Origin of the sequence: Stenotrophomonas sp. PS02300 (genome assembly GCF_029959395.1) — a bacterium.
Taxonomy (GTDB): domain Bacteria; phylum Pseudomonadota; class Gammaproteobacteria; order Xanthomonadales; family Xanthomonadaceae; genus Stenotrophomonas; species Stenotrophomonas maltophilia_AD.
Window position 1 is genome coordinate 1 of the sequence record NZ_JASCOP010000013.1, and the last position, 53,602, is coordinate 53,602.

At 63.5% G+C, this 53,602-nt stretch carries 63 protein-coding genes and 1 tRNA gene (1 of these 64 cut by a window edge); 17 read left to right on the forward strand and 47 right to left on the reverse strand.

Annotated elements, in window-relative coordinates; all coding sequences use genetic code 11:
• Nucleotides 1-363 precede the first annotated feature (363 nt).
• Together QMX79_RS04400 and QMX79_RS04405 are read right to left on the reverse strand one after the other, a co-directional pair.
• Nucleotides 364-1,176 (reverse strand): hypothetical protein, encoded by an 813-nt coding sequence (locus QMX79_RS04400; RefSeq protein ID WP_282244778.1) that lies wholly within the window; start codon nt 1,174-1,176, stop codon nt 364-366.
• Nucleotides 1,177-1,254: 78 nt separating this feature from the next.
• Nucleotides 1,255-2,556, reverse strand: a complete 1,302-nt coding sequence (locus QMX79_RS04405) for an RES domain-containing protein (protein ID WP_282244780.1) — start codon at nt 2,554-2,556, stop codon at nt 1,255-1,257.
• A 1,254-nt stretch (nt 2,557-3,810) separates the two neighbouring features.
• On the opposite strand from QMX79_RS04405, the gene QMX79_RS04410 reads away from it, so the two are divergent.
• From QMX79_RS04410 to QMX79_RS04420, 3 genes are all read left to right on the forward strand, one after another.
• Nucleotides 3,811-4,851, forward strand: a complete 1,041-nt coding sequence (locus tag QMX79_RS04410) for a nucleoid-associated protein (protein WP_282244782.1) — start codon at nt 3,811-3,813, stop codon at nt 4,849-4,851.
• Nucleotides 4,852-4,879: 28 nt separating this feature from the next.
• Nucleotides 4,880-6,025 (forward strand): hypothetical protein, encoded by a 1,146-nt coding sequence (locus QMX79_RS04415; RefSeq protein ID WP_282244783.1) that lies wholly within the window; start codon nt 4,880-4,882, stop codon nt 6,023-6,025.
• A gap of 1,204 nt (nt 6,026-7,229) precedes the next feature.
• The gene (locus QMX79_RS04420; RefSeq protein ID WP_282244785.1) at nt 7,230-8,159 is read left to right on the forward strand and encodes a hypothetical protein; all 930 of its coding nucleotides are present in this window, start codon (nt 7,230-7,232) and stop codon (nt 8,157-8,159) included.
• A 90-nt stretch (nt 8,160-8,249) separates the two neighbouring features.
• Here the strand turns inward: QMX79_RS04420 and QMX79_RS04425 are convergent, their stop codons facing one another.
• The 10 genes from QMX79_RS04425 to QMX79_RS04470 all read right to left on the reverse strand — a co-directional run bounded on the left by QMX79_RS04425 (nt 8,250) and on the right by QMX79_RS04470 (nt 14,493).
• Nucleotides 8,250-8,642: a hypothetical protein gene (locus QMX79_RS04425; RefSeq protein ID WP_282244787.1), complete on the reverse strand. Its 393-nt coding sequence runs from the start codon at nt 8,640-8,642 to the stop codon at nt 8,250-8,252.
• Between the two features lie 281 nt (nt 8,643-8,923).
• The gene (locus QMX79_RS04430; protein ID WP_282244789.1) at nt 8,924-9,184 is read right to left on the reverse strand and encodes a hypothetical protein; all 261 of its coding nucleotides are present in this window, start codon (nt 9,182-9,184) and stop codon (nt 8,924-8,926) included.
• Entirely contained in the window at nt 9,177-9,602 is a 426-nt protein-coding gene (locus QMX79_RS04435; protein WP_282244791.1) for a hypothetical protein, read from the reverse strand. Before QMX79_RS04435 ends, QMX79_RS04430 begins: the two co-directional genes overlap by 8 nt.
• 84 nt (nt 9,603-9,686) lie before the next feature.
• Nucleotides 9,687-12,389 carry a toprim domain-containing protein gene (locus QMX79_RS04440; RefSeq protein WP_282244793.1) on the reverse strand — a complete coding sequence of 901 codons (2,703 nt, stop codon included), beginning with the start codon at nt 12,387-12,389 and terminating at the stop codon, nt 9,687-9,689.
• 122 nt (nt 12,390-12,511) lie between these two features.
• Nucleotides 12,512-12,775 (reverse strand): hypothetical protein, encoded by a 264-nt coding sequence (locus tag QMX79_RS04445; protein ID WP_282244795.1) that lies wholly within the window; start codon nt 12,773-12,775, stop codon nt 12,512-12,514.
• Entirely contained in the window at nt 12,775-13,065 is a 291-nt protein-coding gene (locus QMX79_RS04450; RefSeq protein ID WP_282244798.1) for a hypothetical protein, read from the reverse strand. Before QMX79_RS04450 ends, QMX79_RS04445 begins: the two co-directional genes overlap by 1 nt.
• Nucleotides 13,065-13,295 (reverse strand): hypothetical protein, encoded by a 231-nt coding sequence (locus QMX79_RS04455; RefSeq protein ID WP_282244801.1) that lies wholly within the window; start codon nt 13,293-13,295, stop codon nt 13,065-13,067. Before QMX79_RS04455 ends, QMX79_RS04450 begins: the two co-directional genes overlap by 1 nt.
• A 329-nt stretch (nt 13,296-13,624) precedes the next feature.
• A complete protein-coding gene (locus QMX79_RS04460; protein WP_282244803.1) occupies nt 13,625-13,831 on the reverse strand; it encodes a hypothetical protein in 207 nt (68 codons plus the stop codon).
• A gap of 66 nt (nt 13,832-13,897) precedes the next feature.
• A complete protein-coding gene (locus QMX79_RS04465) occupies nt 13,898-14,239 on the reverse strand; it encodes an ogr/Delta-like zinc finger family protein (RefSeq protein WP_282244805.1) in 342 nt (113 codons plus the stop codon).
• The gene (locus QMX79_RS04470) at nt 14,236-14,493 is read right to left on the reverse strand and encodes a DNA-binding protein (protein WP_282244807.1); all 258 of its coding nucleotides are present in this window, start codon (nt 14,491-14,493) and stop codon (nt 14,236-14,238) included. The genes QMX79_RS04465 and QMX79_RS04470 overlap by 4 nt, the downstream gene beginning before the upstream one ends.
• Nucleotides 14,494-14,623: 130 nt before the next feature.
• Here QMX79_RS04470 and QMX79_RS04475 point away from each other — a divergent pair, with 130 nt between their 5' ends.
• Entirely contained in the window at nt 14,624-14,992 is a 369-nt protein-coding gene (locus tag QMX79_RS04475; RefSeq protein ID WP_282244809.1) for an XRE family transcriptional regulator, read from the forward strand.
• A gap of 386 nt (nt 14,993-15,378) precedes the next feature.
• On the opposite strand, the gene QMX79_RS04480 is transcribed toward QMX79_RS04475, so the two are convergent.
• From QMX79_RS04480 to QMX79_RS04600, 25 genes are all read right to left on the reverse strand, one after another.
• Nucleotides 15,379-16,410: a phage late control D family protein gene (locus QMX79_RS04480; protein ID WP_282244812.1), complete on the reverse strand. Its 1,032-nt coding sequence runs from the start codon at nt 16,408-16,410 to the stop codon at nt 15,379-15,381.
• Nucleotides 16,407-16,805, reverse strand: coding sequence for a phage tail protein (locus QMX79_RS04485; RefSeq protein ID WP_282244813.1), 399 nt, complete (start codon nt 16,803-16,805; stop codon nt 16,407-16,409). Before QMX79_RS04485 ends, QMX79_RS04480 begins: the two co-directional genes overlap by 4 nt.
• A gap of 10 nt (nt 16,806-16,815) precedes the next feature.
• Nucleotides 16,816-19,680 (reverse strand): phage tail tape measure protein, encoded by a 2,865-nt coding sequence (locus tag QMX79_RS04490; RefSeq protein ID WP_282244815.1) that lies wholly within the window; start codon nt 19,678-19,680, stop codon nt 16,816-16,818.
• A 22-nt stretch (nt 19,681-19,702) separates the two neighbouring features.
• Complete coding sequence (locus QMX79_RS04495; protein ID WP_282244817.1) at nt 19,703-19,840, reverse strand: hypothetical protein; 138 nt, start codon at nt 19,838-19,840, stop codon at nt 19,703-19,705.
• 12 nt (nt 19,841-19,852) lie between these two features.
• The gene (locus tag QMX79_RS04500; RefSeq protein ID WP_282244820.1) at nt 19,853-19,969 is read right to left on the reverse strand and encodes a GpE family phage tail protein; all 117 of its coding nucleotides are present in this window, start codon (nt 19,967-19,969) and stop codon (nt 19,853-19,855) included.
• Nucleotides 19,970-19,977: 8 nt separating this feature from the next.
• A complete protein-coding gene (locus tag QMX79_RS04505; RefSeq protein WP_282244893.1) occupies nt 19,978-20,250 on the reverse strand; it encodes a phage tail assembly protein in 273 nt (90 codons plus the stop codon).
• 216 nt (nt 20,251-20,466) lie between these two features.
• Complete coding sequence (locus QMX79_RS04510) at nt 20,467-20,976, reverse strand: phage major tail tube protein (RefSeq protein WP_282244822.1); 510 nt, start codon at nt 20,974-20,976, stop codon at nt 20,467-20,469.
• 23 nt (nt 20,977-20,999) lie between these two features.
• Nucleotides 21,000-22,169 carry a phage tail sheath protein gene (locus tag QMX79_RS04515; protein WP_282244825.1) on the reverse strand — a complete coding sequence of 390 codons (1,170 nt, stop codon included), beginning with the start codon at nt 22,167-22,169 and terminating at the stop codon, nt 21,000-21,002.
• A gap of 14 nt (nt 22,170-22,183) precedes the next feature.
• On the reverse strand, nt 22,184-22,543 hold the full coding sequence (locus QMX79_RS04520; RefSeq protein ID WP_336618852.1) for a GPW/gp25 family protein: 360 nt from the start codon (nt 22,541-22,543) through the stop codon (nt 22,184-22,186).
• Nucleotides 22,540-23,106, reverse strand: a complete 567-nt coding sequence (locus tag QMX79_RS04525) for a phage baseplate assembly protein V (RefSeq protein ID WP_282244830.1) — start codon at nt 23,104-23,106, stop codon at nt 22,540-22,542. The genes QMX79_RS04520 and QMX79_RS04525 overlap by 4 nt, the downstream gene beginning before the upstream one ends.
• Nucleotides 23,107-23,180: 74 nt before the next feature.
• Nucleotides 23,181-23,831: a hypothetical protein gene (locus tag QMX79_RS04530; protein WP_282244832.1), complete on the reverse strand. Its 651-nt coding sequence runs from the start codon at nt 23,829-23,831 to the stop codon at nt 23,181-23,183.
• 1 nt (nt 23,832) lies between these two features.
• On the reverse strand, nt 23,833-25,782 hold the full coding sequence (locus QMX79_RS04535; protein ID WP_282244834.1) for a tail fiber domain-containing protein: 1,950 nt from the start codon (nt 25,780-25,782) through the stop codon (nt 23,833-23,835).
• A gap of 8 nt (nt 25,783-25,790) precedes the next feature.
• Nucleotides 25,791-26,348 (reverse strand): phage tail protein I, encoded by a 558-nt coding sequence (locus QMX79_RS04540; protein WP_282244836.1) that lies wholly within the window; start codon nt 26,346-26,348, stop codon nt 25,791-25,793.
• The gene (locus QMX79_RS04545) at nt 26,341-27,231 is read right to left on the reverse strand and encodes a baseplate J/gp47 family protein (protein ID WP_282244838.1); all 891 of its coding nucleotides are present in this window, start codon (nt 27,229-27,231) and stop codon (nt 26,341-26,343) included. Before QMX79_RS04545 ends, QMX79_RS04540 begins: the two co-directional genes overlap by 8 nt.
• 86 nt (nt 27,232-27,317) lie before the next feature.
• Complete coding sequence (locus QMX79_RS04550) at nt 27,318-27,779, reverse strand: phage virion morphogenesis protein (protein WP_282244840.1); 462 nt, start codon at nt 27,777-27,779, stop codon at nt 27,318-27,320.
• Entirely contained in the window at nt 27,776-28,261 is a 486-nt protein-coding gene (locus tag QMX79_RS04555; protein WP_282244843.1) for a phage tail protein, read from the reverse strand. The genes QMX79_RS04550 and QMX79_RS04555 overlap by 4 nt, the downstream gene beginning before the upstream one ends.
• Nucleotides 28,258-28,779: a hypothetical protein gene (locus QMX79_RS04560; protein ID WP_282244846.1), complete on the reverse strand. Its 522-nt coding sequence runs from the start codon at nt 28,777-28,779 to the stop codon at nt 28,258-28,260. The genes QMX79_RS04555 and QMX79_RS04560 overlap by 4 nt, the downstream gene beginning before the upstream one ends.
• Nucleotides 28,779-29,414: a glycoside hydrolase family 19 protein gene (locus tag QMX79_RS04565; RefSeq protein ID WP_282244848.1), complete on the reverse strand. Its 636-nt coding sequence runs from the start codon at nt 29,412-29,414 to the stop codon at nt 28,779-28,781. The genes QMX79_RS04560 and QMX79_RS04565 overlap by 1 nt, the downstream gene beginning before the upstream one ends.
• Nucleotides 29,415-29,416: 2 nt before the next feature.
• Nucleotides 29,417-29,692, reverse strand: coding sequence for a phage holin family protein (locus tag QMX79_RS04570; RefSeq protein WP_282244850.1), 276 nt, complete (start codon nt 29,690-29,692; stop codon nt 29,417-29,419).
• Nucleotides 29,685-30,038: a putative holin gene (locus QMX79_RS04575; protein WP_249833574.1), complete on the reverse strand. Its 354-nt coding sequence runs from the start codon at nt 30,036-30,038 to the stop codon at nt 29,685-29,687. The genes QMX79_RS04570 and QMX79_RS04575 overlap by 8 nt, the downstream gene beginning before the upstream one ends.
• Nucleotides 30,039-30,040: 2 nt before the next feature.
• Entirely contained in the window at nt 30,041-30,256 is a 216-nt protein-coding gene (locus tag QMX79_RS04580) for a tail protein X (RefSeq protein ID WP_282244853.1), read from the reverse strand.
• Entirely contained in the window at nt 30,256-30,723 is a 468-nt protein-coding gene (locus QMX79_RS04585; RefSeq protein WP_282244854.1) for a head completion/stabilization protein, read from the reverse strand. Before QMX79_RS04585 ends, QMX79_RS04580 begins: the two co-directional genes overlap by 1 nt.
• Before the next feature lie 104 nt (nt 30,724-30,827).
• Complete coding sequence (gene gpM, locus QMX79_RS04590) at nt 30,828-31,535, reverse strand: phage terminase small subunit (protein WP_282244855.1); 708 nt, start codon at nt 31,533-31,535, stop codon at nt 30,828-30,830.
• A gap of 4 nt (nt 31,536-31,539) precedes the next feature.
• Complete coding sequence (locus tag QMX79_RS04595) at nt 31,540-32,550, reverse strand: phage major capsid protein, P2 family (protein WP_282244856.1); 1,011 nt, start codon at nt 32,548-32,550, stop codon at nt 31,540-31,542.
• 37 nt (nt 32,551-32,587) lie between these two features.
• The gene (locus QMX79_RS04600) at nt 32,588-33,457 is read right to left on the reverse strand and encodes a GPO family capsid scaffolding protein (RefSeq protein WP_282244857.1); all 870 of its coding nucleotides are present in this window, start codon (nt 33,455-33,457) and stop codon (nt 32,588-32,590) included.
• A gap of 155 nt (nt 33,458-33,612) precedes the next feature.
• Between QMX79_RS04600 and QMX79_RS04605 the strand changes: the two genes are divergently transcribed.
• Genes QMX79_RS04605 through QMX79_RS04620 form a run of 4 tightly spaced genes read left to right on the forward strand, consistent with a single transcriptional unit; the run spans nt 33,613 to nt 37,250 of the window.
• A complete protein-coding gene (locus QMX79_RS04605) occupies nt 33,613-35,370 on the forward strand; it encodes a terminase ATPase subunit family protein (protein WP_282244858.1) in 1,758 nt (585 codons plus the stop codon).
• A complete protein-coding gene (locus QMX79_RS04610; RefSeq protein ID WP_282244859.1) occupies nt 35,370-36,383 on the forward strand; it encodes a phage portal protein in 1,014 nt (337 codons plus the stop codon). The genes QMX79_RS04605 and QMX79_RS04610 overlap by 1 nt, the downstream gene beginning before the upstream one ends.
• A complete protein-coding gene (locus QMX79_RS04615) occupies nt 36,380-36,622 on the forward strand; it encodes a Com family DNA-binding transcriptional regulator (protein WP_282244860.1) in 243 nt (80 codons plus the stop codon). The genes QMX79_RS04610 and QMX79_RS04615 overlap by 4 nt, the downstream gene beginning before the upstream one ends.
• A complete protein-coding gene (locus QMX79_RS04620) occupies nt 36,540-37,250 on the forward strand; it encodes a site-specific DNA-methyltransferase (RefSeq protein WP_282244861.1) in 711 nt (236 codons plus the stop codon). The genes QMX79_RS04615 and QMX79_RS04620 overlap by 83 nt, the downstream gene beginning before the upstream one ends.
• A 54-nt stretch (nt 37,251-37,304) precedes the next feature.
• Here the strand turns inward: QMX79_RS04620 and QMX79_RS04625 are convergent, their stop codons facing one another.
• From QMX79_RS04625 to QMX79_RS04645, 5 genes are all read right to left on the reverse strand, one after another.
• Nucleotides 37,305-37,790 carry a hypothetical protein gene (locus QMX79_RS04625; protein ID WP_282244862.1) on the reverse strand — a complete coding sequence of 162 codons (486 nt, stop codon included), beginning with the start codon at nt 37,788-37,790 and terminating at the stop codon, nt 37,305-37,307.
• 48 nt (nt 37,791-37,838) lie between these two features.
• A complete protein-coding gene (locus QMX79_RS04630; protein ID WP_282244863.1) occupies nt 37,839-38,381 on the reverse strand; it encodes a hypothetical protein in 543 nt (180 codons plus the stop codon).
• A gap of 745 nt (nt 38,382-39,126) precedes the next feature.
• Nucleotides 39,127-39,792: an SOS response-associated peptidase gene (locus QMX79_RS04635; RefSeq protein ID WP_282244895.1), complete on the reverse strand. Its 666-nt coding sequence runs from the start codon at nt 39,790-39,792 to the stop codon at nt 39,127-39,129.
• A 615-nt stretch (nt 39,793-40,407) separates the two neighbouring features.
• Entirely contained in the window at nt 40,408-41,904 is a 1,497-nt protein-coding gene (locus QMX79_RS04640) for a hypothetical protein (protein WP_282244864.1), read from the reverse strand.
• Nucleotides 41,904-42,977 carry a site-specific integrase gene (locus QMX79_RS04645; RefSeq protein WP_282244865.1) on the reverse strand — a complete coding sequence of 358 codons (1,074 nt, stop codon included), beginning with the start codon at nt 42,975-42,977 and terminating at the stop codon, nt 41,904-41,906. Before QMX79_RS04645 ends, QMX79_RS04640 begins: the two co-directional genes overlap by 1 nt.
• A gap of 125 nt (nt 42,978-43,102) precedes the next feature.
• Between QMX79_RS04645 and dusA the strand changes: the two genes are divergently transcribed.
• The 4 genes from dusA to QMX79_RS04665 all read left to right on the forward strand — a co-directional run bounded on the left by dusA (nt 43,103) and on the right by QMX79_RS04665 (nt 46,887).
• Nucleotides 43,103-44,098, forward strand: a complete 996-nt coding sequence (gene dusA / locus QMX79_RS04650) for a tRNA dihydrouridine(20/20a) synthase DusA (RefSeq protein WP_282244867.1) — start codon at nt 43,103-43,105, stop codon at nt 44,096-44,098.
• 213 nt (nt 44,099-44,311) lie between these two features.
• A complete protein-coding gene (locus tag QMX79_RS04655; protein WP_282244869.1) occupies nt 44,312-44,683 on the forward strand; it encodes a hypothetical protein in 372 nt (123 codons plus the stop codon).
• 72 nt (nt 44,684-44,755) lie between these two features.
• A complete protein-coding gene (locus QMX79_RS04660) occupies nt 44,756-45,439 on the forward strand; it encodes a response regulator transcription factor (protein WP_004136763.1) in 684 nt (227 codons plus the stop codon).
• A gap of 23 nt (nt 45,440-45,462) precedes the next feature.
• Complete coding sequence (locus QMX79_RS04665; protein WP_068854505.1) at nt 45,463-46,887, forward strand: sensor histidine kinase; 1,425 nt, start codon at nt 45,463-45,465, stop codon at nt 46,885-46,887.
• Between the two features lie 127 nt (nt 46,888-47,014).
• Here QMX79_RS04665 and QMX79_RS04670 read toward each other — a convergent pair whose 3' ends face one another.
• Both QMX79_RS04670 and QMX79_RS04675 read right to left on the reverse strand, forming a co-directional pair.
• Nucleotides 47,015-47,797 carry a M90 family metallopeptidase gene (locus QMX79_RS04670; protein ID WP_282244873.1) on the reverse strand — a complete coding sequence of 261 codons (783 nt, stop codon included), beginning with the start codon at nt 47,795-47,797 and terminating at the stop codon, nt 47,015-47,017.
• On the reverse strand, nt 47,764-48,036 hold the full coding sequence (locus QMX79_RS04675) for a hypothetical protein (protein WP_210133056.1): 273 nt from the start codon (nt 48,034-48,036) through the stop codon (nt 47,764-47,766). Before QMX79_RS04675 ends, QMX79_RS04670 begins: the two co-directional genes overlap by 34 nt.
• 134 nt (nt 48,037-48,170) lie before the next feature.
• On the opposite strand from QMX79_RS04675, the gene birA reads away from it, so the two are divergent.
• The 5 genes from birA (at nt 48,171) to QMX79_RS04700 (ending at nt 51,724) form a co-directional block, all read left to right on the forward strand.
• Nucleotides 48,171-49,136, forward strand: coding sequence for a bifunctional biotin--[acetyl-CoA-carboxylase] ligase/biotin operon repressor BirA (gene birA / locus QMX79_RS04680; RefSeq protein WP_282244877.1), 966 nt, complete (start codon nt 48,171-48,173; stop codon nt 49,134-49,136).
• The gene (locus QMX79_RS04685; protein ID WP_282244879.1) at nt 49,133-49,870 is read left to right on the forward strand and encodes a type III pantothenate kinase; all 738 of its coding nucleotides are present in this window, start codon (nt 49,133-49,135) and stop codon (nt 49,868-49,870) included. Before birA ends, QMX79_RS04685 begins: the two co-directional genes overlap by 4 nt.
• Nucleotides 49,871-49,879: 9 nt before the next feature.
• On the forward strand, nt 49,880-50,680 hold the full coding sequence (locus QMX79_RS04690; RefSeq protein ID WP_282244881.1) for an SPOR domain-containing protein: 801 nt from the start codon (nt 49,880-49,882) through the stop codon (nt 50,678-50,680).
• A gap of 39 nt (nt 50,681-50,719) precedes the next feature.
• Nucleotides 50,720-50,795, forward strand: a tRNA-Thr gene (locus tag QMX79_RS04695).
• Between the two features lie 137 nt (nt 50,796-50,932).
• A complete protein-coding gene (locus QMX79_RS04700) occupies nt 50,933-51,724 on the forward strand; it encodes a DUF3800 domain-containing protein (RefSeq protein WP_282244883.1) in 792 nt (263 codons plus the stop codon).
• A 117-nt stretch (nt 51,725-51,841) separates the two neighbouring features.
• Here the strand turns inward: QMX79_RS04700 and QMX79_RS04705 are convergent, their stop codons facing one another.
• The 3 genes from QMX79_RS04705 to QMX79_RS04715 all read right to left on the reverse strand — a co-directional run.
• Nucleotides 51,842-52,381: an ATP/GTP-binding protein gene (locus tag QMX79_RS04705; protein WP_068848575.1), complete on the reverse strand. Its 540-nt coding sequence runs from the start codon at nt 52,379-52,381 to the stop codon at nt 51,842-51,844.
• On the reverse strand, nt 52,378-53,328 hold the full coding sequence (locus QMX79_RS04710; protein ID WP_282244889.1) for a hypothetical protein: 951 nt from the start codon (nt 53,326-53,328) through the stop codon (nt 52,378-52,380). Before QMX79_RS04710 ends, QMX79_RS04705 begins: the two co-directional genes overlap by 4 nt.
• Before the next feature lie 76 nt (nt 53,329-53,404).
• Nucleotides 53,405-53,602, reverse strand: partial view of a hypothetical protein gene (locus tag QMX79_RS04715; protein ID WP_068848577.1) — the 3' portion only. It continues 162 nt past the right edge of the window; the window shows 198 of its 360 coding nt (coding positions 163-360); its start codon lies beyond the right edge, outside the window — the gene reads right to left on this strand; the stop codon is at nt 53,405-53,407.

Consider the following 53,602-nt stretch of genomic DNA (forward strand, 5'->3'; position numbering starts at 1 on the left):
GCCATCGCTCCCACATCAGAGCCTTCTGGGCGTCGCTGTAGTAGATCCTTGGCCTGCGCTCCATCTGCAACACTCCTGCTGCCGGTAAGCAGTCTTCAGTGTGTTGCGTCGACCGGTTGAATCCAAGAGCAAAAGCGGGGGCATCTTTATGTTCTGGTCACTACTGGGGTGTGTGAGGGAGCTCGGCATCCACCTGGGACCTGCACAGGAACAGATGGGACGGTCACTCTCTATCCGCCTACATGGGGATCAAGTCTGCAACTCCCCGATGGTGCCGGCAGCGCTCTTACGCCACATTGCATTGCAAGACCAGTGCCTACGCTAGAGGCCATTCTGGATTCCAGAAAATAGAGCGCGCTTCCCTCAACTACGATAGGGCGTGTTAGATCTTCCGACTGGAACGCACCATCCGATGTTGCCGCCGTTCGACCGATTGATACTCTCAACGGAACTAATGAACATCTCCATCGACACTGAAGCTAGCCCCTGCTCTCGAACTGGTCCGATACATACGCCTTCAATCGCCTCCGCTGGAATGTCGATTTCAACGTAGGGCACCAGTATTCCGTTCCTGGGCCGGTACTTGATCTCGTTTGAGTTGGGTCGAGCGATCATCCGAACCTCACGCTCTTCCTCGAATCCAGCGTCCTTGAACGTTGCCGCAAACTCAACTAAAGAGATAAGCTGATCGATCGATTCAAGCCCGATGCAGCCATGGTCCCGGCCCATCCACGATGACACCCTGGCGCCCGCGTCCGAGGCGGCCACCAGTGCCCGGTTCAGCTTGGACGACCTGGTGTACAGGCACGAGCTGAGCTTCAGACCACAGTCCTCCAAGTACTCTCTGTTGAAGCAGACCGAATAGCCCCCGTATCCGCGCCATTGGCTCAACAGATCGTCCTTCTCGCTGAACGACATAGCAAATACGGGGTCATCAAAGCGGGCCGCATCCTCATACTTGCTAAGTGAGCTCGCGAGGTACTCAACTGCCTGCTCGGCATAGTGCTTGTTGTAGAACAATCCATACGGTTGTTGCTTCAGCGCCGACTGTAGAAAGTCGATGCCATGTAGCAGCTCTTGAGAGTCGTTCATGAAGCGCAGATCGGTCAGCCAAAGCTTTCGAGTGCTAAGTATCGAATGGACGGCACTTACATCGGTGTAGTGATACAGCTTCATCGTGTTCCTTGGTGTGCTTCTCTAAGAGTATCGGCGGAGTATGGCTGGCACCTCAGTTTCACCGGGTGCGTCTATGCGTTAGTACCAATCGTCGTACTCACGCTTACTGTCAGAGTCAAGTAGATATGACTTCCCATCATGGCTGACGACTTTCAGATCCTCATACGTAACTGCGACTGAGCGGATCCGGACGAACACGAGACTTCGCTCCGCATATGCCACACCAAACCTCTCCGTAAGGTCTCCGTCGAAAGGCATATCCCTTGAGAACAACACAACGTTGATGCCTGCATCGTTCTGGGCCGAGCGGAACAGAACCCCGTCGAATGCCTCCTCGCATACATGCGCCAAGTACTCGGCCATAGTCTGTGTAATCAGGTAGTCTGCCTCCTGCCCGGGAACAACTGGCGCGGTAACCCACTTGTGCAGTTGTCGGAGCGCGCCTAGTCGAATGTGTTTACTCTCGAAATCGGGGTCAAAGAGACTAGTTCCGCCCAAGGCGCTCTCAAGAAGACAGAAATCGAGCACGCGCAAGCCTCGCTGGGTCGTAAGCTGGATTACTGCCAAAGTGCTTCCGTTCGCCGGACGCATCTCTGCGATGCACGTATTTGCATCGGTGGATGCATAGAGGACTGAAACGCCATCGGCATTCATGCGACCACTTCGAGCTACCGGAGAAGGCGGTGGGCCAACCTCCGCGCTCGGGTTCGCTATAGCGGAAGACTGTGCGAGCTCAGTGTCAACGACGCGAGCCCTGAAGAGTTTCACGTTCGGTGGTAGTTCGTAGCAGACGGGCTTCGGCTGCCCATTGGTCCACGCCTGAATCTGATGGATATCTTTGAATAGCTCATCGAACATGGCACGTGCTGCAGGGCTGAAAAACCTGCGGCCGTGCTTGATCTCGTCTCGCGTCTGATGCCAGCTAGGTAGATCACTGGGCTCATAGGTAATGAACTTGAATTGGTAAAAAGTATCCTCGTCCCAGTATGCGGAATCTCCGTCGTACGGATTGAAATCCTCTGCATGCTGGACAGCTTCGACTATTTGGTCATGAGCCTTGTAGTAGTTGCCAAGCTGCTCCTCTACGATTGCAGAAAGGCTCTCCCCAGATTGAACGGTGTAGCCCTCGTCGTCATCTCCCCCAGAGTACGTTCGATACTCGTCGCCAGTAACATAGTATTGGCGCAGCAGCGGCTCCAAGATCTTGCCGACATCCTTTAGCGTAATACCAACTGCTTCTGTATCACACTCCGTACATGCAACAACGTCACCGTCTCGGATGATTTGACTTCTCAGGAAGTCATCGTGGATGCATTCGTGGCAAATTCCATCTGTCATATCGTAGTCCCCCTTTTCCACCGGGAGATGGATGCTCCGCATGGCATTTCCAAGGGGGGGAACATTGGTCGGAATTCGCGGTGGCGGGAGGGTTGCCCTCCGACAGCCAGCCTCTCGACCCCCGGCGACACCTGGTCGTTGGTCCCGCTAGGGTCTGACCGTGGCTGGGACAGGCGCGGTCTCAGTTCGACTGGGTCATTAGCAGACATCAACGGCCAAACTCAGTTAGCAACTGGTTGGAGGCTACTGGCGGGCGCCTTTGGCCAAAGAGCATCGGCCACATCAACCCCACAAACTTGAGTGAGCGGCTCAGCCAAGCTTGGGTCCATCGCACGTTGGGCCGTCCGGCCGCGTCGTCCTTGGCCTACCGGTAAGCTATGCATTCGCAGCGGCTCCCTGGGTACTGAGGACTTCGGATAAGAGCAGATCAGTCGAGGCGAGAATCCTATTCCAGAGAGTACTGCAACTCAGGAAGTGGGAAGGCGACGGTAATGAAGGATGTAAGCTGTCGATCCTTCGGGCTTAGTGTCGCATCTCTCCGGCTTAACCCATGCATCCCATGCGTACCAGACTGTCCGAGGTGTTAGTTCATGAAGGATCGCGACCGCAGCAAGGAATTCGGCCCGTAAGCTGCTGTTCAACAGTTAAGTGGCTCGCGACGTCACGTCCTCATGCATAGATCGCATCTTGGTCCAACGAACTGATGCAAAGAAGGCGAAGAAGAACTTTCAGGGACGGCGAAGTTTTTCCTTCGAGGAATCCGGGTTCAGATGGCTAGGGACATGACACTCGTGGCTTGACGCGTGAAGCTGAGCGCCAAGTGCACCCGACCTATGAGGTCTATCGTGGTGTTCCTGTTCAGCCGTCGAGAGTTCCAGCTCTCGCACTCAGTAGCAGGCTTAACCGCGATGATGGGACACACTTGTGGACATGGATAAGCGTCTGGCTCGCCGAGGATGGTATGGGTAAATTTTTAGCCCGTCAGGTAGAGTGGGCAGCGTAGCCTTCAGGCTCTCATGATCGCTCGGGGATCAGTGCGAGTTTTGTTCTTGCACGCGACGGTGGTTCACGGCTGGCCCGCGCCGTCCCGCAGCGGGAATCCTTCGGTCAAAAGTCTCTCAGGGCGCAAATGTTGAGGGAGCGACACTCCCTGCGCCTTCCAAAAGGAGCGCCTAGCTATTTTCGCCGAAAGTAGCGAAAATCTATGCGGCTTCGGGAGCGGTGATCAGCGCCAGGTCAAGGCAGGCCCGCGCGGCTTTGCGCTCAGAAGGATCTTTCTGAAGAACGGGAGGGAGAATGAATGTATTGCAGGCCACCATCCATCGCCTGTCCAAGGATCAGTATGCCCATGGTGCGGGTTCGGTGGAGATTCAACTGCGGGATACGCTACTGGTCGTGGATCAGTTGCTTAGTCGAGTTGCCGAGCAGACGGTTAAGCTCTTCGCGAAGCGTGGGAACAATACTGGAACCTTCGGCGACGATGAAGACGTTTACCGCTTCCCTGTTCGGCTGAAAGAGTACCGGGATATGGAGATCGACTTCTTGGAGCTCAGTCAGCTCGTCGTCGGTATTATCGAAAGTAGGATGCAATCGGTCGTAGGCGCGACCGGAGGGCACGCCTTTTTCCTCCATTACGAACAGGGCGGCGTTGAATACCTTCTTGTTGCCATGCTGAAACTGAGGGATGGTGCCGGGATCAGCGAGGATCTCGAACTTGAACCCGCATTGGTCATCGACACCGACAAATTGCATGAAGCTGCAAAGGTCTCATTCGCGCGTTGGGAGAATGGAGAGGATGCGTACCTGACATTTGTCAAGGCGCGTGGTACTGACGAAGTTAGTGCGTATTTCAGGGACGCCCTAGCATGTGTTAATTACACTTCCGCGCAGCAGAACACGGAAAGGATGATCGAAGCAGCGCGAGCCTACGTTTTGGCGCTTGGTCTCAACGAGGATGATACTCAGGAGCGTTGGAAGGCAACCAAGGAGCGCCTGTTCCAGTGCTTCGAGAACGGTCGTTCAGGGGTGGTCCTGGAAACAATCTCGGCTGCGGTCGAGCCGGGAGAGCCGGAGCTATTCTCAGGATTTGTGACGGAGGGGCCTCAAGCTTTAGATCTGATGGTGAGTCACCAGTTTGTGCCTCACGTGAAGACCTTCCGCAAGTTGCGCAGGTTAAGCGCAAAAATGGGTACCGTGAGCGTCGCATTTGATGTAGAGGATGCTGCCGAGGGGCGTGTCAAGTATGACCCAGAGGCTGACGCGCTCGTTATTCCTCACCCCACCGATGACATCCGGGAAGTGTTGAGACAGTATGGACAGGATCCCACCGGCGAATAGGCACGACGCAGCCTTATGGCTGCTCTCCGTGCTTGAAGAGCAGCATCCAGATCCGTTAGACAAGGGGGTGACGGTTGGTGTTTTGCCGAGGGACTATGGCTTCGAAGAAGTCACGGATGTCTTGGAGGGCATTCCTGGCGCAGCGCTCTTGGCTGGCACCAATCGTGGCAGCCGGCAGATCAGGTTTGTCCCGCAGGACGCGTTTGTATACGCGAGCCTAGGCGACATGTTGCGTCGTCGATCTTCTGCCTTGGGCCAAGTGCCCCAGAGGTTCACCCTCCTTGATACGGGATACCAACACGGTGTAAGCGAAGACCTGCCACCATCCGTCAAGTGCTATTTCGACACCGTCGATCTATGGAAGGCGCTGAGGGACGTAGCGTCATACAGAACGGGCGACGACAGACTTCACTTCGTTGTGGGTCACGCACGGGAAGCTTGCCTCGCCCTGCGGTACGGCGTAGAGGACTTGATTCAGATTCCTTCTTTGCAAGCGTTCATTCAAGATATCGCTGGAACGGACCTCCATAGGCAAGAGAAGCTGACCATTGCCCGGACGGGAATCGTTGAGCAATTCGGTCGTGAGGGCTGCATCAGTCTTGGAGAAGTCATCAGTGGTTTCGAGCACCTGATGATGTACATCCGTCAATCCTATGCACTGTTCTTAGCAGAATTCTCGACCGCAAAGGTGCGGAGAGAGGTGGAGAAGCAGAACCTAGAGGACGCACTGCGTCTGAACAAGACCTTGGCGGAGATTCAGAATCAGTTGCTCGCCCTTCCGGCAGCACTCCTCATTGCCGGCGCCACCGTTGACGCTTCGAGCGCTACAAAGAGCGTCGCCGTACTTGTGGGGATGGCTATCTTCTTCGTTCTAATGTGGCTGCTAGTTGGGAATCAGGACAATTCTGTTGAGGCAATTGGTGACGAGATCCGGCTGCGACGTGAACTCTTGGAGGCTCAGCCGCAGGGTATAGCGGACCAGTACAAAGGTGCGCTTGATACGTTAAAGAAGCGCGTTCAGACTCAGCTAGATGTGCTGCTACTGATCAAGTGGCTCGTCTTGCTAGTTTTTCTGTTAACGGCGTACATGGCCGTGGATGCTCTCGCCGGTGGCAGCATCTCGCACTACTGGCGCGACATACTCTCTGGCACAAGGGTTGGGTCTCGCTCATAAAAAGTGATTGCCAAGCAGGCTATCGCCACTGCCTCGTAGCGGGCGATCTTGGGGCCTAATTTTTCCCGGCGCGCCATTACCAGCTTGGGATGATGGGTGCAGAGCTTCTGCTGAGAAAGCCATAGTCATACGAATGTCGCGAACCTGCATGGGGCAGGCATGGAGCTCGCGCGATGCCGCGTTGCCACGGTTTAGGATGCCATCGGCCTAGGCCGCGCTTTTCATCAGTCCGGCACAAGCGGTACTGGTTACCTGCGTACCTCTATCTAGAAGGCGCTCCCACGCTGGGCGGAAGTACGTACTCTAGGGTGCGTCATTGACGTACGTCCCGGTCCGCGCCATCCCGGCCCGGTTCAGTGGCCCGGTGTAAACTATTGATCGCGCTGGCAATCCCAGCACTTCCCAGCCTGATCCGACACCCATGACCCTGCCTCCCACCCCTGCAGACCGCTACGCCGCTTCCCTGCGCCTTTCCGTCGCCCCCATGATGGACTGGACGGACAGCTAGATGTAGCAATGGGTTCCAAGGGCATGGCACACTAATGGCACATCCTTGAATTTCTCCAAATGGCGGTGAACCAGCTACGCGTCAAGGTCTCAGCTACTCTTTGACGATCTTAGACAGGATGGTCGGGCCATGCATGAGGATCTAGGCGGGGTATTTGATCTTTCGGAGTCGGAGGGGGCTAACGAATCCGAAAGGACGCTTATTCAGCTCTGTGCAACGTCGTTTCTCAGCCTCTGGTCGCACCCAAATACATACACCTCAGAGGGTCTTCGCGACAGCCAATCGAGTGGGAAGGAATTTAGTGACGTCCTTGTGGTTTTCGGTGACGACGTAATTATCTTCTCGGATAAGCACGTTGAATTTCATGGTGATGTCGATCTCAACATCGCATGGCCAAGATGGCAAAAGAAGGCGATCCAAAAGTCGGTAAGGCAGCTCAGAGGTGCGAGAAGCTGGCTCACGCGATTTCCTGACCAGGTATTTCTGGATCCGCAATGCACCCGTCCCTTGCCCGTTTCCATTCCCTCGTCGGCTCAACGTCGCGTTCACCTAGTCGCAACGACTCGAGGGACTTCTCGGCACTGTGCGGAGTATTTCCAAAGCGGGAGCGGAAGTCTAGTTCTCAATAGTGGGGTGCCGCTGGAGAGTGTCGGGAGGCCATTCGAGGTAGGAGTTTCGCACACAGATTTCGTCCACGTGTTCGACGAAGAAGCCTTAAGCTTCGTGATGCAGCGATTAGACACAGCGCCAGATTTTATCGATTACCTGGTTGCGCGCCAGGCCGCTCTAATGGCTCGAAAGCCGTTGATCCTCTGTGAAGGGGAGGAGGCTCTTCTAGCAACTTACCTCGCAAGGACCCTCGAAGGGCGGCTGCTGAACAGCACTGAGCATGAGATGCAAGGCACTGCAGACTTGCTTCACATTCAATGGGGCGTGGCGGCTGAATTTTTTGGTAGCGAAAGGTACATGCAGAAGCTCCGCGCAGATTCGGATAGCTATGCCTGGGACAGACAAATCGAGTCGTTTATACGCATCGGAAATCCTCGCTATGGAACCTACGAGGCTGTACCCCCTGGGAGCGTAGAGCTCGCCTTACGCGTAATGGCGAGCGAGAGCAGATTTCAACGAAGAATTCTCGTTGATTCCTTCAATGACATGATGATGGGTGCACGCTCCACCCCCGAACAATCTCGCACCAGGGTTTTGTGGGCCAGGCAGTGGCCAGAACGAGCGTACGTGTTCGCTTGCATGCCGTGCCACCCGAATTGGAGCAGGCAAGAGTATCGTGAGCGACGCAAGAATTTCCTTATGGCATACGTCCATGGCACGCCCTCCCGTGTACCAGAGGCGAAGACAATTGTAGGAATTGCAGTGGATCATCCCGTCCGAGGTTATCGGGAGAGCTCTGAGGATCTGATCGTCCTTGAGGCCGAGCCGCTCAGTGAATCGGATCTCGCCGAACTGAGGGTTAAGCTCGACACACTTGGCATACACAGGAGGCAAAGTCCGCTCAACTATGGGCAGGCGTATGAGTATGGCGAAGTAAAGGATTCCACTACTGTGGGTGGTTCGCGACAGCAGCGTAGGGCCGCCGAGCGGCGCGAGAGAAAAGAAGGGAAAGCATGACCGCTCCGACAAAAGGCAAGGGCCGCAACCTGCGTTACGGCCCTATGGAAGAGTCATGACCGGCTCACGCCCCACAATCGTTCCGACGTGCTAGTGATTGACTGCGGCTTTTCTCTGGCGGTCCCACCAATCGGCGACATCGCGCGTGTCGTAGACGTCGCAGGTGCGCGGTGGCAACAGGCCGGCGCTGTGACGGTTGGCCATGGTCTTCATGCTAGACGAAGGGAAGTAAGCGTCGCGGAGCTGCTCGATTGTAAGAGTCGCACCATACTGCCCAAACAGCATCCAGAACGTCGCGAAGCCACCCCCTCCGGTTGTCACGGTAGTCATTAGCCCGTTCCTCCTACCAGCCGCAGCTGAAGCTGCGGTGCGGGTGCGGGGGGTCTGGGTGACGTCGTAACCGCCTGAAGCCTGTGCAGCTTGTGCCAGTTTGCCCATGCCAAGTCGAACGTGGCGCACTTCGCCGTGCGGCTGCAGCGACATTCGATGAAGTCTCCGCCCTTTGCCTCCAACCTACGTCCATCGTGAATGTAGCGCGCTGCATGGCCGGCCGGACAGGGAGGGATCGACCTGGGTGCCGTCATCTCCTTCTGGGTCACGCAGCACCCCCAGCGCGGCGTACGGCCATCTCCGGGCGGCGGCGAAGCCGCTGCGGGATTTGACCCACGGCTAGGCCGCTGTGGCGGCGAGGCTCGGGCCGGGTGGCCCAGAGGCGATACAGCAGCGCGCCGCCGGCGGCGGGTGCCAGCAGGAGCAATAGCAGCTCAGCCATGGGATACCCCTGCAATGCCTGCCAGCGCCTGGTCAATGTGAACGACCTCGGTGCCGAGCAGCCTGGCGGCGCGCTCCGCGTAGCTCTGGCTGCAGGACAGGTAAACGAACCCCTGCCGCTGCAGGCGTTCGCCCATGAGTTGCACGTCTTCCAAGTCGATCACCCGGCTCAGGCCGTGCCTCTCGGCTATTGCACGGCCATGACGGGTCTTCCCGCTCCCCTGCGGCCCGTAAACGACGATTGACTTAGCCATTGGCCACCTCCTGCGCAGCCTGGGCGACCAAGCCGGTGGAGGCCCTGCGCCCGGGCAGCATATTGGCCACCTCGAACGGGAACGGCAGGCGGTCAGCCAGCTCAGCCAGCTCGGCCGAGATCCACGCGCGGTCCTGGTCAAACTCTTCGCTGCCCTTGGTCAGCACCCAGCCGCTCCTGTTCCCCTTGCGGCGCTCCAGCACCCGCTGGGCAGTTTTCGTGCTCCCCATGTTCAGGGTCGCCGTGGCGATCACTTTGTTGTGGGTGACATGCAGCACCAGCGTGGCGCTGCACTCTTTGGCCGTTTCCCTTTCAATCCCCACATTCCCCGCACCCGTGGTAGCCTCCGCCCCGTGTCCGGTGCTGGAATCCAGCGGAGATGTGAGGGTGGTTGCGGCTTCGCCGTTCATCTTTTGCATTGCTCTCTCCTGAGCTTCTGTTGGTAGATGGCCTTGGGGTGGTGTTGGCGCACCGCCCGCCGGACCGCTTTGTTGCACGTCGCCTTACTTCGCTTTGAATACCCAGCACTTCACCGTGAAGCTGCTGCCGAGCATGGTGTTACGGATGTTGCTGTTGACCGCCGTGTTGGCGCTGATGAGCTTGTAGCGCCGCGAATCGGGAAGATGCTTGCGGAGGTCGACCAGGTCGGGAACCGCTTGGCCATGCTGGCCGGCCTTCGCCACGAACTCGTTGAGGTTGATCGCGATTTTGTTGGGGTCGCGCGAGTGGTTGAGCATTGGGCGCTCGCCGTTGGCCAGCCCTTCGAGATACTCGTACGTCTCCCAGAACTCGTTGACGATCTTGTGGTCCGCGCTGATCGCCATCTGGCGTTCCATGGCTGCAGCGACCAGCGCGTCACGGGTGGCCACCACCATGTGCTCGGGCACCTCGATCACCAGGCGCAGGCAGTCGAGTAGCGACAGCATCTGCGCGTGGTTCTTGATGACACGCTCCAGTCGCAAATCCGTCTTTTCGCGTAGCCGGGCCTCGAAGTAGCTCACGCGCTCTTTGAACTTCGCCAGCACCTGGCCTTCCGAGCGCACCGCCTTGATCAGGAAGTGGCTCAGGTCTTCCACCTGCAGGGCGTTGAGGTTGTCGGCCGCAATGCGGCTCTCAGGGGTTACAAGGGGCTTGCGGAAGTGCAGCTTGACGATACGGGTCAGGATCGCTTCGCTGGCGTCCACGGCTGCGTTCTGGCTGATCACGATGGTGCCCCGGAAGGGCGGCTCGTAGGTGTCATTGCCGCCGTTGCGCACGCCACGCGTTGCCAGCGTGCCGCCGCCGAAGTAGTCCTTCAGCTCATCCCACTCGAACGACTTTGAATGCGCCTTGTCGGGCGTGTCACGGTCGGCCTCGAGCAGCACGACGGGCATGCCCGAAATCTGGCCCATGGCGCGCGCACGGCCGGCCTTGGACGACTTGGCGGGGTCAAAGCCCTCGTAGTCGCTGCGGGCCAGGAGCTTCCACAGAAACGTCAGCAGCGTGGTCTTGCCGGCGCCGGCTTCGCCGGTGGCTTCGAGGAAGGGGAAGGATTTATGGGCGCTGCGGATCTGGTTGGCGAACAGCGAGCCGAACCAGAAGATCAGCGCGATCATGCCGTGCGTGCCAAAGCACAGCCACAACCACTCCATCCACTCGGTGCGGAATGCTTCCGGGTCGCGCTGAATGTCCATGCGGATGGACTTCTGCGTGGTCTTGAGCCGCAGTTTGCTGAACTCGAAATAGTCCTCGGCGTTGGCCAGGCTGATCTCGCCATTGCGGACCGCGATGTCGCCAAAGATGTAGGCGCCGTGGTCAGGGCTATAGCCAACGAAATCGACCGTATCGACGGTTTTGATGTTGAACAGCTGATCTTCCATCATGCGGTCCAGCTGGTGGCCCGATCCGCTGAACACCGCGCCTTGGGCCAGGCTAATGATGCGCTTCTTGAACTCGGTCGAACTGGCGACTTGGGGGCCGGTAAAGGTGCCCTTGACCGAGGGCGCATCGTGGGGGAAATCCACGCGGAAGAAGTACCAGCTTTCGTCGGTGGCTTCGTGGCGCTGGAAGTACAGCGCTTCGGGGTAGCAGTTGGCGATCTGGCGCACGGAGGCAGAGGCGCGCTGGATCTTGGCGATTTCCTCGTCTTCCAGCTCTTCGTCCTCGGCGAGGGCACGGTCGCTGGCGCGGTCACGGCACAGCTTCTCGAAGCGCAAGGCGTCGAACTCGAACCAGTACAGGCGCGAATGGTGTTCCAGATGGAACTCCGACTGCTTGTCGTGGCCGTAGATGATCAGGCCTTTGTCCATGGCCGTGCGTGCCATGAGCAGGTCGCCCTGGTAACGCGCCTCGGCCAGGTCAGCATCCCATTGGGTCTGCTGATCGTCTGCAGCCAGTGCGCGCAGGTGGAGGTCGTTCCAGTCGGTCTTCTTCCCGTCGCGCTGGACGATCTGGGCCGCTTTGCACTTGAAGCCAAGCTTCTCGGCGCGCTTGGCGTGCCGCTGGATGTAGGTGCGTGCGCCGGGCTCATTGTCCAATGCCCAGATCAGGGTGGGGAGGTTGCCAGGGCGTGACGCCGCCAGCTCGCGCAACGAGGCTTCCGGATAGGCGTTGCTCGACATGGCCGACACCGCGCAGCTGCCGCGCTGGAGGTGGGCAATGGCGTCGAAGATGCCCTCCACGATCCATACCTCGCGGGCGTCGCGCATGGCGGACAGCGCCGCCGGGGCCGCCCACCACACGCCGGCGTAGCTCTGCCCCGGCGCAAAGCGCGCCTTCTGCTTACCGAACCGGTGCGGGCGGTCGATCAGGCGCTCCCACCAGCCACCCTTGGCCAGCGGGAAGCGCACGGTGGCGGTACCGGCGGAAATCCGCCGGTCGTAGTAGTTGTCCTGCGTATATAGGCCCTGTAGGGGGCGCAGATCGAACCCACGTGCCGTCTGCAGGTAGGCGTCGGCCGCAGCGTTCGGCTTGGCCTCGGTCTGTACATGGCGCTTGGAGTAGTCATCAAAGAGGTCGTCGTAGAGATCTTTAACGAACACCTCCTGTCCGCACTTGGCCTGCCGACCACAGCGCAGCACCCACGGCTTGGAATAGCTGGTGTACAGCTCCTTCTTGCCGCAGTGAGGGCACTTGCCCCCACGCATGTAGTCGGTGCTGGTGCGGTGCTTCAGGCCATAGTCCCGCTCAACGCGCTGCAGGACTTGCTGGCGGATGTCTTCTTGCATGGCCAGGTCAGCCTTTCGCCGCGGATGAGGCGGTGGTGTTGGGGTAATACATAGCTCTCTCCTGAGCAGGGTGTTCCGGGTCCAGCGGCGTTGGCGCGCCGCTGAGTCGGAGCGGTACTGGGTTATTCGTCGGCGGGCTTGGAGCGGCTGAGAATCAGATACATGTCGTCGCGGATGTACTCGGCAACGGCGGCCGTATCGTTGGGATCGATGCCGTGTTCCTTGGCCACCTCTTCCGTGATCGTTGCAAGGAGCCGACATGCGAACGCGGCGCGCCAGAGGCGCTGATAGTCGGCACCGGCGATCAGTTGCGCGCCCCTGTCATCGGCGGCCGTAGGAGGCCCGGGATTGCGATCGGGTGGCAGGTGGCTGTTTCGGTTCGGCATCAGTGAACCCCCGGTGCGCTGTCGCTGTCGCCATGCAGCCATGCGAAGAAGCGCTGGGCTTCGCCGTGGGCAAGCAGGAAGATGGATTGGCCGACCTGCAGCGCGTGGTCGGCTGCGGGGCGGATCACATGGGAATAAGCCGCCACCATGGACACAATCACGTTCGACTCGGCGTGTACGCAGGAGACGAAAACGCAGTTCTTATCGGTCGATGCGCGGACAACGATGCCCGGACTGGCCGAGGCCAGGTCAATCACTGGTCGCAGATTCGGGTGCTTGGGCGTGGGCATCAGTGGCCACCCCGCAGCGAAGTAGCGCGTTCGTGCACAGCGGCATTGGCCGTGGCGGTGTAGGCGTCCAGCACGTCGCCCAGGGTCAGCGATAGCGTGGACGTGCCAGTGCCGACCAGCCGGGCGATCAGCGCCTGGTAGTCATCGTGGGGCCATTCGAGGGTGTCGGCGATAAAGCCGAAGACGGTGGCGATCTGCCGCGCGGGCGTAGCTTGGGTGTCGAGGGACATGGTGCGAACTCCTAGTCTGTCGGAGTCCGCCATACCGCTGTCAAACGGGGTGGCGGACGGTGCGCGGTTGACAGACCGGTAGGAGTCACCGGCGGGCCTTGCGACCCCCGCACACCGCCCGCCATAAGCTGGCTGGCATGCGCCCAGCAGGACGCCGGGCAACAAAAAAGCGCCTGGCATCGAGTGATGGGCGCTGGTGCGCCTCCTAGTCGGGCTGTCAAACCCGGTCGCCGATTGTGCGGCGACGCGTGAATAGTTGCTCCGTCCGTGGGCAGGTGTCAAGGGGATTTGATGGGATTTGATGGGAGCGGGCGACAGGCTGTGAGCGTTCATGCGCGCACCACGGCAGAGGCGTAGCCAGCCAGAACCTCAAAGGCACCACCGGCGGTAATGTGCGCGTCAACGTCCGCCCGCAGCTCAGCGGCCTCGCGTTGCTTCTCGGCGAACGAAACGTGCTTTTCCCTGGCAGGCGTCGCAACAAGCACGGGGGCCATTGCCGTCGCCCAGCCGTCGCGGTGTGTTTTCTGAATGGTCACGCGCAGTGCTCCTGCACCGGCGGCCGAGCCGCCGGGTTGGTTGTGTAGGACATCGGTACGCCTCTCTTAGGCGTGGTGTTGCGCGCCGTGTTCGGTCGCGGCCTCGACCGCATCCAGCAGGTCGAGCTGGTTGCATCCCCTGTCTTGCTTCCATGCCTGGTGTAGCTGGGCGCGCAGGAAGCCCGGCGTGGGCGGCAGCTCGCTGGGCAGCGCCCTGGGCACGCCGCTCGGGCTGGCAATCCCTGTCAGCTCGGAATGGCCGCTGTAGCTGGCACCACAGAGCGGGTTCTCACACACGTAGGCGTCGTTGCGCAGGAACTTGTGCGCCAGCGAGCTGGTGCGCTTGATGAGACGGCTCCCGCAGGCCTCGCAGGAGAAAACGGCACGGCCTCCCAGCCGCGAACTCACGGGCTTTTCCTACGCGCGGGTTTGCTGGGATTTGTGCAAGAATTGGGGTCGGGCTTGATGCCAAGCGCAACAGCAGCAGCGTGGGACTTCCCATAGTTCCCCTTGCCAATACCGCGCAGGGCGTCATTCACCGCATGCCGGCAGAGATTGTTCTGCTTGGTAAAAGCGATGACCGTGATGCCGTTATCGCGCAGCCACTGCCGGGCTTCGTCCGGTGTACGCAGCTTCGGTTTGGCGGTCCGTTTGGCCTTCATTCCGTTTCCCCTGTGTAAAAGCTGCGTGAATCGTGGTGAAGTTAACTGCACCTGTCAAGGGGGTTTTCAAGTGTCTGTGGGTACAAGGCTGAAGGAAGAAAGGAAGCGACTGGGTCTGACTCAGGAAGCCATGGCAGCGGCCTGCGGAGTGGCCAAGCGGACCCAGATCCTGTTCGAGCAGGACGCACACCTCCCAGGCGGCGCCTACTTCGTTGAGGGCGACAAGTTGGGCGTGGACGTGACCTACCTGCTGGTGGGGCGCCGCGAGCGCGTGAGCGAAGCCGACGCAGATCTGCTCGCGATGTGGCGAAAAGCGACACCGCATGCGCGAGTTGCTGCCGTCGCGGCGTTGTCTGGCGACGCCCAGGAACTCGGCGCAGCCCCGCGTACCAATTTCCCCAACGCCACGATTGGCCAGCAGTTGAGTGGCGACGTTGACCTGCGCGGACAGAAGATCGTGGTCAAGCCCGCCAAGGCAGCGAAAAAGCCGCACGCATAGCCTCACCCCAAGCTCTATTGAGGCCGCTATTACCCGCGCATGTGGCGCCGGTGTGGCGCGCGATAGAGAGTGAAGGACTATGGGTTGCAGTGCGGGTGTGGAGCGTGGTGCGGTGACGTGCGGTTGCAGCGGTCAAACCGTGTTTGAAGGGGCCGTGATCGGCCAGGTGTTCACGGGTGACGTGCAGATGCAGTGCCCCCTCGCAGAGCGACAGCGCGCCGCCTGCATCGAAGAACCAAGAAGGGCGCCCACGGAAACGGGGCGCCCTTTGTCCACTGCACTCATTGCTGTGGCGATCTGGCAGGCAACCTATCCCTCACCTGCGGTCGAGTCGGCCTGTGGGTCGACCCTTGCCCATGCGGCCATGTTCCTGGTGGCGGGCGTCGTTACACGCTACGTGAAGCCGAAGATTCTTCAGTGGATCCGCCGCCGCGTTCAAGCTCCAATGCAGTGACGAACCCGCTGCCGCCGTCGACGGTGTGAGTCGCCTTGACCACCAGCCAGTCGGTGCCGTCGATCTCCGGCTTGAACCCGCTCACGTTGACGGTCTGCTCCGGATAGATGTCTGCGCGCCCGAGCGCCAGTCGGTAGCTCAGTTGCGCGGTGCCGCGCCCCAAGCGCTGGAACTCTGCCTGCGCCTGCTGCCGGGCCTCGCTTTCTGTGGCGTACGTCGGCTGCAGCTTCTTCTCGTTCTTGTCGGTACCGACCAGCACCGCTTTGCGCCGTGCCGCACTGCGGTCGCCCCAGTAGGCACGCACGCCGGTGTAGGTATCGCGGTCAGATACCGAGAATCGGTGCTGGTCGCCCGATGCACGCACGATGGTTACGCCAGGAAGAGGCTGACCGCTGGACGTGGTACCCGCACCGATGGGCGCGAACACCAATGTCCCCGCCTTGACCGTGGCCACAGCGTCGAAGCGTTTGCCAAGGCGCGTCAGCAGGTTGATGTCGCTCTCGTTGGCCTGGTCAAGGTGGGGCACACGCACCTTGGCCAGATCCTCGGCGATGGATGCTCGGAGCGAGTGTTCCCCGGCGATGGTGCCCAGGATCGCGCCCAAAGTCGTGTCGTGCCAGCTGCGTTCGCGCCGGCTGCGCACGGCACCGGTGAGGTCGGCCGAGCGGGCACGGATCGTGAGAATGTCAGGCGCGCCGCTGTGCTCCACGTCGTCAACGACAAACGTGCCCTTATCGAACAGCCCGCTGTCGCGCCATCCGATGGCCAGCTGCAGGGTGACCCCACGGCGGGGAAGGGCAACACGACCGTCATGGTCATGCACCCGTAGATCCACCTGGTCGGCCTCGTCGCCCCGGCTTTCGGTCAAGGTGAGATCCAGCAGGCGGGGAGCGATGCGGTCGGTGAGGTCTAGGCCATCGAGCACGACGCGCCACGCGACCTGCGGATAGGGGGCGCCGCTCACGTACTGGCCTCGGCCGCGCTATCGTCCACTCGCTCCAGCTGGAGCTGGAACTCGATCAAGCGCGGCACGCCATCGCTGAACAATTCCTTGCGCGTTTCGTTGAGGCTCACCAGCAGATAGGCGCCATAGACGCGACCAGTGCCCTCCACCAAGGCGTGTGGTCGACCTTCATCGCCCAGCTCGCGCAGTTCGTCCAGCACCAGCAGGTTGTCGGTCAGCTCGGCGCTGATGCTGCCCTGCAGGCTGATGGTGTCGTCGCCCGGGCCGACGTACTGCCGAGCAGGGCGCGCGCCCACGCGCTCGCTGGAGGCGTGTTTCCACGTCATCTGCCGCTGCAGCTGCTCGTAAGCGGCGGTGGACAGGGAAAAAACGAAGGTGCCGAAGGTCATCATCATTGGAGGGATCTCAGTCGCTCAACCGCGAGCCTTGGCGCGTGGCCTTGCTGCGTTCGTGGTCGTCAATGGCCTGCCGAATCAGCTGGGCGAGCGCCTGGGCGTCGCTGCCGGCCGGCGCGGTGACGTTGATGTTGTAGACAGCAGGCCCGGAGGCGCCCGCTGCGGCAGCTCCAGCGTTTGGGGCGAGTACGGGCGCGCCGGCGGCCAGGACGGGCATGGAGGCGGCGCCCAGTGCGATTCCGGCGCCCATCTGCTTCATGCGGTCGCCCAGGCTGGTCACCTGCTGCAGCGGCTCGCCTTGGCTGCGGTCCAGACCGCCGGCCAGGCCCTGCATTGTGAAGTCACCGAACTGGGCGAACACGCGCGAGGGGCTGTGGATGCCGAGCATTCCCTTGAACTTGCTGGTAATGCCCGAGGCGATGCCGGAGACCGCATCGAGCGCAGCGCCGCCCATGGAGGTGATGCCGCCAACCAGCCCGGCGATCATGTCAACGCCGGCCTGCATCATGCTCGCCGGCCAGCCCATGAGCACCTGGTTGATGCCCTGCCACATCATGGTGAGGCCCAGGCGGATCCGGTCGCCGTTGCCGGTGAACAGCCCGACGATCAGGTTCCATGCGCCCTGCAGGTACTGCCACGCGCCACCCACCGCGTTCTGGATGATCGGAAGGATCGTGGTGAAGGCTGACACCAACCAGCCGAGCGCCGTCACCGCCATGCGCAGGTTCACCGTCAGCACGGTGCCCAGGATCTGACCGAATCCGCGGCCGGCGTCGGTTGCACCGTGCAACTGCTCGCTGGTGGCGGCGAAGGGGGCGAACAGCTTCTGCACCCACCCCCAAGCCTGGCCCATGGCGCTGGACACCATGTCCCACACCGGCGCGAGTGGTTCCAGGGCGGTCATCAGCTCGGTCATGATCGGGCCGACCACGTCCATCACGCCCTGCCACACGCCGACCATGAATGCCTTGATCGGCCCCCAGTATTTCCACACCAACGCCGCCACCACGCCGATGGCCAGGCCGATGGCCAGCACCGGCGCGCTGACGCCACCGAGCAGCGGCAGCAGCATGCGGCCCACGTTGAGCAGCATGGGGAAGGCGCGTCCGCCGAGCGATACGACCTGGCCTACCAAGCGGCCAATACCGCCGCCGCCGCTCAGCAGCGACACAGCCTTGTGGATCTGGGTCAGAGCCATGGCGCCGACGCCGCCGGCGACCAGCAGACCGCCCAGGACGGTGGCGAGCGCGGTGCCAACAACCACGACCTTGGCGATGGTGGCCACCAGCTGTGGATTGGCGCGCACCCACTCGGTGACCTTGCCGATGACCTGAGCGGTTCGATCCACCAAAGCCTTGAAGTCGGGCAGCAGCGTCTTGCCGATGGACTGTGCCACCACCAGCGCGCTGTTCTTGAGCAGCTGCAGCGCATTTTCGGAGGTAGCCACACGCGCGGCATACTCGGCGCCCATCGAGCCGCCGTACTTCTGGGCGTCGGTGACCTTGTCGAAGTTGCCCTTGAGCAGGTCCAGATTGGTCAGCAGTGGGGCGATGGCGCCGATGGATTCGCGCCCGAACAGCTGGGTCATCGTCGCGGCCTGCTCGGCCTTGGGCAGCGTCTTCAGCTTCTCCAGCACGCCCACAATTGCCCCGCCTGCATCCTTCTGCATGGCGTTGGCCATGTCCTTGGCATTGAGGCCAAGCTTCTTGAAGGCGGTGATCTGGCTCTTGGTCGCAGCGTCGCCCGAAGACAGCGTGAGCAGCATATTCTTGATGCCGGTGGCCGACACCTCGGACTCGATGCCCATACCGGCCACGGTGGCGCCCAGCGCGGCAAGCGGGCCACTGCCCAGGCCAGCCACCTCACCGAGCGCGCCGATGCGGTTCACCACTTCGCTGATCTTCTGGACGCTGGCGGGACCGGTGTTGCCCAGGTAGTTGATCTTGTCGGCCAGCACAACCACATCGTCCTGGCCCATCTTGAACGCGGTGCGCCAGGTGGCCATGGTCTGGCCCGCCTCTTCAGCGCTGGTGTCGAAGGCCACGCCCATCTTCGCCGCGTCCTCCGCGAAGCGCACCAGCTCTTCGCGCGGGATCGAGGCCTGGCCAGCGGCAGCGACGATCTTGGCGATATCGGCCGGCACCATGGGCAGGCGACGCGAGAGATCCTCCACGTCCTGGCTCATCTGCTGGAACTGCTCAGGCGTGTCGAAGTTGACCACCTTCTTCACATCGGCCATCGCCGACTCGAACGTCATGGCCTGGGCGATGGGGAAGCCCTGCACCCGCAGCGCGGCCATGGAGGCAAAGGCGATGCCTGCTCCGTGGGCGGCTGCGTTCATGCCGGCGCTGTGGACCTTCCGGCTACGCGCCATGGCCGCATCCAGCGACGCCAGGCGGGCGCGCTGCTGTTCCATCTGGGTGGTGGCGGCGGCGATATCGCCGCGCAGCTTACGCTCATGGGTGCCCAGTTGTCGGGTGCTGATGCCGGCACGTTCCAAGCCACCGCGCAGGCGTTGCAGCTCCACGGCCTGCTGTTGGTGCTGGGTCTTGAGTAGGCCGGCGGCGGCCTTGGCCTGCTTGAATTCGTTGTTGAGCTTGCGCGTCGGCGCGGCGGTAGCAGCGACCTGCACGGCCAGCTGCCGTACCCGCTCCTGCGCCTCGCGGTGGGCCAAGGCAGTGCCGCGCGTGGCCTCTTGCTGCTGGCGGAAGGCACTGACGTCGCGCTGGGCGGCGTTGAGCCGGCGCAGCGTGGCCTGTTGCTGCTGCAGCGCGGCCGACAGTCCCTTGCTCCCGGCGAGCACTTTGCGGAACGGGCCAGTGGCCTGGTCGAGGGCCTGCAGGACGACCTGCAGCCGAAGGTTGCCACCGCTCATGCGATGACAACCCGGGGGACGACTACGGCGAGGGCGTCTCGCTGGGATCGGGCAGCAGCGCGCCCAGGAAGCGGCACAACGCGCTCAGCGCCCACACCAGCAGCACGCCGACCGCAGCGAGCAGGCAAATGGCGAACAGGGTGACGATGAGGGTGGCCATGGGCGAACTGTATCACTGGTCTGCTCCGCTACGTACTCGGGCGCGTTCGCGCCACTCGACCAATTCAGCAAGGGACATGGCCGACAGCTCGGTGAGCGAAAACGCAAACATCACCGCGATATCGGCCATGAAATCCTCTACGCAGACGGGAATTCCCGCTGCGCCTTCGTCAAGAAAAAATTGCCCACTTCGGTGGCGATGGCCACCAGGTCGACCGGGTCGAGCTTGGCGGCGTCGGCGGCGGTCAGCGTCGGCGTGCTGATGCGCGGCAGCAGCGTGGTCAAGGCGCCCACGTCCATCTGCAGCAGGTCAGCCAGCTTGATGCCGCGCAGCGTGCCGGCGTCCGGCTTGCGCAGGGTCAGGCTGCTGATCACCTGGTCGCCGCGACGGATCGGGGTTTCCAGCAGGATGGAACCGGGCTGCGGCTGCGCCGGCGCCGGCGCCTGGGTGCCGGCCACGGTGTTGGCGGAGAAGGTGTCGGTGTGGGCCGCATCGTTGCGGACCGCGATACCCTCGCGCGGTGCGCCGTCGGCACGGTACAGGGCGTGTTCGGCGACGCTGGTGGTGGGTTGATCGTTCACGTTGTCTCTCTCTGGGTTGGGGCCCGGCCGTAGCCGGGCGGAAAATCAGTAGCCGATGGCGCGGCGCTGGGCGGCCTGCAGGTCCACGCCGTTGACCAGGAAGACCATGCCGACCAGATCGATCTCGATCTCGGTACGGTCGTTGATCACCAGCTTGTAATAGCTGATCGAGGTCTTGACGCTGAACTCGGTGTCATCGCCGACCTTGCCGGTACCGGCATCGACCTCGCTGTGGCGACCGCGCAGCACGATTTCGACCGAGTCCACGGTCTCGCTGTCTTCACTTTGATACGCGCCAGCAAAGCGCAGCTGGACGGCGTTGTGTCGGATCGCGCCATACTGGCGCAGCACCTGCAGCATCAGGCCGCCGCACTTCCACTCGGCTTCGATCTTCTCCTGGCCCATATCTACGTCGATGGGGCCGAGCATGCCGCCGGCGCGGTATTCCTCCATCTTGCGGGTCAGGGTCGGCAGCTTGAACTCGGTGACTTGGCCGAGATAGCTCTCGCCATCGTTGAACAGGTTGAGGTTCTTCAGTTTGCGGGGCAGGGACATGGGATGGATTCCTCAGTGCGGCCTTAGCCGCTGATACGGGCGGGGAAGTCGGCGAAGTAGCGATCAGTGATGCGCTGGTTGAGCACCAGGTTCTCCAGCGGCGGCACCGGGCTGTAGTCGAAGTCGATGGCGAGCCGGCCGGTGGACAGCTGCGTGGGCAGGTTCGCGGCCGGGTCATACCAGGCGGTAGCGCCCAGCAGGTAACCGGCATTGACCAGCTCGCGGAACTTGGCGTTGATGCTCTCGATCATGTCCCGCACCAGCGAGGGATGCAGCGGCTTGTCCACGTAGACCATCTGGGCCTCGGCGATGGTGTCGGCCAGGATCTGCGCCGCCCGGGTGGAGGTCTCGAAGGCGAACAGCGGATCGTCGCTGCAGGTGCGCGAACCCCAGAATTTGTAGCCGTTGGAATTGATGAGGGTGGTGATGTCGGCCGCGTTGAGCACACCGGCGTCGGTGGCCGGATCCTGCAGATCCCAGTGGATATCGCGGCTGATGCCGGTGACGCCGGAAACGGCGACATTGGACAGCGACTTGTGCCAGCCCTGCTGCTGATCGATCAGCGCCCGCAGGCCGAGCGCACGCGCGGTGGCAAAGGCCATCCCGCTGGTGGCCGTGCTGGTATCGAACGCCACAAAGTCGGGGTAGATCAGCATCAACTCGCGCTCGCTGAACTGCGCGCGGTATGCGACCGCCTCAGGCACCGATGCGCTGGCGGCGCAGCTGACGTAGGCCATGGCCCGCAGCTTCTTGGCGATGATGCCCAACGCAGCGGCCACGGGCTGGGTGTCCAGACCCGGGGCGCCGAGGATGCGCGGTCGCACACCCACCTGCGCTTCGGAAACAAGCAGCGCCTGCAGACCGGTGTAGGTGGCCCCATCCTTCTTGCCGATGACGTTGGCGGTCGTGGTGCTGTCGTCGTCGCCCTCGGCAACGCGAACAACCACCGTGATCGCATTGGCCTGGTCGGCGATGGCCTGCAGCGTCGAGCGCAGCGTGCCGCTGGTGCCGGCATTGCCAATGGCGCCCAGGACGTCGGTCAGCAGCACCGGACGGTTGAGCGGAAATACCGTGGCGTCGGCATCCTCGCCGGTGCAGACGATGCCGATGATGGCGGTGGCGACGGTGCGAATCGGGCGCGTTCCGCCGTTGATTTCGACGACGCGTACGCCGTGGTGATATTCGTTGGCCATGGTGACTCCTGCGGTTAGGGGGTGCGGAAGCGAAGCGGGACGGAGAGGCGGGTGGTGCGGGAAGCACCGGTGGGGACGGCGCGCTGACCGTCTAGATCCAGCACGAAGGCGCCAGCATCGGAGGACCGTGTGAGGCTGATCCGGGTGAGGCGGATCCTCGGCTCCCAGCGCAGCAGCGCTGTGGCGGCGGCGCCGAACAGCTTCAAGCGGGTTGCGTCGTTGAAGGGCTGGTCGATCAGCTCTGGGAGCAAGGAGCCATACTCACGACGCCCGATGCGCGAGCCGATGGGCGTGGTGAGGATGTCGGCGATGGACTGGCGCAGGTGCGCGGTGTCGTCGCTGAAAGCACCGAAGCGGGCGTCCATACCAATCACAGCGGCGCCCCAGAGGTACCGCCGCCGGGCTGCACGGCGCTGTGCTTGTGCTGCTTGAGGCTGATGCCGCCGCCAACCACGTCTTCAGACACCACGGCCTTGCCGTTAACCTTGACCTGGCCAGTGATCTCGGTATCCCCAACGATTGTGACCGGTCCGGTGATGGTGACGCCCCCATCCGCCTGCACAGCGACCGTGCCGCCAGCGGGCAGCACTGCCGTCAAGGCGTGCGTGGCCGCGTTGTAGCCGATCACCGCGCCATCCTTGAACTGGCTGAGCACGACATCTGGATCGGTGGACGGGGCGGGGTATTGAGAGCTGTACAGACCGCGCAGCACCACCGCGTTGGCCAGGTCGCCGTCGCCACAGAGCAGCTTGACCTGTTCGCCGATGCTGGGAGCTGCCCAGGCGATAGTCTCTCCCGCCGCACTGACGAGCCAGGGAATGAAGTCGGTGTGGGTATCGCCGCTGCTGATTCGGCACAGCTGACGCTCGTGGTCGACCTCGGTCACCACCCCGTCGCGCAGAAGGTTGTTGACCTGTTGGGGCAGAGCGCTATCCATGCGCTCATGTTCAGCCCGGGGTCTCGCGCGCGCACGTAGCACGCGCCGTAAGAAGCGCCGCTACAGCGGAGCGGTCAGTGCCAGCCCGCTGCGCCCACCTTGGCCAGGATCTGGGTGGTGGAGATGGCGCCATTGGACCTGCGCAGGCGGATGATCAGGGTGACCTCCGCAAAAACGTTATCCAGCGACGCGGCCGGCACGGACACCGACGCCGCTACCGAGCGCGAAGCGCTGCAGGAAGAGTATGAAGCCGCGCCATTGCTGATGGATGCGGCGCCCACGTTCGTCGCTTCAAACTGCACGTCGTACTCGGCGACCGTGGCGCCCGCCGGCAGCCAGGTTCCGCTGATGGGGTCGGAGGCGTTGCTGTTGCCGCCGCCTGTGGTGTTCTGAAGGATCCGGTAAGTTCCATTGCTGTCGATGACGAACGTCACCGTGGCCACAGCCGAGCCGGTGGAATTGGTGCGCGATTGGTTGTGCGCGCTGAATGCCTGGCCGTTGATCGGCAGTGTGTAGGTGGCGGTCCCCTTCGCCGCCCACAGGTTCGATACGTCGACGCCACCCTGACGATAACCCACGTCAGGCCGTTTGCTGCCGTAGGCGATGGCCGCGTACCGCAGGGCGCCGCCGCTGCGCAGATTCGCGACGGAGGGCCCATTGCCCATGATGTCCGGGTCGAAGAGGTCATCGAAGTCGACAGATTGGAAACGGTAGCCCTTCGCCATATCAGCGTCCGGCCTTCATTTCGGCAAGTTCAGCGGTCAGCGAGTCCACCATTTCAGCCAGTTCCGCAACAGCCCGGTAGACCGGCGGCAACGCCTGGTCGATCTTGATGGACGGAACCAATTCTCCATTGAACGCAACGCCCTCGGCGTCCACGACTTCTGGCATCAGCTCCATGAACTGTTCCGCGTCGAAGAACAGACGCGTACGGTCGTCGCTGTTGAACTCCGGTTTGTATCGACCGATCAGGGTGGCGACGCGGCGAACCTCGGCCAGGCCGTACGGCATCGGGCCTTCAATGTTCTTCAGCTTGCGAGATGAGCCGAAATCGAAGCCGCCGGAGGCGACTACGTTGCCTACGAACGAATGTCCAACGAAGCCACCCTCGGCGCTGTACTGAAGGCGGCTGCTGCCGTCATTCCAGCCGATGTATCCGCGACGGGTCCCGTTAGTGGTATGGAATGAAACATAGCCGCAGTTGGTCAGCGATCCCTCGGTTGTACGAATACCGCCGTTGGAGAGAACGCACGACCCACCGTTGGAGAAATCGCCCGTAACGCTCAGGTTGTGGTTGACGACGGTCGGGCCGTTCAGGGCGATGGAGGTGCCGCGAAGCGACAGCGCCGCGTAAGAACCGTTGCTGTTGTTGACCGCGTCGATGCCCACGCCAAGCGCGCCATTCGCGCGGAAGAAGAGTTGGTCACCGCCAGCAGTCGGCATGATGCGCAACGTTCCGACGTTGATCGACTGGTCGCCACTCGACGTCAGAATGTTGCCGCCCCGTACGATGGTCGCGGTGTAGCCCCCGGTTTCGTTCCGGATATCGAAATTCGCGCCGTTCTTGAAGATGTAGCTCTCGCCAGTGCCCAGATACAAGACGCCGGACTGCGCGTTCCCACCCCACCCGTAGATTCGCAGCGCATTGCCGTTGATGTTGAGTGGACCGGTCATGGTGTCGCCGGTCTTCTGCACGTACTCGCCGTGCGCATGCGCGGCGGGTGCGTAGGTCGCCGGCTTGTTGGTCACCTCATTCCACGTCGGCCAGCGGGTCGCTGGGTCGGGCGCGCCCGTGATATCCGACCACGGGTGCGAGTGCCCGCTCGGCGGATACGTTGCCGGCTTGCTGCTGACCTCGCCCCATGTGGGCCAACGCAGAGCGGTGTCGGGCTGGCCGGTGATCGACGCCCATGCGTGGCCATGCGGAGAGGGTGGGAACTGCGACGGCACCCCGGTCAGGTTGCGCCAGTCGCGGTAGTACTCGCCATGGTTGCCGTCGAGCAGGTCCGCGTCCAGCCCATTGCTGTGGCCCTCATCGCGCAGAGCGGCCCCGCGCAGTCCCAGTTCGGTGCGGAACAGCGCGGCGGTGGCCAGGCCGAGCAAGCCCTTCACGAACGCGCTGGGCGTGCCGTCGCCAAATCGCTTGTTGATGTAGCGGGCCAGCCCGAAGGGGGTGAGCGCGAGCGTGGGTTCGGATGCGGCCTCGGCCTCCAAGTCGGTGGCCAGACGAACCACGCCCACCCGCGTGTTGGTCGCCGGCGGGTTGACGAAGTCGATGTTGCCCACTTCGATGCTGGTGGCGTTGACCTTTGCAAACCGAATATCGGTGGCCAGCAGCATGACCGCCGCGGATGCCTTCTCCATGATGGGCGCCGGCTGGGAGTAGACGGCAAACAGCGTGCCGTCCTGCAGGTACAGCCCAAAGCCCCGCAACGTGTAGGCGTCAGCCGTGTCGTCACGCACGTTCAGGTGCAGGGTGTCGGCCGCGACCGCCTGTCCACCAAAGGTCGTGAGGCGCTTGGCCTCGCCCGGCACCGTTGCGCCGACCGTGGCAACGTCGAAGTGCTGCGCGGTCAGCCCGACATGGGTCAGCTTTACAGGGGCGGTACCGGAGTGCTCTGCGTTTACGATGGCCGCGAAGCCGGCCGAGGTGATGGTGATCTGGGGAACGGGCATGGGTCTTCCTACGGTTCGCTCGCCGCCAGCTGAAGGCGGGTGGAGGTGAGCACGCGGGCGACGCCGAGGACGCCGATGGCGCCTTCTACGTTGATGCCCTGGGTGAAGGTGAAATGCGAGCGCACAGGCTTGGCGCGGTTCACCGCCGCCATTACCTGGTCAATGAACGCGGCCGTGGCTTCTTGACCGCTCTGGCCGCTTAGGGTCAGCAGCAGCTCGAACGTGTGCGGCGGCCCGGGCGGATCCAGCTCCCACCACTCGCGGATCTGGACTTGACCACCAAAGCTGGCCACCACGTCGGCGATGCTCTGCGCGGTGCCCTTGTGTCGCTGGATCTGGAAGGAGCTGGCGATCCGGGAGCGCTGAATGTGTTCTGGCCATTCGCTGCTCCACGTGTCCACCGACACGGTCCATGCCAGGAACGGCAGGAACTCTGCCGGGCACGTCCATGGGTTCCAGAGGGTGTGGTGCACCATCGGGATACCGGTTAGCTGGGCGTCAGCGCCCTCCACGGCACGCTCCAGCCGCGTGCTGTTGGGCGGCAACAGGGAGCGTGGGTCAGTCATCGGTGCCCACGTGGGTGATCACTGCGGCCGTGCAGAAGGCGGCTGCCTGCGCATTGACGATGATGTCGGCGGCAGGGCTGATCAAGTTCACTCGCTGCACGCCTTCAACGTGGAGGACCGCGTACAGGGCCGACAGGGGCACATCGCGGTCCAAGCGCTGGGACTGGGTGCGGAACTGCTCCACGCGCCGGTTCGCCTCCGCCAGCACCAAGCCACTGTCCGGGCCATTGAAGGTGGTCAGCTCCGCGCGAATTTCGTACGGGTGCACCTGCGCGCCGGCGACGGTGACATGGTCGGTGAGGGGTCGGACGTTGCCGTTAAGCAGGGCGGCTTCAACCGCTGTCAGCAGCGTCGCGTCGGGCGTACCATCGCCAAGACGGGACAGCACGGTCACTACCACCTCGGCCGGCGCCGGGCTGTGCACGCTCGCGTCAAGGACATCGGCATGGGCCGACAGGGTGTGGAAGATGTAGGCGCCTTCGGGGCCAGCCACCGACAGGCCTTCGGGCGCAAGCTGGATCCGGCGGCGGAAGTCCTCATCGCTCTCATAGCGCGCGGGCGTGCCGGCCTCGGGGTCGGCGGGAAGCACCAACTTGCGCTGCACGCCGTAGGGCACGGCGAGATTGTCCAGGTCGCCGCCTTGGGCAAACGGCAGCATCACGCCGCGTGCGCGCTGGTTGAACTGCTCGCGCAGCAGCATTTCGCGGTACGCGCTGGCCTGCAGGATCTTGATCACCGGATCGGATTCGACAATGGCCGAAAAGTCCGGGCAAAGCCGGCGGAACTCAGCCAGACGCTCGGCATAAATCGACTCGAAGGTGCGCTGCTCGAAGATGTCCGGTGCCGGCAGCTTGTCGACTTCGATGGCGGTAAACGTAGACACGGCGGCACCGGCTGGAGGGGTATTTCCAGCTTCCCATCGCGCGCGCGCGTGTCCGGCGGGGATGACGTGTAGCGGCCGCGCCTACGCTATTGCCCGGCCAGATGGTCAAGGATGAGGTCGCGTACCAACTGCTCATCGGCTTGGGTAAATCCCAGCAGCAGGCGGCGCTGATAGGTGACCCTCAGTCCGTTTGAGCCCACCGTATCCGAGCGCCCTTCCTGATGGATGCGGGCGATGCGTGAGACGCGCCCCGTGAAGCCTACGGTCACTTCCTGGGCGCTGGTGCGGACGCGCAGATGCCGCGCCTGCCGGATCTTGGCGAACATGGCGCCGCGCTTGATCCGGCCGGCCTTCGCGCGGCGCGGCGTGGGGGTGCGACGTGGGGCGTAAGGGGAGCCATCCGGATTCTGCTGGGCGGCGATGCGCTTCTGCTGAGCGCGGCGTAGCCCCATGCCCACCTTGCGTGCCAGGCGGCTGCGTTCGGCCGGCTGCAAGCGTTGCAGCAGGGGTGCGGCCCACGCCTCCAGCCGCTGCAGGTCCTCGCTCATGCGGTGATGGCGGGCAGCGTGGCCACCAGCACGCCGGCATCGAACAGCGCTCCGCCGGCGAGCGTGTCGGCGTGTTCGCCTTCGGTGGCCGGTTCAGCCAGGTGTTGCAGCTGCAGGTTGCCCTGCTCATCGCGGTAGACCTTCATCCGCTCGGTCAGCGGCAGCTTGATGGCCAGGTCCACCAGGTCGTCGGACAGCACATCGACTTCAAAGCTGAGCTTTTCCCGGTTGGACGGGTTGGCCAGCAGTTCGGATTGGTGGCGGGTGAGCCACTGCAGCAACGGCAGCATCACAGCCTCCGGCGCGCCGGCGAAGTCGGTCAGCACCAGCTCCAACGTGTACCGGTACTCGAAGCACAGTCCCGGCCTGTAGCTGCCATTCAACCCGCCGCCTTCCACGAAGATCAGCAGGCGGTCGGGGTTATCGGCCAGCGCCGGAATCGCGGCGACCAGGTGATCGCGAAGCTGCTGCGGCTTCTTCACGGCGCGTCACACTGCTGCAGGGCGGTATGCAGCTGCCGCGCCAACGCCTGCAGGCCCGTTACTTGGGCGACGGTGGCGTGGTGGATGGTGTAGTTGTCGGCGAGGGTTTCGGCGACGACAGAGAGCGTAACGCCGGCGGCGGGCGCATCAGGATCTCCGGCAATTCCGGCGAGGGGGTCGCCGCTCGCGGCGGCGTCGTGGAGGTGCACGAAACCAGCAGGCACAGTGCAGGCAGCATCAGCATTCGCAGTGACATAGACGGGAACCTCTTTGACGATGGTGGTGCCGCGCTCGCGGACCACCTGCACGCGGTCGACGTACTCGGTCACGGTGCGGGTACTGCCTTGGGCAAGCTCCAGCTTGCGCTTCAGGGCGGCGTTGGTGGCGTTGGCGCTTGCCAGGTCAGCCTTAGCCTCATCGCGCTCGCTGTTTGCGTGGCCGATGCGCTGCTGCTGGCAGGTGGCCAGGCCGGCGACGGCCAGCAGCAGGACGACCAGGACGATGGCTCGGTTGAGCATCAGCGCACCCCCAGCGCCGCCATGCAGCGCTGCAGGCGCGCTGTGCGGTCCGCAAACCCATTGGGGGTGGCACGAGAGCGGGCGTTGCCCAGGTTCACGACGCGGCTGACGGCCAGCACGTCGCGCTGATCGGCATGGGCGTTGAGGCCGTTGCCGGCCCAGAAGGCCGCAGCCGCCATGGCGCCGGTCTCCGGCTCAAGCAGCAGCGCAGGCAGTTCTTCCAGCGGCTGTCCGATCAGCTCCCCGATGCGGCGATAGTTGCCGCGCCCGGTGTGCATCATGGGCCCGCGCCCACGGTACCGATGGCCATCACCACTGGACTCGACGCCGTTGCCGTTGCGCTTGGCGTAGACCCGGTTACCGAGTTTGACCGGCTGGTGGACGAACGCGGCCGCCTCGGCAGGGGTCACGTACTTGCCGAACACCTCCAGCAGGCGGTCGCGGCTGTAGCTCAGGCCTTCCTCCACGCGGCCCAAGCTCAGGCTCTCATGGCCCAGCTGGGCCAGAAAGTGCGCCGCGCGCAACGGGGTGGAGATCCCGAATCGCTTCATGGCGGCGTTGAGCGGCTCCGCCCAGCGCTGGGCGCGGGGAAGTGGGCACTGCATCGCCTGGGCGAGCTGGGCGGCGGTGATCATGGTCAATCCACTCCGAACAGGTGGGCGACGTTGCCGCGCGCCCGGTAGGTGGTAACCAGCAGGACAACCAGCAACATCAGCTGCCAACCGCTGGTGGGCGCCTTGGCACCCTGCAGGATGATCTGCAGCGCTTGGCCGCCGGTGGCCGCGATCAGGAGCCAGGCGCACCAGGCGACGCCGTGGCGGTGACGCGCGCCCTCTGCCGGGCGGTAGGTGAGCAGGCGCACGCAGATCGCCAGGCAGCACAACAGGGTGCCGGTACTCAGGAACTCAGCCATCGGTGCCTCCACGCGGCAGGCGGGCCGGATCAGCGGTGCGGCTGCGCTCGATCAGGGCCAGGGTCAGGGTGATGATCGTGGCGGCGCAGAAGAACGCGGCAAGACCGCTGGAGGCGACATCGAACCGACGCATGACCTCGGTACCGCCGAGGTAGCCGGCCACCACGCTGATGGCCAGGTAGATCAGCCGCTTCCAGATCGACAGATCCTTGGCGGACACAACGAACAACGTGGCACCAGCGAAGGCGCCGATGAAGGCGTCTGCGTCAATGCCGGGCAGCAGCGATGCCAGGCCGACGCCAGTGGCCAGTGCAACCATGCTTCCGGTGGAGGTGGGTTCGGTCATCATCAGTCCCAGAGCTGGATCAAGGGGCGCGTCACGGCGCCGGCGGAAGGGGTGGGTACATCGGGGAGGACCACCACGGTCCCCTGTGGCAGGACCGGCCCATGCAGGCTGATCCCGTAGTTCAAGGCCAGCACCTGTTCGACCACGCCGGCCGTGGTGCCCAGATGCCGGTGGCACAGCGCGTCGATGGTGTCGCCTTGCATGGCCACCACACGCATCAGATCAGCTCCACCGTTACCCGCCGCTGGCCCAGCAGGTCGCTGATGGCATTGCGCTGGTCGCGCCGGATCTCATCAATGGTTGGCGTCAGGTCATCGGCGCGCTGGTTGCCCTGTGCCGTCGCGTCGTACGAGCGGTACCGCTCATGCAACACAACTGCGGTGGCGCAGTACACGGCCTGCCGGTAGAGCTGTACCAGCTGGGACACGCCATCGACCTGGTCGGCCGGCACGTCGGCCAGCTGCGCGTGGCCGGCCTTTTCTTGGGCGACGCGGTAGTCGACCAGCTCCCGGGTGACGGACATCACGGCGCCAACCACCACGCTGCGCATGCGCGCCGGCGTGACATCGCCGGTGATGCGGATCGCCTCCCGCACCGCCGACACGTCGATCTCCGGCCAGAACCGGCCGGCGGTGATCGGATGCTGTTGCGGACTGGGGGATGCGTTGGCGGTGAAGCTGCTCATGGTGGCCTCAATAAGTCGCCGGTGGTCGGGGCGTCACACCAGGGGAGAGAGGCCTGGTGATCGGCCCCGAGCCGGCGGGGTCGCGGGGACGCTCGTTGTGCGGGTCAGTCGTTGGACTGGTTGCCCGCGAATTTCTTCTGCAGGCGCTGGGCGCCTTCCAGATCCTTCTTGCCGCCGCACGAATCGTGCAGCTGGATGGCGCGGACCAGGTCAGCAACGGCCAGATCGACCGCCTCGGCCGTCAGCGGCAGTTGCTCGCTGTCGGTCTGCAGCAGGCCACGTGCACGGGCCAGCAGCAGCTTGGCGCGGACCTGATCGGGCATGTCGTGGCCCTCGGTCAGCGCCACCGCCCGGTCCAGCACGCCCTGGTCGAACTCACCGCCGGTCTTCTGCGCGTTGAGTGCGGCCACTGCCACTTCCTCGGCAACGAGGCAGCCGGTGGTACGGCTGAACTGGTCCGGCATCGGCATACGGTGTGCCAGGACGTAGGCAGCGATGTCCAAGCCACGGTCGAAGTTGCCGGCGTCGATGTTCCACAGCATGACCGTGGCCACTACGTCGTCCGGACCGCCCTGATCGGCCGCCAATACGCCCTCGACGTAGTCGGAGTACTCCGGCAGCAGCACGGCCTTGAGCTTGGCTTTGCCCTCGCCCGACTGGATCTGTTTCAGGCGGGCGCGGTCGCTCGCCAGCTGCAGCTGCATCTGCTGGTAGATGGTGGTGCCGGCCATCAGGTTGGTGCCGGCAGCGGCGGTCGCAGCCTGTTCGGCCAGGACGCGCTGCAGGTGACGCTTGGCGGGGCTGCTGGCCATGGCGTCAGTCCTGAACCAGGATGTTTTCGACCAAGGCGCCACGGCCGTAGTCTTCGACCACGTAGTCGTCGTTGGACGACTCGAAGTTCGCCACCCGGTTCTTGTGGGGCTGCTCGATGATGTAGCGGCGGCGGCCTTCGATCTGCCAGTAGATCGACAGGTTGTCCAGCGAGGTGACCATCAGCGCGTTGGCCGGGACGAACGGAACGATCACCGGCTGCAAGCCGCCGATGCGCTTGGTGCCCAGCACCAGATCCGCGGCCAGCTGCTCGGTCGGGGCCAGGTCCTTGTTGATGATCGGGAAGTACTTGTCGAATACCAGGCTGCGGCCCAGGATCACAACCAAGTTCGGATCATTCTGATGCCACGGCTCGATCAGGTTGGACACCACGTCCATCACCAGCGCGTCGAGGTTAGCGAAGTCCGCGCCGGCGCCGATCTTCACCGCGCCCGGAGTAGCACCGCCGGTCATGACACGGGCCGGGGCGTGCTCGCGGTACTTCTGGAACCATCCCTTGTTGACGTCCTGCAGCAGCGGGTTCAGGGCGCGGTCGGTGGTCTTGGCGATGCTGGTGCCGTTGAAGCCGACCATGATGCGGTCCAGCGCCTGTCGCTGGATGATGGCGTCACGCAGGATGGTCTGGAAGTTGGGCTGGCGCGCCCAGGCGTCGAGGCGCGAGTAGGGAATGGCGGTGTCGTAATCCGTCTGCACGCACTCGTAGCCGTTGCTGTCCAGCGCGGTGACATCGGCCGGCTGGCGCTCGCCGCTGCCGCTGGTGTCGGTGCGGCCGGCAATGGTGCCATTCACGCCCACGCCGATCTTCTCGCCCTTGAGGTCGATCACACCGGGCATGTTGATGGCCGTCAGGAAAGCGCTGCTCTCTTGGATGCGGGCTTCCATCGTCTGCTGGACGCTGGGTTCGACGGCGAAGGTGTTGGCGGCGCTATTAACGCCGTTCAGCTGGGCGACGCGCTGGGTGAACTGATCGTACTGAAGGCGGGTTTCGGTGCGCATGGTTGCTCCGGGAATCTTGAAAAGGGGATAGGGTCGATCAGCAGTCGGTTGCTTCGCTGGCCTTGGCGCTGTTGAAACCGGCGACCACGGGGCGCGGAGTGTTCGGCTGCGCGGTTTCGTCCAGCTTCTTGTGGAAGCCGGCAACCTGCGCCGACAGGTTCTGGACCTGGGTGGCGAGGTAGCGGTTGTCCTGCTCCAGCTTGGCCATGGCCGCATCCTGCTCGCCGACCGCGCCGAGCACCTGGGTGGCGAACTGGGCAACGTCGAAGTCCAACGACTCGCGCGTCGGCTCGGGCGCGGGCTTCGGCTTGGCGCCCAGGCCGAGGCTGGACAGCAGGGCTGCAACCGGTCCCTGCCGCACTTCCGGCTGCTCCACATCGGTGAAGGTGATCTCGGTCTCGGCCGCCTCGGAGAAGACATTGCCCGGGGCCTGCTTGCGGTCCTTCAGCGGGCTGTCGTCGGGGAACTTGGCCGAGAACGCCAGCATGTTGGTGCCGATGCTCGCCGGCGAATCGGTGACGGCCAGGCCGTACAGATACGCCTTGCCGCTGTCGGCAAATTCCGGGGCGATCTCGATGCTGGTGAAGAGCTTCTGCTTGCGGACGTTCACCATGTCGACCAGGTCGTCAGTCGGCTCGACCTGAGCGAACAGCGCCATCTTCTTCTTGCCGGCGATCTCGACTTCCTCGGCCTTGACTGCAACCACATCGCCGTACGCGCGGAACGGGCTGTCCGGCAGCGCACTGCGCAGGTGTTCCACCCAGATGCGGGCGCCGTATACGTCCGGGCTGTAGGTTTCGGCGATGTCCAGGATCTGCTGGCGTTCGATGACGCGGCCATCGGTGGTGGCGCCTTCGACAGCCACACGGAAGAACTGGGAACGCTTCTTGTCGGTCTTGCTGGCCATCTCGCCCTCGGCTGGTATCAGTGCGCATCGGTTGTCGATGCGATGACCCATGTTCGGGTGAGGAAAATGTTGCGGCAACGCGAAGAGCGTGTAAGCGCATGATCTACGTGGGTTTTTGACTGTCGCGCGCGCGAGGCGACAGGCAACCTGTAAAGGTGCAAAGCGTAGCCGAAAAACTCAACGTAGATCCCCGTCGCCAGGCAAAGTTTTTGTACTGGATGGGCTGGCGCATCTGCGATATCTGCGAGTTGATCGGTGAGAAGGAAAAGACCGTCCACAGCTGGAAGGCGCGCGACGAATGGGACCGCGCCGATACCGTGGAGCGTGTTGGCGGCGCCTTGGAGGCGCGGTTGGCCATCCTGATCCACAAGGAAGGTAAGACCGGCGGCGACTTCAAAGAGATCGACCTGCTGCATCGGCAGCTGGAGCGGCAGGCTCGCATCCAGCGTTACCAGGGCGGCGGCAACGAAGCGGACCTGAACCCAGCGGTCGCCAACCGCAACGCTGGCCCGAAGAAGAAGGCCCGCAAGAACGAGTTCAGCGAAGAGGAAGTGGAACGGCTGCAGCAGGCGTTCCTCGACGGGTGCTTCGATTACCAGCGCGATTGGTACCGCGCCGGCAGCGAGCGGACGCGCGTGATCCTCAAGTCGCGGCAGATCGGCGCCACCTACTACTTTGCCCGCGAGGCGCTGATCGACGCGCTGATCAGCGGCCGCAATCAGATCTTCCTGAGCGCATCCAAGAGTCAGGCGCACATCTTCCTGGGCTACATGCGTGGCTTCGTGCGCGAGGTGCTGGACCGCGACCTCACCGGCGATCCCATCGTCCTGGCCAACGGCGCTGAGCTGTTCTTTCTGGGCACCAACGCACGCACCGCGCAGGGCTACCACGGGAACTTCTACTTCGACGAATTCTTCTGGACCTACGGCTTCAACCAGCTGAACAAGGTCGCCAGCGGCATGGCGATGCACAAGAAATGGCGCAAGACGTACTTCAGCACGCCTTCCACCATGGCGCACGAAGCCTACGATTTCTGGACGGGTGAGCGCTTCAACAAGGGCAAGCCGACCTCCCAGCAGGTATCGATCGATGTCAGCCACGGCCGGCTGGGCAGTGGCCGACGCTGCGAGGACGCTATCTGGCGGCAGATCGTCACAGTGCTCGACGCGGCCGACCGAGGGTGCGATCTGTTCGATGTGGCCGAGCTGCGGCGCGATTACAGCGCCGAGGAATTCGCCAACCTGCTGATGTGCGAGTTCGTGGACGACAGCGCCAGCGTGTTCCCGCTGACGATGCTGCAGCCGTGCCAGGTGGACAGCTGGGTGGAGTGGGCCGGCGAGTTCAGCCCCTTCGCCATGCGCCCATATGGCGACCGCGCGGTGTGGATTGGGTACGACCCGGCCGAGACGGGCGACAGTGCCGGCATCGTGATTGTGGCGCCGCCCCAAGTGCCCGGTGGCAAGTTCCGCGTGCTGGAGCGTCACCAGTTCAAGGGCATGGACTTCGGTGACCAGGCGGCGTTTATCCAGAAGGTCACCCAGCGCTACTGGGTCACCTACATCGGGATCGACGCCACCGGCATGGGCACCGGTGTGGCCCAGCTTGTCCGCCAGTTCTTCCCGGGGTTGACCACCTTCAGCTACTCGCCCGAGGTGAAGACGCGGCTGGTGCTCAAGGCGTTCGATGTCATCAAGAACGAGCGTCTGGAATATGACGCCGGCTGGACCGACATGACCCAGTCGCTGCTTGCCATCCAGAAGACCAGCACGGCCAGCGGCCGACAGACCACCTACACGGCGGGGCGCTCGCGCACGACCGGCCACGCCGATCTGGCGTGGGCGCTGCTGCATGCCCTGCAGAACGAACCGCTCGAAGGCGGCGCCGCCGCCCGCAGCACCATGGAGATTTTCTGATGATCGACACCGACCAGGGCGCTGCCACCGCGCCGGCAGGGCCCATCGAAGCGTTCACGTTCGGGGAGCCGACGCCCGTGCTGGAATCGCGCGGCATCCTCGACTACCTCGAATGCTGGCGTAACGGGCGCTACTACGAGCCGCCGGTCGACCTGCAGGGGCTGTCACGCACCACCCGCGCCAACCCGTATTTGCAGAGCGGCCTGACCTTCAAACGCAACATGCTGGTCCGCACCTTCGTCCCCCACAAGCTCATGAGCCGCGCCACCTTCGCGCAGCTGGCGTTGGACTACACCACCTTCGGCATGGCATACGTCGAGCGTCGCAAGGCCCTGTCGGGCGCCTCGCACAGCTTGGCTGTGCCGCTGGCGCAGTACGTCCGGCGTGGGGTTGTTGAGGGCGAGTACTTTCAGGTGCGGGCAGGCCGCATGGAGCATGAGTTCCCGGTCGGCCAGGTGTACCAGCTTCGGGAATCGGATGCCGACCAGGAGGTCTACGGCTTGCCCGAGTGGATGCCGGCCGTCCAGGCCGCGCTGCTCAATGAGTCGGCCACGCTGTTCCGCCGCAAGTACTACAACAACGGCTCGCACGCCGGCTTCATCCTGTACCTGACCGACTCCCAGGCGGAATCGTCCGACGTAACTGGCCTGCGCGAGGCGCTCAAGGCCGCGCGTGGTCCGGGCAACTTCCGGAACCTGTTCGTGCACTCGCCCAACGGTAAGAAGGACGGCCTGCAGATCATCCCCGTGAGCGAGGTCGCGGCCAAGGATGAGTTCGCCAACATCAAGGGCGTGACGCGCGATGACATGCTGGCCGCGCTGCGCGTGCCGCCACAGCTGCTCGGCATCGTGCCCCAGAATAGCGGCGGCTTCGGCTCGATCCGCGACGCGGCAACAGTCTGGGCTGCGATGGAACTGGCACCGTTGCAGACGCGCATCACAGCGATCAACGACTGGCTGGGCCAAGAGGTGATCCGCTTCGCTCCCTTTGAACTTGCACCGGCGGTGGCATGAAGAACCTGCGTTGTGGCGACTGCGCCAAGCTGCTGGCTAAGGCCGGCGGCGTCTATGAGATCCAGATCAAGTGCCCCCGCTGCGGGGTGCTGAACCACATGAAGGCCGCGAGCCTCCCCTCGGATCGCCGCGAGCGACCCCAAGAAGGCTCTACCCATGAAGAACGAACTGATCCACGGCGATGCGCTGACCGTCCTGCCGACGCTGCCGGCCGCGAGCTTCGACGCCCTCATCACTGACCCGCCCTACGCCAGCGGAGGCACGCACGCATCGTCGCGGCAGCAGGCACCGCAGGTGAAGTACATGCAGGGCGGCAGAGAGCAGCTGCACGCCGATTTCGTCGGCGATGAACGCGACCAGCGCTCGCACCTGGCATGGATGCGGCTGTGGCTGTCCGAGTGCAGTCGCGTGTTGAAGGACGGCGCCCCCGTGCTGTTGTTCACCGACTGGCGACAGTTGCCGCTGACCACGGACGCACTGCAGTGCGCCGGCTTTACTTGGCGCGGTGTTGCCGTGTGGGACAAGACCGAGGGCGTGCGACCCCAGCTGGGGCGCTTCCGCAACCAGGCCGAGTACGTGGTGTGGGGCAGCAAGGGCACCATGCCCTTGGGACGGCGCGCACCGGTGCTGCCTGGCGTCATTCGTGAGCCGGTGAGGAAAGCCGACAAGCATCACATGACCGGGAAGCCGACCGACCTTATGCGCCAGCTGGTGCGGATCTGCGAAGAGGGGGGGCGGATCCTCGATCCCTTTGCTGGGTCCGGTACCACGCTGGTGGCCGCGGATCTTGAGGGCTATAGCTGGACGGGGATCGAGATGACCGGGCACTACCACGACGTAGCGCGTTCGAGGTTGGTGTTGGCGTAAGCACCTAGTCGAGAAAGCCGCTCTAGGGCGGCTTTTTTGCTGCTCTGGAAGTTTCTAATGCAGCTCTACGGCGGGCGGAGATACCTCGAACAGCAGGGCTGTGTCGGAACGTCGCCCACTGCCGTCTACGAGCCACACGCTAAAGGCTGGAATGTAATGATGAACTCCATCTGCGTTGATCTCATTACCGTCCATCGTCACATCTCTTCCTTCTGCGCTGCGTTGCCACGCATGCCCGTGGACCACGGGCGCTCCGGCCCCGAAGCTAACGGCGGGCCATGAGGCGTTTTCTGCATTGCCTTTAAGGTCGTCAACATAAATCATCCATTTATACGGATCGGCGACGGTGATAGCGCCGCCATCGGGGACAGCGGCAACTGATCCCGCGTTGGGCCCATGGAGCACGAGAATCTGCAACTGCTGGCCTTGGCCAGGCAGGTTGCTCTTGAACGCAAGCGCCCAGATGTCGCGAATCTTCAACAACGACCCCGGCTTCGCTGTAGCTGCGACGACCTTCTTAAACGCATCTATGGGATACATTTTCCTGCCCTCCTTAAGTGGTTGGTGCGCTGGGCTAGCCCAAAGCATCTACAGCCAGCGTCTCAAGCCTTTCTCTTCCTTTGGTTCCAACGCGAGAAAGGGTTGGAACACAGCCTTCGCTGCACTGGGTTGCTCCAAGATCCAGTCGTGCAACTCGTCTATTTTCTCGTACGAGTGCGCTATTTTTCCGTCCTCGCCCCGGACCCCCTGCCTGTACCGATGCTCTTCGATGATCAGGCCACGAATGCGTTCATCCATCTGCCGGATGTATTCCTGCACGTCTTTGCCGAACAAGAAGTCGGCCTCCACAGTTCCCTCTCGGAATTCCGCCAAGTCGTCCTGGGTGAAGGTGGCGTTGGCCATAAATGCGCCGATGAGATCTTTGACCGCACCGTAGACCTTGAGGCGTCGGTCGTAGAAATCCAATCGCAGCTTGCTTTCGTTGATCCGGACTTGCTGTCGTGAGACGCGAAGTGCGGCGATAGCGACGATTGGCGCGGCCAGCGCCTTCAGTAAGTCCAATAGACCATTGGGAATGGCCCAGTCCCAGATGGCACGCGCGGCCTGTATGGCGGGCTGTAGATAGTCCATCGACGTCTCCATAGGAAGCTGAATTATGCGTCCGCCGCCCGTCGAGCGTAGGCAGGGGCGACAGCGGGTCACGGCCGTGCCCCATCACGACGCAGCTATTCATCATATACATACGAGAACGGGCGCGTTCGTACGGAAGCTAGTCGCTGACCCCGGCGCGCGCACTCGTCTCCCCGCCACGCCTGCGGTCTTCGGACCCCTCTTTTTCTGCAGGCCTGCGATAGGCCGTCAGGGGCCGCCGCAGCTGCTGCTCACGGCGTTTTCTAGATAGGCCTCGTCCCTGCGGATCCCTGCGACGAGCAGCTCCACCGTGGCCGTCCTTGACGGCTTCCAGCGAGGGGCGGCAGTGCTCGAATTTCTTGGAGTCCCACCGGAACCAGGTAACGGGGTAATTCGGGTCCAGAAAACACCGCCCACCCTAGTGGCACAAGAGGTTGAGCAGGTTACCTCTGAGGGTGATCTGAGGTAATTTCCTACGGCAATGGAAGTAATGTAATTGATTTCAAAGGAAATTCTTTCAGATCGATGTTACCTGCCGGAAAGGTAATCAGGTTACCTAGACGTTACCCTAAAATTACCTTTGATGAATTGACATAAGATATTGATTGTATTGAACAAAATTGAGGTTTTGGCAGGGTGATTACCTAAGTTACCTGTTTCCGATGGTCGTCCAAAAATTCCGCCATATGGGGCCAAAAGCGCTCAGAGCCTCACTGCTTCCCGCCGTGCACGTACGCGCTGACGGTCAGGCGACCGGCTGCAGCAGCTGTTCGGCGTTGTTCCGGGGCGTGTTGACGGCTCGGCTTACCCGGTAGGCTTCCATCGCCGGCGGCTCGCTGGCCAGGAGCATTGCCATTGCGTCATCGGCATCGGCCTTCAGCCAAGCCTCGGCCTGGCCAGGTGACAGCCACACCGGCATCCGGTCGTGGATGTCGGCCGACACGCCGCTGCTGTCGCCGGTGATCACGGTAAAGGTGCCCAGGTTCCCCTCGGGCAGTAGCTTGCTGGCGTCCTCCCAGAGGCCGGCCGCCCATAGCGGCATCGCGGCGTGGATGAACCAAGGATCCTTCTTGCCGTCCTGGGCGCTGACCGACCACTCGTAGTAGCCGGCCATGGGGATCAAGCACCGGCGCGCCTTGAACGCGCTTCGGAACGCCGGCTTGGTGGCCACCGTCTCGATCCGGGCATTGATGGTCGACCCCTGCAGCCCCTTGGCCTTCGCCCAGAAGGGCAGCAGCCCCCATGAGAGCCGCTGGACCTGCAGCCCTTCGCCTCGATCAAGGATGACGGCCGCGCGTTGCGTCGGCGCCAGGTTGTAGGTGGCTGGGAGGGACAACAGATCCCCTACCAGCTGCGGGAACCCCAAGCTGGCGGCGTCACGGATTGGGGTCTGGACGAATCGGCCGCACATGCCGGCAACATACGCCACGCTGGGCGCGCCACCGTGGCGCCGCCTTCACAGCCACGGCGTGACTCTTGGCCCAACAACGGGGGAGACACCACCTACGGGTGGACTCCAGCTGGACGCGGCGCGGACCCGCAGGTCAGGGCAGGCAGCGACCTCTTCCTAGTCACCTGCGGATCCGCGAGGCGGTCCACCGCTTGCCTGGAGGTCGCAGGATCTGAGAGCCGGACCCGTAGCATTCCCCGCCATGCTCCCTCCTGACTTCCACTGGCGTTCCGTGGCCTCCCGTCCCGATGGCAAGGACGATGCGGTGATGTGCGATGGCACGCAGGTGCTACGGCTCTCGGAGCGCATTAACGGCGGGGGATGGTTCGTCAGCCTGGACACGCAGCGACCCGACCGAGCGCAATGGATATTTAGGGAATGTAGCGGCTACGAGCAAGGCGTCGCCGGGGCGGAGATTTGGGTGTCCCGTCATCAAGACAGGCTGCGGGCCGAGATTGACAGGTTGCGGATCCACCGACGAAATCGGAAGTCATAACGCGCTGCAGGGCGAGTCCAATGGGCGAAAGTTCCATTGGACTGGAAGATCGGCACTGGCCGTGCCGCCTGCGACACCGCTTAGACAGCACCTGCTTTCGCGATGAAAGGTTGGAAAAGATCGGCGGCCTCTTGAGCGAACCCCCCCACCTGCTCGTCGTCTAGCCCCGGGAAGTGACGGCGTAGGTAGTTGCCGAACGCCCATCCCCTATACCGCGCCTCCTCAACTGGACCGAAGACGTCTCGAAACGTATGAGAAGCCAGGGCTGCGACACAGTATTGTAGAGTTTCCGCACCAAGCACGAAGTATGGGCAAACTTCCGGAAGTTCGCTGGGAAGATTCTCCTTCACCAGCCCCTCAACAACGAGTCGGTGCAAGGTAGAGAAAGTGGTGTCGCTGAACAATAGCCAGTCCTCCAGCGTCACCACCAGACAATACGCCCGCACAGAGCTAGCGCTCAGAGCCAAAAAGGGGCGATCTCGCAACATATTTGCATAGTTCTGCACCACGGCGTCCGCAAGGTACTGCAGTTCGGCGGCAAGGTCGGATGGGGTTGCAGCTACGCGCCCCTTCAGCGCAATTCTCTTCGCCTTGCACTCGATATACGCGACATCTGCTCCGTTTTCGACCACCCAATCAGAGCCGTGAAATGTTTGCTTTCCGATAGCTTTTGGTTTGGGCTTGGTGACGGTGTAAGTGCCAGGAAGTGATGAGAGCATTCGTCCCACAATTGCTTCGACTGCGCCGCCGTATGCGGCATCAAATTCGCCACCCTTCTCGAAGATATCAAAGAATATTCCTTCAATGAGGCGCGCTTCTAGAGCCGGCGGAAGGGGGCAATAAGCCCGCTCCATGTGTGCTCTATCCAGTGCGATGAGAGGGAAGAAGTGGAACGCGTTGAGGGTGTACTCCCATTGACTATTAAGCTGTTGCTCTTCCCGCATCTTGTCGGTCATCGCATCAACGTCGCCGACAATCCGCTCGAAGAATCGCTTCGACTGGGCCAGGTCGATCCCGAGTACGGAGAAGTCGGTTGTGGTGTTCAGGCGCGGGTTCCGGAGCGCGCTGCCCATGACCGCAAAAGCGAGCGCAAAGTACGCGTCGACTGCAATGCCAAGCCGCCTTTCGAACACGGCCTCAAGTGCGGGGAAGCGGTACAAGGCAAGGTAGCGACCGATCTTGGCCTTTGTAAGCCGACTGAATCTAGGCATCTGCTGGTGAGCAAGGCGATGCATGACCAACATCACGTCTTCGTTTTTCAGGTCGACGGATCCGTTGCCGTATTCCTTGATCGCATTGAACGCCATCGCGGCGCCGTTCCATGTCGCGAGAGTTGCCTTAGCAGGTTTGCCGTCTCGGCTTGCGTGGAGCAAGAGTTCGCGCGCAAGAAGGTCCAGCTCATGAGGAAATACGTGCTTCTCAATATTTCGTCTGACGCCCGCTTCGATGTGTTGATACGTCGGAGGAAGGGGCACTCCTCCCGCAAGCAGTCTAGAGAACTGCCAAATGTGTGTGAGAGATTCTTCCAGAGAGAAGTTCTGTAATGCCCGCCGTACCCGTTTGTAGTTCGGTTCCATCAGCCCTGTTCCTCGGTCGGCGTACGGTGCAATGATTCGGGTCGAAGCTGTGTGTACCGCTTTAATTCATTCCACGACTCATGCAGCGTGACTGCTGCCACTTCGGGTATGTCGTAACCCTGTTCAAACAGCCGGGAGGTGGCTTCGTGGCGGAGGTCGTGAAAGCACAGGTCCGCAATCTGCAGCTTGGTGCATGCTCGCGTAAAAGCGGTCCCCACCGAGTTGGAGTTGTAGGGAAAGATCGGTCCGTCTGCATCACCTCTGGGTTGCCGCTGCACGATTTCCCAGGCATCGCCTAGTAGGGGGAATCTCTTGTGATTCCCCGCCTTCTTTCGTGGGTGCTTGGCATCCCTGAGCAGGGCTGTCCGGTTCACGTGATCGACGTCGGACCACAGCAACCGGGTGATTTCGCTCTCGCGCTTGGCAGTCAGGATGGCGAAGTCGATGATGTCCACCATGGGAATGGTCGACCGCCATGCGGCGGCCCGGAAATGCTCCCGCAGGCGCTGTAGCTCATCGGGGGTAGGGCGCCTGTCGCGACGCTTCGATTTCCCGACCAGGCGCAACAGGCGGAGCACCGGCCGAGCTTCGGCCACGGGGTCGCTGGACAGCTTCACGCCCTTCATCGGCCCAGCCAGTTTCAGTAGCTCAGAGAGGTACCCTAACTCTACGTTCATGGTCGCGGGCGCACAGGCTGGGATAATCACCCCATTGGCCATCATGTGGTCGCCGCGGATCCGCCGGCGCGCGTGCTCGATCACGTCGTTGGCGGTTAGCCGCCTGGCCACGATGTCGCCGAGGCCCTCTCGGATCCGCGTCATGTTGCCGGAATGGGTTTTGGAGATGGCCCTGACGGTGGCCAGCTCGTTGGTCCGCCAGTCGATCAGCTCACCGATGGTGATGTCCTCACCTGGTGTGCCACCTCGGGCCTCGTAGTCAGCCTGCTCGCGTTCGATGCGATCGGCCCAGGCTCTCGCGGCGGTCTTGGTGGGAAAAGTGCGGTATTGGTCTTTGTGGCCCTTCCGGCGCACCATTGCGCGCCAGCGGCCGTTGCGGTTCTGTAGCGTAGCCATTGTTGTGCCATTCCCTGTTGTGCCAATTCCTCGCTGGCACAGTAATGGTACAACCGGTTGGGAAATGGCGGGAAAAACAGGGCAAATGCGGGAAGAAGCGAGTGCCTTATATGGTTGATAAGTCGATGAAATCTATGGAATTGAAGGGTATCCGCCTCTGCGTTGCGCCGATGATGGATTGGACGGACCGCCATTGCCGCGTGTTCCACCGGCTGCTGGCCCCGGGTGCGCGGCTGTACACGGAAATGGTGCACGCCAACGCCGTGATCCACGGCGACCGCGAGCGCCTGCTGGGCTTCGATGGCAGCGAACAGCCGTTGGCCCTGCAGCTGGGCGGCAGCGATCCGGCCCTGCTCGCGCAGGCTGCGCAGATCGCCCAGGACTGGGGCTACGACGAGGTCAACCTCAACTGCGGCTGCCCCTCCGACCGGGTCCAGGCCGGCCGCTTCGGCGCCTGCCTGATGCGCGAGCCCACCCTGGTGGCCGAGTGCGTGGCGGCCATGGTCGGCGCGGTGGACATCCCGGTCACGGTAAAATGCCGGTTGGGCGTGGATGAAGACAACGACTACGAAACCTTCGTGAACTTCGTCGATCAGTCCGCCAACGCCGGCAGCGCGATGTTCATCGTGCACGCCCGCAATGCCTGGCTGAAGGGTCTGTCGCCGAAGGAAAACCGCGAAGTGCCGCCGCTGCGCTACGACTGGGCGCACCGGCTCAAGGCCGACCGCCCGCAGTTGCAGATCGTGCTCAACGGCGGCTTGGCCACGGTGGACGCCGCGCAGGCCCAGCTACCCGCGCTGGACGGGGTGATGCTGGGCCGCGCCGCCTACCACGACCCCTACGTGCTGCATCAGCTGGAGGCTGCGCAGACCGGTGCTGCACTGCAGCCACGCGAGGCCCTGCTGCGCGCCATGCGCCCCTACATCGAGGCCCAGCTGGCCCGTGGGCTGGCCCTGAAGCACATCACCCGCCACCTGCTGGGCCTGTTCCACGGGCAGCCCGGTGGCCGCGCCTTCCGCCAGGTGCTCAGCGAGGGCGCGCACCGGCCCGGCGCCGATTGGAGCCTGATCGAGCAGGCCCTGACCATCACCCGCGACCAAGCCGAACGCGTCGCAGCGTGAACCGCGTCTCAGACCGCGCTTGACATCGGGCGACAAGTAGCCGTCAATGTTCACCTAGATGAACAAAGCGATGCGGCGGTCAGAAAAGTTCAGACCGGATTCACTGCGTAAAACCAAGAATTTGCAAAAGATTCGTAAAGTGCCGGCCCAGGCTGGCGGCTGCCGATTCACAACTTTTGAACGTTTTGACGCGCTCCGCTAGGATCAGACCTGATGTCATCCGTAACCCGCCACCGCCGTTTTGCCGTTGTCGCCCTGCTGGCGAGCGGTGCCGTTGCTGCCATCGGCAGTGCCGGCGCCCAGGCCCCCCAGCCGGATCCGGCCCGGGCCGAGGCGATGGTGCGGGCCTCCCGCGGTGCTCCCCAGGAGCGTTCCCTGTCCGACGCCGTGCGCCGGGTCCAGCGGACCACCGGTGGCCACATCCTCGGCGCGGAGCGGGTGCCCTATGACGGCCGGGACATCAACCGGGTGAAATACATGGATGACAGGGGTCGCGTCCGCTACATGGACGATCCGGCCCAGCCGCGTTCACAGCCCCGCACGCCGCGTTCGGATATGTCATCACTACGCTGCGATAACCCCTGAACGGGGATAGTTGTCCGCAGTCATCTGTTAGCCACTGGCCCCAGGCCACACCCAGGACACTAGGGAGAGTTCATGCGTATCCTTCTGGTCGAAGACGAAGCCCCGCTGCGGGAAACCCTTGCAGCCCGGCTCAAGCGCGAAGGCTTTGCCGTCGATGCCGCACAGGACGGTGAGGAAGGTCTGTACATGGGCCGCGAAGTGCCGTTCGACGTAGGCATCATCGATCTGGGCCTGCCCAAGATGTCGGGCATGGAACTGATCAAGGCGCTGCGCGACGAGGGCAAGAAGTTCCCCGTGCTGATCCTTACCGCCCGCTCGAGCTGGCAGGACAAGGTCGAAGGGCTCAAGCAGGGCGCCGACGATTACCTCGTCAAGCCGTTCCACGTCGAAGAGCTGCTGGCACGCGTCAACGCGCTGCTGCGCCGCGCGGCGGGCTGGAGCAAGCCGACGCTCGAATGCGGTCCGGTCGCGCTGGATCTTGCCGCGCAGACCGTCAGCGTTGCAGGCAGCAACGTGGACCTCACCAGCTACGAGTACAAGGTGCTGGAATACCTGATGATGCATGCCGGTGAACTGGTCTCCAAGGCCGACCTCACCGAACACATCTATCAGCAGGATTTCGACCGCGACTCGAACGTGCTGGAAGTGTTCATCGGCCGCCTGCGCAAGAAGCTGGATCCGGACGGCGAACTCAAGCCGATCGAAACCGTGCGTGGCCGCGGCTACCGCTTCGCGATTCCGCGCAACGAGGGCTGAGCCGTTAGTCCGGCGATGGGATGATGTCAGGCCGTCTGTGGTTCTTTAAACGCTGGCGGCCGCGCTCCCTGCAGGCACGCCAGCTGCTGGCTGCAAGTGTGAGCCTGCTCGCCTTCCTGGCGATTGCAGGCTACGCACTGGATGCGGCGTTCGCCGACACGGCGCGCGCCAACCTGCGCGAGCGCCTGAAAAACTATGCGACCGCCTACGCGGCCGGCATCGACTTCACCCGCGACCGCTCGCTGTACATCCGCGAACAACCGCCGGATCCCCGCTTCGACGTGCCAGGCAGCGGCCTGTACCTGCAGGTCGTCATGCCGGACGGAAAAGGCAACTCCATGTCCGCCGAAGGCCCGATGCTGCCCACCGTGGGCGGCAAGCTGCTGGCGCCGCGACAGGAAGTGTTCGAAGGCCCGCTGCCGATGATCCAGATCGACGGCAGCCAGGGCTCGGTGTACCGCTATGGCCTGGGCCTGGTGTGGGATGCCGACGCCGACCCCGCCACCGAATTCCCGTACACCATCTACGTGATGGAAGACTCGCGCGCGCTCGGTGCGCAGCTGCGCGTGTTCCGTGGCCGGGTGTGGTTCTGGATGGGCGGCGCGGGGTTGATCCTGCTGCTGTTGCAGACCGTCATCCTGCAGTGGAGCCTGCGCCCGATGCGGCGGGTGATCACCGAGCTGACCAAGGTGCAGCGCGGCGAAACCGAGCGCATGAGCGAACGCCACCCGCGCGAGCTGGAACCGCTCACCGACAGCATCAATGCCTTCATTGAAAGCGAGCGCGAGAACCTCGAGCGCCAGCGCAACACCCTGGCCGACCTGGCGCACAGCCTGAAAACGCCCCTGGCGGTACTGCGCACGCAGCTCGACAGTGGCGCGGCCGACCAGGACCTGCGCCAGGAATTCGATGTGCAGCTGCGCCGCATGAACAACCTGGTGTCCTACCAGCTGGCGCGTGCCGCATCGTCGGGCCACAAGCTGTTCTCGGCGCCGCTGCCGATCGAGTCCAACGCCGAGGAAATCGTGCGCGGGCTGGAGAAGGTGTACGCCTCGAAGGGCGTGCTGTGCGAGTTCGATATCGACGACGGTGCGCGCTTCCACGGCGAGCCGGGCGACCTGCAGGAACTGCTGGGCAACCTGCTGGAGAATGCGTTCAAGTGGGCCAACCGCCGCGTGCTGCTCACCGCCAAGCCGTTCAGCGCACCGGGCATGCGTCGCGCCGGGCTGGTGCTGTCGGTGGACGATGACGGCCCGGGCATTGCCCCGGACGACATCGCCAAGGTGCTGCAACGTGGCGTGCGCGGCGACGAACGCGTGCAGGGCCACGGCATCGGCCTGTCGATCGTGCAGGACCTGATCAAGGACTATCGCGGCGAACTGCAGGTGAAGCGTTCGCCGGAACTGGGTGGCGCGCGGTTTGAAGTGAAGTTGCCGCCCGGGCCGTAAGTCCAGGGCGTACCGACCAACGGTCGGTACCTACCGAATGGTTGTTTACCGGTACGTACCGACCGTTGGTCGGTATGTGCCCGAATGGTTGTTTCCCGGTAGGTACCGACCGTTGGTCGGTACGCCGTCAAAACGCAGGCGGCGCCCCGTAAAACCGTCTCAAATGCGCGGCCACCACCGGCATCTCTGCTTCCAGCAGATCCGGCGCCGAGAAGTGATACTCGGTCGCTACCGCAAAAAACTCATCCGGCGCTTCGGCCGCATACGGGTCAATCACCGTCTCCACCCCGGCATCCACCTGCGCGCACAGCGCATCGAAGGCCTGCTGGAAATCGGCGGCCCACTGCTGCTGCCACGCACGCGGCAGCGGCGGGGTGCCATCGAGCACGCCATCGAGCACATCGATGCGGTGCGCCATCTCATGCACCACCACGCACGCGCCTTCGTGCGGATGCTCCAGCTCGGCCTGCACGTCATGCCAGGACAGCAGCAGCGGACCGTTGTGCGAGACCTGGCCGATCGCTTCCTCTTCCCACTCGTGCAGCACCCCGTCTTCGTCCATCTCGCTCTGCGGCACGATGAAGCCTTCGGGGTACACCAGCACCTGCGACCAGCCGCGCAATCCCACCTCACCCAGTTCCAGCAGCGGCAGGCAACACAGGGCGGCGATCAGCACCGCGTCATCGTCGCCCAGCTGCAGCCCGCCAATGGGGGTGATGGTCTTGTCGTGCAGGAACGCCGCAGCCAGTACACGCAGGCGCTGCACACGCTCGGGCGGCAAGCCGCGCAGCCACGCGGTGCGCTGGCAGGTGCGTTGCCAGGCGGAATCAGGAATCGGGCGCGGTGACGAGCGCAGCCAGCGCAACAACGACTGGATCAGCGGAACATGCCCGGCAGGAAGCTGTGCCATTTCGGCGCACGCAGGCGCGGCAGCACATCGTCATCGCCGCCACCGCCGGTGCTGCCCGGCGCGGTCGCGCTCGGCTTGACCGTGGTCGGCGCGGTGCTGGTCGGCGTGGCCGCCGGGGCCGCGCGCTCTTCAGCTGCCGAATACACGCAGCCACCCCGTCCCGAGCTGGTCAGCGCATCGGAAGCGTGCGCGGCCATCGGGGCCAACAGCAGGAGCAGGCAATGGGCGAACGGGCGCATCGTCAACATCCGGAAGGGCGAAGGGGGTCAATCTTCGATTCTAGCCCGATTCACCGTCTCAATTGGAAGCCCCCGGGCGGGCGCTGCCCGACGCTTTCCCGCATAATTTTGCCGATCAACCGATGGAAGCTGCCGTGGACGACCGCCAACTGCTGGCCAAACTGGGCGCCGGGCGACTGTCCGGCGACGCGCTGGCCCGCGAGCTGGGCCAGACCCGTGCCGCAATTTGGAAGCGAATTCAAGGGCTTAGAGCGGCAGGTATCGAGATCGATGGCCGCGCCGGCGATGGCTACCAGCTGCAGCAGCACCTGGACCTGCTCGACGCCCAGGCCATTGCGACCCAGCTGCCCCCTGCGCTGAAGCCCCTGCTGGACGCCCTCGAGGTGGCCTGGACCGTGGGTTCGACCAATACGGAATTGTTGCGGTGCAGCGCGCCGGAGCGCGGCGCGCGGGTGCTGCTGGCCGAGCGCCAGACCGGCGGCCGTGGCCGTCGCGGCCGGGCCTGGGCCTCGCCGCTGGCCGCGCACGTGTACCTGTCGGTGCTGCGCGGCTTCGCAGGCGGGCTGTCGCGGCTGGGCGGGCTGAGCCTGGTTGCGGGCGTGGCGGTGGCCGAGGCACTGCGCGCGCAGGGCGTTGCCAACGTAGGCCTGAAGTGGCCCAACGACATCGTGGTGGACGGGCAGAAGCTCGGCGGCCTGCTGGTCGAAGGCGGCGGCGAGTTCGCCGGCCCGGCGCGCGCGGTGATCGGGCTGGGCATCAACGTGCGCATGCCGGCCGCATTCGCCGCCGAAATCACCCAGCCGTGGACCGACCTGGCCACGCTGCTGGGCCACGACATCGAACGCAACGCGGTGGTGGCCTGGCTGCTGCAGGCCCTGCTGCCGGCCCTGGAGGCGTTCGAGCGCGACGGCCTGGCCCCGTTCCTGCCACGCTATGCCGCGCTGGACAGCCTGGCCGGGCGCACGGTGCGGGTGGACGATGGCGGCGTGATGCATGAAGGGCAGGCGCTGGGGCTGGCCGACGATGGCGCGCTGCGCGTGCGTATCGACGGCAGCGAACGGGTGTTCCATGCCGGGGAAGTCAGCGTGAGGGCGCAATGAGCGATTGGTTGTTCGACCTGGGGAATTCGCGGTTCAAGTTCGCCCCGCTGCAGGGCATCCGCGCGGGTGACGTGCAGGCGTGGCCGCATGGCGCCGAAGCGATGCCGGCCGATGCACTGGCGCAGCTGCCCAGCGGCGACACCGCCTACGTGGCCAGCGTGGCCGCCGCCGCGCTCACCGCCAGCATGCTCGAGGTACTGCGCGCGCGCTTCCGCCACGTTCGCGTGGCGAAAACCGAAGCCAGCTGCGCCGGCGTGCGCATCGCCTACGCCGATCCGTCGAAGTTCGGAGTGGACCGCTATCTTGCGCTGATCGCCGCCGCCGAACGGCAGGAAGCCGTGGTCGTGGCCGGCGTCGGCACCGCGCTCACCATCGACCTGCTTGATGCCGATGGCCAGCATCACGGTGGCCGTATTGCTGCATCGCCAACCACCATGCGCGAAGCCCTGCATGCCCGCGCAGTGCAGCTGCCCGCGCAGGGCGGCGATTACAGCGAGTTCGCCAACGACACCGCCGACGCACTCGCGTCCGGTTGCGATGGCGCAGCTGTCGCGTTGATCGAACGCAGCCGCGTGCAGGCCGCCGCCGTGCTGGGCAGGGTGCCCGCGTTGCTGGTGCATGGCGGCGGCGCACCGGCGCTGATGCCGTTGCTGGCCGATGCGCAGTTCCAACCGGCATTGGTACTCGATGGTCTCGCGCGCTGGGCGGTGCACCAGCCACCGGCGTCGCGGTAGGATCGGCGCATGCTTACCCGTGCCCTGATCGTCGTACTGGCCATCCTCAACGTGGGCGTTGCGCTGTGGTGGATGCTGCGCGGCGAACCCGCGCCGGCTCCGCCCGCCACGCCCACCGGCGTAGCCCAGCTGCAGCTGCTCGACAGCCCCAGTGCACCGGCGGCGGCCGCAACCGCGCCGGCCGCAGCAAGCGCGCCCCCCGCTGCCGCGACCACGGCCTTGGCCGACGCCACTCCGGCACCGCCCAAGCCCGCCGCACCAACCCCGACCCCGGCCGCAACCGCCGCCGTAGAGCCGGGCCCTGCCCGGATGCCCGAAACCCCACCGGCGCCCACGCCCCCCGGCCCGCTCCAATGCATCAGCCTAGGCCCCTTCGCCGATCGCGACACCGCCATGGCCGCCCAGGGCAAAGCCGGCGAACTCGTTCAGCGTTCGCGCCTGCGTGAGGTCCCCAAACCCGGCGCCAGCAGCACCTACCGCGTGATGATGCCGGCCGCCGCCAGCCGCGAAGAGGCCCAGGCCACGGTCAAACGCATTGCCGCGGCGGGCATCAGCGATTACTACATCATGGCCCAGGGCGAAGATGCCAACGCCATTGCCCTCGGCCAGTACCGCAACCGCGAAGGCGCCGAGCGCCGCCTGGCGGCCCTGAGTGCGGCCGGCTTCAGCGCCCGCCTGGTCGGCGGCAGCGAAGGCAGCGCGCAATGGTGGGTGGATGCGGCCCTGGCCGACAAGGCCAGCCCCAGCGCAGCCCGCCAGCGCAGTGGCGCGGCCCAGCAACGCTCGCTGGAATGCGCGGGCTTGCGCTAGAATCGCCGTCCGCGCCGGCAATGCCGTCGCCGTGCCTTTGCCGGCATAGCTCAGTTGGTAGAGCAACCGCCTTGTAAGCGGTAGGTCCCCAGTTCGAATCCGGGTGTCGGCACCATTTTTCTCCCGCGCCATAGATGCTCTCTGTGGAAACGGGTCATCTGTCCGCCAAACTTCGATTGGCGCGTTGCGGCACCGTCACCGAGACTCTTCTGCTCATCTTTCAGTTCGCCGAGGGCGAACCAAGGGAGCAGCATGTACTTCATGTATGTGGATGAGAGCGGGGATCCTGGCATGGTGAACTCACCCAGCCGATACTTCGTTCTTTCCGGGTTGGTGGTTCACGAGCGGGACTGGCGCCTGTCGCTGGACGCACTGGTCGCTTTCCGGCTTCGTATCAGGGATCACTTCGAACTGAAGCTGAGGGAAGAAATCCACGCTGCCCAGTTCGTACGCGGCTCAGAGGAGCTATCGCGCATCGCTAAACATGATCGCCTCGCCATACTTCGTCACTTTGCAGATGAGTTGGCGCGATTGCCGGACGCCAACCTGATCAACGTGGTCGTAGATAAACAGGGGAAAGGCGCCGGTTACGACCCATTCGAAAAGGGTTGGCAGGCCTTGATCCAGCGATTCGAAAACACGATCGCCTTCCGGAACTTTCGCGGGACCGCCGGCCAGGAAGAAAGAGGCATGATCTTTGCCGATGGTGACCCACAGAAGAAGCTCACGCAGTTGCTCCGTAAGATGCGCCACCACAACCCAGTGCCGAGTCAGCTTGGGGGGTACCGGTCATTACAGCTGAGGCGCATCCTGGAAGATCCGGTCTATCGCGATTCCCGGCACTCGTTGCTGATCCAGTCTGCGGATCTCTGTGCGTTTCTGCTTTACCAGCGGCTCGCGCCGAATGGGTACATGCGAAGAAAAGGGGGTAGCCACTACTTCGACCGATTGTCGCCGATGCTCTGCAGAGCGGCCAGTACGCAGGACCCTGAAGGGATTGTCCGGCTGTCGAGAGAAAAAGGGCACCTTTCGGTGCCCGGGTAGATCCTACTGGGTGGACGAGCCGCCGGTCAGATCTGATCCCAAAGTAACACAGTTCTCGCAAACTGGTGCAGCATAAAAATCAATGACTTAAGCGATATCGATAGGCAGGAGCTTGGGTCAATTCGTCTCTGCGTACCGATACGACAGCAGCGACTTCACCAGGAACGTCACCTGCGTGGCCGAACGCGCGTCCACGCGCATTACCGGCAGGCGATGGCCTGCGTCGAACAGCGCATTACGGAATTCCGGAATCAACAGCGCCGGGTACTCATCGGTGCGCGTCACGCCCACCGCCAGGCTCGCTTCCGGCGCGATGCGCGAAAACTCCTGCAGCAGTTCCACCGTGGATGCGACCGGCTCCGGGTGACCGGCGCTGACCAGCACGATCACACCCAGCGCGCCTTCGCACACCATCGGCCACATGAAATCGAGGTAGCGCTGGCCTGGCACGCCGTATACGTGCAGCAGTTCGCCATCGTCCAGTTCGATCGAGCTGTAATCGAGGGCGACAGTGGTCTCCACCTTGTCGCCCATCGCGTCTTCGCTCATCGGCATTTCGGTGCTCACCGGCTCCACATCCGAGATCGCACGCACCGCCGTGGTCTTGCCGGCGCCCATGCTGCCCACGAACACCAGCTTGTTGGCGGGCAGGCTCATGACGTGCTCCCCTGGAACAGGTTCAGGCCGAAACGTCGCGCCACCCACGAGAAGAAGCGCGAATCACCGGCGTCGCGGCGGCGGGAGGTTTGGGGCACGGCAGGCTCCTGGGTCAGTGCGAGGCCACTGGCTACAGCAGCACAGAAGAGGGATTGCACCGTGTTGCGCGGCATCTGGCAAGCCGCCGCCAACGCATTGGGCTGCCACGGGCGGGCGTGCAGGCAGGCAATGGCCAGCAGCCAGGTGCTGGGCACATCGTCCGGGTTGAGGTCAGGCCAATGGCGCAACTTCATCGGCGCATGCTCGGCAGGTGCCGGCAACAGCAGGGGGCGATGCCGGGCGATGCAGAAATACAGCGCTTCAAACGAGTAGCGCTGCGGCAACCGGTATGCGTACTGGTGCTGGAACGTCGGCGCATCGATGACGCTGCCCGACCAGGCCACATCATCCAATTGCGACACCAGCTCGGACAGCGTCGTCGTGGGCGGCAGCGCGATGCTGCGCGTGGCGGTATCCACCAGCACGGTGATCGCGCCCCGCTGCAGCAGGTGCAGGTTTGATCCGGTGGACGAAGCCAGCTGCAGCAGCAGCGGCACACCGTCGGCGGGCCGGTCCACGCTGGGCGCGGCCTGCAGCAGGCTGGACAGCTGTTCGTTGATGTCGCGCACCGTGGCGCCGTGCGGCAGGCGCCCCGGGGCAGGATCGGCATAGCGGCGTGCGATCGACAGCGTCGGCACGTTGGCCGCATGCGCTTCGCTGAGCGCGCGCGCGGCATCGGCATGATCCAGGCCGATGACCAGCAGGTCGCAGGCATCGCCGGGCCACGGCTGCAGCACCACCTCCATGCGCTCGGCGAGCAGCATGGAACTGGCCAGTTTCAGGCGCGTCTGATGCAGCACATCCAGCCCGATGGCGGCAATGCGGAAAGAACGGGTGGGGGTATTCATGGGGGTGTACCGCGCAACCGAAGCGACCACCGCGCCGCGCCCGGTCAGGGCAGCGGCGCGGCGGCAGTGCCTGCGATCAGCTGAAGTCCAGGGTCTTCTCGAAGGCCTTCAGTTCATGGCGCGACATGGCCAGGTTGGCCTTGCTGCGGTCCATCACCACGTACAGGAACAGCAGCGGATTGCTTTCCAGCGGGCGGATCAGGTGGTACTGCGTGGTCAGGGTGATCAGCAGGTCTTCCAGGGTGTCCGACAGGCCCAGCTGCTCGGCCACGCG

What these genes read in the sequence shown, in the direction of transcription:
- QMX79_RS04400 (WP_282244778.1), bottom strand. Translation starts at nt 1,176, where the DNA reads ATGAAGCTGTATCACTACACCGATGTAAGTGCCGTCCATTCGATACTT.
- QMX79_RS04405 (WP_282244780.1), bottom strand. Translation starts at nt 2,556, where the DNA reads ATGCGGAGCATCCATCTCCCGGTGGAAAAGGGGGACTACGATATGACA.
- QMX79_RS04410 (WP_282244782.1), top strand. Translation starts at nt 3,811, where the DNA reads ATGAATGTATTGCAGGCCACCATCCATCGCCTGTCCAAGGATCAGTAT.
- QMX79_RS04425 (WP_282244787.1), bottom strand. Translation starts at nt 8,642, where the DNA reads ATGTCGCTGCAGCCGCACGGCGAAGTGCGCCACGTTCGACTTGGCATG.
- QMX79_RS04430 (WP_282244789.1), bottom strand. Translation starts at nt 9,184, where the DNA reads ATGGCTAAGTCAATCGTCGTTTACGGGCCGCAGGGGAGCGGGAAGACC.
- QMX79_RS04435 (WP_282244791.1), bottom strand. Translation starts at nt 9,602, where the DNA reads ATGCAAAAGATGAACGGCGAAGCCGCAACCACCCTCACATCTCCGCTG.
- QMX79_RS04440 (WP_282244793.1), bottom strand. Translation starts at nt 12,389, where the DNA reads ATGCAAGAAGACATCCGCCAGCAAGTCCTGCAGCGCGTTGAGCGGGAC.
- QMX79_RS04445 (WP_282244795.1), bottom strand. Translation starts at nt 12,775, where the DNA reads ATGCCGAACCGAAACAGCCACCTGCCACCCGATCGCAATCCCGGGCCT.
- QMX79_RS04450 (WP_282244798.1), bottom strand. Translation starts at nt 13,065, where the DNA reads ATGCCCACGCCCAAGCACCCGAATCTGCGACCAGTGATTGACCTGGCC.
- QMX79_RS04455 (WP_282244801.1), bottom strand. Translation starts at nt 13,295, where the DNA reads ATGTCCCTCGACACCCAAGCTACGCCCGCGCGGCAGATCGCCACCGTC.
- QMX79_RS04470 (WP_282244807.1), bottom strand. Translation starts at nt 14,493, where the DNA reads ATGAAGGCCAAACGGACCGCCAAACCGAAGCTGCGTACACCGGACGAA.
- QMX79_RS04475 (WP_282244809.1), top strand. Translation starts at nt 14,624, where the DNA reads ATGGCAGCGGCCTGCGGAGTGGCCAAGCGGACCCAGATCCTGTTCGAG.
- QMX79_RS04485 (WP_282244813.1), bottom strand. Translation starts at nt 16,805, where the DNA reads ATGATGATGACCTTCGGCACCTTCGTTTTTTCCCTGTCCACCGCCGCT.
- QMX79_RS04490 (WP_282244815.1), bottom strand. Translation starts at nt 19,680, where the DNA reads ATGAGCGGTGGCAACCTTCGGCTGCAGGTCGTCCTGCAGGCCCTCGAC.
- QMX79_RS04495 (WP_282244817.1), bottom strand. Translation starts at nt 19,840, where the DNA reads ATGGCCACCCTCATCGTCACCCTGTTCGCCATTTGCCTGCTCGCTGCG.
- QMX79_RS04500 (WP_282244820.1), bottom strand. Translation starts at nt 19,969, where the DNA reads ATGGCCGATATCGCGGTGATGTTTGCGTTTTCGCTCACCGAGCTGTCG.
- QMX79_RS04510 (WP_282244822.1), bottom strand. Translation starts at nt 20,976, where the DNA reads ATGTCCCTGCCCCGCAAACTGAAGAACCTCAACCTGTTCAACGATGGC.
- QMX79_RS04515 (WP_282244825.1), bottom strand. Translation starts at nt 22,169, where the DNA reads ATGGCCAACGAATATCACCACGGCGTACGCGTCGTCGAAATCAACGGC.
- QMX79_RS04525 (WP_282244830.1), bottom strand. Translation starts at nt 23,106, where the DNA reads ATGGATAGCGCTCTGCCCCAACAGGTCAACAACCTTCTGCGCGACGGG.
- QMX79_RS04530 (WP_282244832.1), bottom strand. Translation starts at nt 23,831, where the DNA reads ATGGCGAAGGGCTACCGTTTCCAATCTGTCGACTTCGATGACCTCTTC.
- QMX79_RS04535 (WP_282244834.1), bottom strand. Translation starts at nt 25,782, where the DNA reads ATGCCCGTTCCCCAGATCACCATCACCTCGGCCGGCTTCGCGGCCATC.
- QMX79_RS04540 (WP_282244836.1), bottom strand. Translation starts at nt 26,348, where the DNA reads ATGACTGACCCACGCTCCCTGTTGCCGCCCAACAGCACGCGGCTGGAG.
- QMX79_RS04550 (WP_282244840.1), bottom strand. Translation starts at nt 27,779, where the DNA reads ATGAGCGAGGACCTGCAGCGGCTGGAGGCGTGGGCCGCACCCCTGCTG.
- QMX79_RS04560 (WP_282244846.1), bottom strand. Translation starts at nt 28,779, where the DNA reads ATGCTCAACCGAGCCATCGTCCTGGTCGTCCTGCTGCTGGCCGTCGCC.
- QMX79_RS04565 (WP_282244848.1), bottom strand. Translation starts at nt 29,414, where the DNA reads ATGATCACCGCCGCCCAGCTCGCCCAGGCGATGCAGTGCCCACTTCCC.
- QMX79_RS04570 (WP_282244850.1), bottom strand. Translation starts at nt 29,692, where the DNA reads ATGGCTGAGTTCCTGAGTACCGGCACCCTGTTGTGCTGCCTGGCGATC.
- QMX79_RS04575 (WP_249833574.1), bottom strand. Translation starts at nt 30,038, where the DNA reads ATGACCGAACCCACCTCCACCGGAAGCATGGTTGCACTGGCCACTGGC.
- QMX79_RS04580 (WP_282244853.1), bottom strand. Translation starts at nt 30,256, where the DNA reads ATGCGTGTGGTGGCCATGCAAGGCGACACCATCGACGCGCTGTGCCAC.
- QMX79_RS04585 (WP_282244854.1), bottom strand. Translation starts at nt 30,723, where the DNA reads ATGAGCAGCTTCACCGCCAACGCATCCCCCAGTCCGCAACAGCATCCG.
- gpM (WP_282244855.1), bottom strand. Translation starts at nt 31,535, where the DNA reads ATGGCCAGCAGCCCCGCCAAGCGTCACCTGCAGCGCGTCCTGGCCGAA.
- QMX79_RS04595 (WP_282244856.1), bottom strand. Translation starts at nt 32,550, where the DNA reads ATGCGCACCGAAACCCGCCTTCAGTACGATCAGTTCACCCAGCGCGTC.
- QMX79_RS04600 (WP_282244857.1), bottom strand. Translation starts at nt 33,457, where the DNA reads ATGGCCAGCAAGACCGACAAGAAGCGTTCCCAGTTCTTCCGTGTGGCT.
- QMX79_RS04610 (WP_282244859.1), top strand. Translation starts at nt 35,370, where the DNA reads ATGATCGACACCGACCAGGGCGCTGCCACCGCGCCGGCAGGGCCCATC.
- QMX79_RS04615 (WP_282244860.1), top strand. Translation starts at nt 36,380, where the DNA reads ATGAAGAACCTGCGTTGTGGCGACTGCGCCAAGCTGCTGGCTAAGGCC.
- QMX79_RS04620 (WP_282244861.1), top strand. Translation starts at nt 36,540, where the DNA reads ATGAAGAACGAACTGATCCACGGCGATGCGCTGACCGTCCTGCCGACG.
- QMX79_RS04625 (WP_282244862.1), bottom strand. Translation starts at nt 37,790, where the DNA reads ATGTATCCCATAGATGCGTTTAAGAAGGTCGTCGCAGCTACAGCGAAG.
- QMX79_RS04630 (WP_282244863.1), bottom strand. Translation starts at nt 38,381, where the DNA reads ATGGACTATCTACAGCCCGCCATACAGGCCGCGCGTGCCATCTGGGAC.
- QMX79_RS04635 (WP_282244895.1), bottom strand. Translation starts at nt 39,792, where the DNA reads ATGTGCGGCCGATTCGTCCAGACCCCAATCCGTGACGCCGCCAGCTTG.
- QMX79_RS04640 (WP_282244864.1), bottom strand. Translation starts at nt 41,904, where the DNA reads ATGGAACCGAACTACAAACGGGTACGGCGGGCATTACAGAACTTCTCT.
- QMX79_RS04645 (WP_282244865.1), bottom strand. Translation starts at nt 42,977, where the DNA reads ATGGCTACGCTACAGAACCGCAACGGCCGCTGGCGCGCAATGGTGCGC.
- dusA (WP_282244867.1), top strand. Translation starts at nt 43,103, where the DNA reads ATGAAATCTATGGAATTGAAGGGTATCCGCCTCTGCGTTGCGCCGATG.
- QMX79_RS04655 (WP_282244869.1), top strand. Translation starts at nt 44,312, where the DNA reads ATGTCATCCGTAACCCGCCACCGCCGTTTTGCCGTTGTCGCCCTGCTG.
- QMX79_RS04660 (WP_004136763.1), top strand. Translation starts at nt 44,756, where the DNA reads ATGCGTATCCTTCTGGTCGAAGACGAAGCCCCGCTGCGGGAAACCCTT.
- QMX79_RS04665 (WP_068854505.1), top strand. Translation starts at nt 45,463, where the DNA reads ATGTCAGGCCGTCTGTGGTTCTTTAAACGCTGGCGGCCGCGCTCCCTG.
- QMX79_RS04670 (WP_282244873.1), bottom strand. Translation starts at nt 47,797, where the DNA reads ATGGCACAGCTTCCTGCCGGGCATGTTCCGCTGATCCAGTCGTTGTTG.
- QMX79_RS04675 (WP_210133056.1), bottom strand. Translation starts at nt 48,036, where the DNA reads ATGCGCCCGTTCGCCCATTGCCTGCTCCTGCTGTTGGCCCCGATGGCC.
- QMX79_RS04685 (WP_282244879.1), top strand. Translation starts at nt 49,133, where the DNA reads ATGAGCGATTGGTTGTTCGACCTGGGGAATTCGCGGTTCAAGTTCGCC.
- QMX79_RS04690 (WP_282244881.1), top strand. Translation starts at nt 49,880, where the DNA reads ATGCTTACCCGTGCCCTGATCGTCGTACTGGCCATCCTCAACGTGGGC.
- QMX79_RS04700 (WP_282244883.1), top strand. Translation starts at nt 50,933, where the DNA reads ATGTACTTCATGTATGTGGATGAGAGCGGGGATCCTGGCATGGTGAAC.
- QMX79_RS04705 (WP_068848575.1), bottom strand. Translation starts at nt 52,381, where the DNA reads ATGAGCCTGCCCGCCAACAAGCTGGTGTTCGTGGGCAGCATGGGCGCC.
- QMX79_RS04710 (WP_282244889.1), bottom strand. Translation starts at nt 53,328, where the DNA reads ATGAATACCCCCACCCGTTCTTTCCGCATTGCCGCCATCGGGCTGGAT.